At 52.1% G+C, this 57,671-nt stretch carries 42 protein-coding genes and 1 tRNA gene (2 of these 43 cut by a window edge); 26 read left to right on the top strand and 17 right to left on the bottom strand.

Going from position 1 to position 57,671, the window contains the following annotated elements; genetic code table 11:
• Positions 1–570, top strand: partial view of a GNAT family N-acetyltransferase gene (locus tag ACT2B1_RS15945; RefSeq protein WP_481668146.1) — the 3' portion only. Its footprint begins 30 nt before the window's first position; 570 of the gene's 600 nt are visible here — the last part of the coding sequence; its start codon lies beyond the left edge, outside the window; the stop codon is at positions 568–570.
• Between the two features lie 15 nt (positions 571–585).
• Here the strand turns inward: ACT2B1_RS15945 and ACT2B1_RS15940 are convergent, their stop codons facing one another.
• Positions 586–801, bottom strand: a complete 216-nt coding sequence (locus tag ACT2B1_RS15940) for a hypothetical protein (RefSeq protein ID WP_171211971.1) — start codon at positions 799–801, stop codon at positions 586–588.
• A 138-nt stretch (positions 802–939) separates the two neighbouring features.
• Here ACT2B1_RS15940 and ACT2B1_RS15935 point away from each other — a divergent pair, with 138 nt between their 5' ends.
• From ACT2B1_RS15935 to ACT2B1_RS15905, 7 genes are all read left to right on the top strand, one after another.
• The gene (locus ACT2B1_RS15935) at positions 940–1,815 is read left to right on the top strand and encodes a carbon-nitrogen hydrolase family protein (protein WP_171123569.1); all 876 of its coding nucleotides are present in this window, start codon (positions 940–942) and stop codon (positions 1,813–1,815) included.
• A gap of 90 nt (positions 1,816–1,905) precedes the next feature.
• A complete protein-coding gene (infA, locus tag ACT2B1_RS15930) occupies positions 1,906–2,124 on the top strand; it encodes a translation initiation factor IF-1 (protein WP_005978431.1) in 219 nt (72 codons plus the stop codon).
• 11 nt (positions 2,125–2,135) lie between these two features.
• Entirely contained in the window at positions 2,136–2,714 is a 579-nt protein-coding gene (locus tag ACT2B1_RS15925; RefSeq protein ID WP_481668145.1) for a Maf family protein, read from the top strand.
• Positions 2,711–3,733 carry a ribonuclease E/G gene (locus ACT2B1_RS15920; protein WP_481668144.1) on the top strand — a complete coding sequence of 341 codons (1,023 nt, stop codon included), beginning with the start codon at positions 2,711–2,713 and terminating at the stop codon, positions 3,731–3,733. The genes ACT2B1_RS15925 and ACT2B1_RS15920 overlap by 4 nt, the downstream gene beginning before the upstream one ends.
• On the top strand, positions 3,730–3,912 hold the full coding sequence (locus ACT2B1_RS15915) for a DNA gyrase inhibitor YacG (protein ID WP_171211967.1): 183 nt from the start codon (positions 3,730–3,732) through the stop codon (positions 3,910–3,912). Before ACT2B1_RS15920 ends, ACT2B1_RS15915 begins: the two co-directional genes overlap by 4 nt.
• A gap of 79 nt (positions 3,913–3,991) precedes the next feature.
• Positions 3,992–4,066: transfer RNA gene (locus ACT2B1_RS15910), tRNA-Phe, on the top strand.
• Positions 4,067–4,724: 658 nt separating this feature from the next.
• Positions 4,725–5,942 (top strand): hypothetical protein, encoded by a 1,218-nt coding sequence (locus ACT2B1_RS15905; protein WP_481668143.1) that lies wholly within the window; start codon positions 4,725–4,727, stop codon positions 5,940–5,942.
• 226 nt (positions 5,943–6,168) lie between these two features.
• Here the strand turns inward: ACT2B1_RS15905 and ACT2B1_RS15900 are convergent, their stop codons facing one another.
• The 5 genes from ACT2B1_RS15900 to ACT2B1_RS15880 form a co-directional block, all read right to left on the bottom strand.
• Positions 6,169–8,349, bottom strand: a complete 2,181-nt coding sequence (locus ACT2B1_RS15900) for a UvrD-helicase domain-containing protein (RefSeq protein WP_481668142.1) — start codon at positions 8,347–8,349, stop codon at positions 6,169–6,171.
• Positions 8,346–14,729: a DEAD/DEAH box helicase gene (locus ACT2B1_RS15895; RefSeq protein ID WP_481668141.1), complete on the bottom strand. Its 6,384-nt coding sequence runs from the start codon at positions 14,727–14,729 to the stop codon at positions 8,346–8,348. Before ACT2B1_RS15895 ends, ACT2B1_RS15900 begins: the two co-directional genes overlap by 4 nt.
• A gap of 1 nt (position 14,730) precedes the next feature.
• Positions 14,731–19,521, bottom strand: coding sequence for an Eco57I restriction-modification methylase domain-containing protein (locus ACT2B1_RS15890; protein ID WP_481668140.1), 4,791 nt, complete (start codon positions 19,519–19,521; stop codon positions 14,731–14,733).
• 4 nt (positions 19,522–19,525) lie between these two features.
• The gene (locus ACT2B1_RS15885; RefSeq protein WP_481668139.1) at positions 19,526–22,471 is read right to left on the bottom strand and encodes a helicase-related protein; all 2,946 of its coding nucleotides are present in this window, start codon (positions 22,469–22,471) and stop codon (positions 19,526–19,528) included.
• Between the two features lie 389 nt (positions 22,472–22,860).
• Entirely contained in the window at positions 22,861–23,421 is a 561-nt protein-coding gene (locus tag ACT2B1_RS15880; protein ID WP_481668138.1) for a hypothetical protein, read from the bottom strand.
• 488 nt (positions 23,422–23,909) lie between these two features.
• Between ACT2B1_RS15880 and ACT2B1_RS15875 the strand changes: the two genes are divergently transcribed.
• From ACT2B1_RS15875 to ACT2B1_RS15865, 3 genes are all read left to right on the top strand, one after another.
• Positions 23,910–26,012: an AAA family ATPase gene (locus ACT2B1_RS15875; RefSeq protein ID WP_481668137.1), complete on the top strand. Its 2,103-nt coding sequence runs from the start codon at positions 23,910–23,912 to the stop codon at positions 26,010–26,012.
• A 146-nt stretch (positions 26,013–26,158) separates the two neighbouring features.
• Positions 26,159–26,566, top strand: a complete 408-nt coding sequence (locus ACT2B1_RS15870; protein WP_481668136.1) for a hypothetical protein — start codon at positions 26,159–26,161, stop codon at positions 26,564–26,566.
• 519 nt (positions 26,567–27,085) lie between these two features.
• Positions 27,086–27,460, top strand: coding sequence for a hypothetical protein (locus ACT2B1_RS15865; RefSeq protein ID WP_481668135.1), 375 nt, complete (start codon positions 27,086–27,088; stop codon positions 27,458–27,460).
• A 669-nt stretch (positions 27,461–28,129) separates the two neighbouring features.
• On the opposite strand, the gene ACT2B1_RS15860 is transcribed toward ACT2B1_RS15865, so the two are convergent.
• On the bottom strand, positions 28,130–28,537 hold the full coding sequence (locus ACT2B1_RS15860) for a hypothetical protein (RefSeq protein WP_321251716.1): 408 nt from the start codon (positions 28,535–28,537) through the stop codon (positions 28,130–28,132).
• A gap of 50 nt (positions 28,538–28,587) precedes the next feature.
• Between ACT2B1_RS15860 and ACT2B1_RS15855 the strand changes: the two genes are divergently transcribed.
• Both ACT2B1_RS15855 and ACT2B1_RS15850 read left to right on the top strand, forming a co-directional pair.
• The gene (locus ACT2B1_RS15855) at positions 28,588–29,124 is read left to right on the top strand and encodes a hypothetical protein (protein WP_481668134.1); all 537 of its coding nucleotides are present in this window, start codon (positions 28,588–28,590) and stop codon (positions 29,122–29,124) included.
• Positions 29,125–29,794: 670 nt separating this feature from the next.
• Positions 29,795–30,043: a hypothetical protein gene (locus ACT2B1_RS15850; RefSeq protein WP_321251721.1), complete on the top strand. Its 249-nt coding sequence runs from the start codon at positions 29,795–29,797 to the stop codon at positions 30,041–30,043.
• A gap of 126 nt (positions 30,044–30,169) precedes the next feature.
• On the opposite strand, the gene ACT2B1_RS15845 is transcribed toward ACT2B1_RS15850, so the two are convergent.
• From ACT2B1_RS15845 to ACT2B1_RS15835, 3 genes are all read right to left on the bottom strand, one after another.
• Entirely contained in the window at positions 30,170–30,937 is a 768-nt protein-coding gene (locus ACT2B1_RS15845; protein WP_481668133.1) for a hypothetical protein, read from the bottom strand.
• Between the two features lie 314 nt (positions 30,938–31,251).
• Positions 31,252–31,545 carry a hypothetical protein gene (locus tag ACT2B1_RS15840; RefSeq protein ID WP_481668132.1) on the bottom strand — a complete coding sequence of 98 codons (294 nt, stop codon included), beginning with the start codon at positions 31,543–31,545 and terminating at the stop codon, positions 31,252–31,254.
• Positions 31,546–31,555: 10 nt separating this feature from the next.
• The gene (locus ACT2B1_RS15835) at positions 31,556–32,239 is read right to left on the bottom strand and encodes a nucleotide-binding protein (protein WP_481668131.1); all 684 of its coding nucleotides are present in this window, start codon (positions 32,237–32,239) and stop codon (positions 31,556–31,558) included.
• 413 nt (positions 32,240–32,652) lie between these two features.
• Between ACT2B1_RS15835 and ACT2B1_RS15830 the strand changes: the two genes are divergently transcribed.
• Positions 32,653–35,955 (top strand): hypothetical protein, encoded by a 3,303-nt coding sequence (locus ACT2B1_RS15830; protein ID WP_481668130.1) that lies wholly within the window; start codon positions 32,653–32,655, stop codon positions 35,953–35,955.
• 29 nt (positions 35,956–35,984) lie between these two features.
• Here the strand turns inward: ACT2B1_RS15830 and ACT2B1_RS15825 are convergent, their stop codons facing one another.
• Positions 35,985–36,605, bottom strand: a complete 621-nt coding sequence (locus tag ACT2B1_RS15825) for a recombinase family protein (RefSeq protein ID WP_481668129.1) — start codon at positions 36,603–36,605, stop codon at positions 35,985–35,987.
• Between the two features lie 108 nt (positions 36,606–36,713).
• Here ACT2B1_RS15825 and ACT2B1_RS15820 point away from each other — a divergent pair, with 108 nt between their 5' ends.
• The 3 genes from ACT2B1_RS15820 (at position 36,714) to ACT2B1_RS15810 (ending at position 40,497) form a co-directional block, all read left to right on the top strand.
• Positions 36,714–38,513, top strand: a complete 1,800-nt coding sequence (locus ACT2B1_RS15820) for an inositol monophosphatase family protein (protein WP_481668128.1) — start codon at positions 36,714–36,716, stop codon at positions 38,511–38,513.
• 39 nt (positions 38,514–38,552) lie between these two features.
• The gene (locus ACT2B1_RS15815; RefSeq protein ID WP_171123521.1) at positions 38,553–38,807 is read left to right on the top strand and encodes a hypothetical protein; all 255 of its coding nucleotides are present in this window, start codon (positions 38,553–38,555) and stop codon (positions 38,805–38,807) included.
• Between the two features lie 238 nt (positions 38,808–39,045).
• Positions 39,046–40,497 carry a DUF2779 domain-containing protein gene (locus ACT2B1_RS15810; RefSeq protein ID WP_481668127.1) on the top strand — a complete coding sequence of 484 codons (1,452 nt, stop codon included), beginning with the start codon at positions 39,046–39,048 and terminating at the stop codon, positions 40,495–40,497.
• Between the two features lie 3 nt (positions 40,498–40,500).
• Here the strand turns inward: ACT2B1_RS15810 and ACT2B1_RS15805 are convergent, their stop codons facing one another.
• The 5 genes from ACT2B1_RS15805 to ACT2B1_RS15785 all read right to left on the bottom strand — a co-directional run bounded on the left by ACT2B1_RS15805 (position 40,501) and on the right by ACT2B1_RS15785 (position 43,306).
• Complete coding sequence (locus ACT2B1_RS15805; protein ID WP_141138502.1) at positions 40,501–40,680, bottom strand: hypothetical protein; 180 nt, start codon at positions 40,678–40,680, stop codon at positions 40,501–40,503.
• 20 nt (positions 40,681–40,700) lie between these two features.
• Positions 40,701–41,195 (bottom strand): single-stranded DNA-binding protein, encoded by a 495-nt coding sequence (ssb, locus tag ACT2B1_RS15800; RefSeq protein ID WP_217354432.1) that lies wholly within the window; start codon positions 41,193–41,195, stop codon positions 40,701–40,703.
• 358 nt (positions 41,196–41,553) lie between these two features.
• A complete protein-coding gene (locus tag ACT2B1_RS15795) occupies positions 41,554–42,207 on the bottom strand; it encodes a hypothetical protein (RefSeq protein WP_481668126.1) in 654 nt (217 codons plus the stop codon).
• Positions 42,208–42,432, bottom strand: a complete 225-nt coding sequence (locus ACT2B1_RS15790) for a helix-turn-helix domain-containing protein (protein WP_481668125.1) — start codon at positions 42,430–42,432, stop codon at positions 42,208–42,210.
• A gap of 253 nt (positions 42,433–42,685) precedes the next feature.
• Positions 42,686–43,306: a thermonuclease family protein gene (locus tag ACT2B1_RS15785; RefSeq protein ID WP_171123516.1), complete on the bottom strand. Its 621-nt coding sequence runs from the start codon at positions 43,304–43,306 to the stop codon at positions 42,686–42,688.
• 391 nt (positions 43,307–43,697) lie between these two features.
• Between ACT2B1_RS15785 and ACT2B1_RS15780 the strand changes: the two genes are divergently transcribed.
• From ACT2B1_RS15780 to ACT2B1_RS15765, 4 genes are all read left to right on the top strand, one after another.
• Entirely contained in the window at positions 43,698–44,978 is a 1,281-nt protein-coding gene (locus ACT2B1_RS15780) for a hypothetical protein (protein WP_152457318.1), read from the top strand.
• Positions 44,978–45,757 (top strand): COG3904 family protein, encoded by a 780-nt coding sequence (locus tag ACT2B1_RS15775; RefSeq protein WP_481668124.1) that lies wholly within the window; start codon positions 44,978–44,980, stop codon positions 45,755–45,757. Before ACT2B1_RS15780 ends, ACT2B1_RS15775 begins: the two co-directional genes overlap by 1 nt.
• A 128-nt stretch (positions 45,758–45,885) precedes the next feature.
• The gene (locus tag ACT2B1_RS15770) at positions 45,886–46,176 is read left to right on the top strand and encodes a thermonuclease family protein (protein WP_254920207.1); all 291 of its coding nucleotides are present in this window, start codon (positions 45,886–45,888) and stop codon (positions 46,174–46,176) included.
• A 157-nt stretch (positions 46,177–46,333) separates the two neighbouring features.
• Complete coding sequence (locus ACT2B1_RS15765; protein ID WP_171123510.1) at positions 46,334–46,705, top strand: cupin domain-containing protein; 372 nt, start codon at positions 46,334–46,336, stop codon at positions 46,703–46,705.
• A 326-nt stretch (positions 46,706–47,031) separates the two neighbouring features.
• Here the strand turns inward: ACT2B1_RS15765 and ACT2B1_RS15760 are convergent, their stop codons facing one another.
• Positions 47,032–48,618: a tyrosine-type recombinase/integrase gene (locus ACT2B1_RS15760; protein ID WP_481668123.1), complete on the bottom strand. Its 1,587-nt coding sequence runs from the start codon at positions 48,616–48,618 to the stop codon at positions 47,032–47,034.
• Between the two features lie 510 nt (positions 48,619–49,128).
• Between ACT2B1_RS15760 and ACT2B1_RS15755 the strand changes: the two genes are divergently transcribed.
• The 5 genes in view from ACT2B1_RS15755 to ACT2B1_RS15735 are tightly spaced (at most 10 nt apart) and all read left to right on the top strand, a layout consistent with a single transcriptional unit that may run on beyond the window.
• Positions 49,129–50,469, top strand: coding sequence for a Wadjet anti-phage system protein JetA family protein (locus tag ACT2B1_RS15755; RefSeq protein WP_481668122.1), 1,341 nt, complete (start codon positions 49,129–49,131; stop codon positions 50,467–50,469).
• Positions 50,466–51,317: a DUF4194 domain-containing protein gene (locus ACT2B1_RS15750; protein ID WP_481668121.1), complete on the top strand. Its 852-nt coding sequence runs from the start codon at positions 50,466–50,468 to the stop codon at positions 51,315–51,317. The genes ACT2B1_RS15755 and ACT2B1_RS15750 overlap by 4 nt, the downstream gene beginning before the upstream one ends.
• Positions 51,310–54,912 (top strand): SbcC/MukB-like Walker B domain-containing protein, encoded by a 3,603-nt coding sequence (locus ACT2B1_RS15745; protein ID WP_481668120.1) that lies wholly within the window; start codon positions 51,310–51,312, stop codon positions 54,910–54,912. Before ACT2B1_RS15750 ends, ACT2B1_RS15745 begins: the two co-directional genes overlap by 8 nt.
• A complete protein-coding gene (locus tag ACT2B1_RS15740; protein ID WP_481668119.1) occupies positions 54,909–56,177 on the top strand; it encodes a Wadjet anti-phage system protein JetD domain-containing protein in 1,269 nt (422 codons plus the stop codon). The genes ACT2B1_RS15745 and ACT2B1_RS15740 overlap by 4 nt, the downstream gene beginning before the upstream one ends.
• 10 nt (positions 56,178–56,187) lie before the next feature.
• Positions 56,188–57,671, top strand: the 5' portion of a protein-coding gene (locus ACT2B1_RS15735) for a DUF262 domain-containing protein (protein ID WP_481668118.1). Its footprint extends 454 nt past the window's final position; the window shows 1,484 of its 1,938 coding nt (coding positions 1–1,484); the start codon lies at positions 56,188–56,190; the stop codon falls past the right edge of the window.

Here is a 57,671-nt window from a genome sequence, read left to right as displayed (position 1 = left end):
ACCGGAGCGGCGTTGGAGGCCGCTCTGGACGATGTCGCGCGCTTGCGGATCGAAGTGTTTCGGGCGTGGCCTTACCTTTATGACGGCGATCTGGATTACGAACGGAAATACCTGCAATCCTACCGTGATAGCGACAAGTCCATCGTTGTAGGTGCCTTTGATAGTAATCGGCTGATCGGCGCATCCACCGGTGCCCCTCTGACTGATCATTCCGACGATTTCGCAGCGGCTTTTGAGGGCGCAGGTCTGGACCTGTCGCAAATCTTCTACTGTGCGGAATCCGTTTTGCTGTCGGACTATCGGGGGCAGGGTGTTGGCCACAAGTTCTTCGATCTACGCGAGGCGCATGCCCGTGAACTGGGATTCAAGAAATGTGCCTTCTGCGCGGTGCAACGCCCGGTGGATCATCCGATGCGGCCCGATAATTACCGCCCGCTGGACGCGTTCTGGCGCGCGCGCGGGTATGAGCCTCTGCCCGGTGTAGTTGCGCAGTTTTCGTGGAAGGATATAAGCGAAGAGGCCGAGACAAAGAAACCGTTGCAATTCTGGATCAGGGATCTGAACGCGTAGCTTCGCTGTCAGGTATCAACGGGTCTGTCTGCGGCTGAGAAGACCATATTTCACCGCCCACCCTCGAAAAGACCGGCGTCTGGGCTTTTCCTGTTGAACTTCGGACTTAGTTTGCGCCCCGCCTTTTCGATTGAACTCGAATACGTCGATGACGCGTTCGGCGCAGCCACAGGCCTCGCCCATGCCAACTTTGGCGAAGTAGAACTTTTCGAAGCTTTCAGGGTTTTGCATGGGGGTCCTCTTGTCCCTATTGAACCAAGTCGCGGCCTTTTTGCCAATTCACTTTCCTGTCGGGTCGCGTCGGGGTGTATACAGATCGCGCGCTCCTGACTTAGTGTTGCACCAATCCAGAACCGAAGGATCCCTCAGATGAAAGTCGCAACCGCCGCCTATGACCTCGACTGGCTCGACAGTTGGGCACAGTATGAGGACAAGTTGGATCGCTGGGTCAGCGATGCGGTTAGGCAAGGGGCCGAACTGCTGGTCTTTCCCGAATACGGCGCGATGGAATTGTCGACGCTGGACGGGGCAGAGGTAGCCGGCAATTTGGAGCGGTCGATCCACGCAGTTTCCGACCGGATGGAAGACGTGCACACCCTGCATCAGCGACTGGCCCGTGAGTACAAGGTTTATATTCTGGGGGCATCGGCCCCGGTTGTGGGCGGGCCGGGGCGCCCAGTGAATCGGGCTGAGCTTTATGCGCCGGATGGCGGACAGGATCATCAGGACAAACAGATCATGACCCGGTTCGAGCGCGAGCAGTGGGACATCGCCCCCGGCGGCCCGCTAAAACTGTTCGACACTGCGCTGGGCAAGATCGGCGTGCTGATCTGTTACGACAGCGAGTTCCCTTTGCTGGGCCGCGCGCTGAGCGAGGCAGACTTGATCCTTGTACCGTCCTGCACCGAGGCATTGTCCGGCTATTGGCGCGTGCGGATTGGCGCGATGTCCAGAGCATTGGAAAATCAATGCGTTACAGTGATGGCCTCCCTGGTGCGAAGCAATGACTGGTCCGAGGCTGTGGATATGAACACCGGCACCGGCGGTATTTTCGGGCCGCCTGACAAGGGATTCCCCGCAACTGGCGTGCTGGCGGAAGGCGCGCTTAATCAGCCCGGCTGGACCTTCGCGGAAATCGACCTTGGCGCTATCGCGACGGTTCGTGCGGACGGACGCGTGCTGAACCGCAGCCATTGGGACGAGCAGACCACCCGAGTCGAATCCGTCACATTATCCCGACTTTAGCGATTCCGGCCTTGAAATAAGCCCAAAATAGGCTCATTTAGGCGCACATCCTCGTAGATTCTGCGAGTGCAACGTAAATGTGGAGACAACATGGCCAAGGAAGATACGCTCGAATTTCCCGGTGTCGTGAAGGAACTCCTGCCTAATGCGACGTTTCGGGTCGAGCTGGAAAACGGCCATGAGATCATCGCACATACGGCAGGCAAGATGCGCAAGAACCGCATCCGTGTTCTGGCCGGCGACAAGGTTCAGGTCGAGATGACCCCCTATGATCTGACCAAGGGTCGGATCAACTACCGCTTCAAGTAACGCCCAACCCAATGGCGTTTATCTTAGGATCGGGCAGCCCAAGGCGGCTGGACCTGCTGGCCCGGCTTGGCGTGCAGCCCGATGCCATTCGCGCCCCCGATATCGACGAAGCGCCCCTGAAGGGCGAATTGCCCGTCTCATATTGCAACCGCATCACGCGGGCAAAAGTGCAGGCGGTTCAGGCCGATAGCGATGATATCACCCTTTGCGCCGATACCACGGTCGCACTGGGTCGCCGGATATTGGGCAAGCCCGAGGACGCTGGGCAGGCGGCCGAGTTTCTTCACGCTTTGTCAGGCAGGCGCCATCGTGTCATCACCTCGGTCGCGGTTCGGCGTGGCGAGCGTGTGCTGCAGCGCGATGTGGTGTCTCAGGTCAAGGTCAAACGCCTTTCTGACGTTGAGATCAACGCCTATCTGGCGACTGGCGATTGGCAGGGCAAGGCAGGTGCCTACGCAATCCAAGGCCCCGCTGGCGCATTCATCCCGTGGATTTCCGGTTCCTTCACCGGTATCGTCGGCTTGCCCCTGTCTGAAACCGCTGCTCTGCTGCAAGGCATCGGATACCCGCTATATCGTGAGGCATCATGAAAGGCCGCACCATCGTACTGGACCACATCGACGACCGCGAAGCTGCGGCATTGATGGTTGACGGAAAACTTGACGATTTCCTGATTGCTGGGGATGCGCCCGCGCCCGGAACAATCTATCGCGCCCGCGCAGACCGTCCGGTCAAGGGGCAGGGTGGCATGTTCCTGACAACGCCGGATGGGCCTGCTTTTCTGCGTCAGGTCAAAGGTTTGTCGCCCGGTGCCCTGATGCTGGTTCAGGTAAGCGGCTATGCCGAGCCGGGCAAGGCGTTGCCGGTCACTGATCGGGTGCTGTTCAAAAGCCGTTATGCGATCGTGACGCCCGACGCGCCGGGTCTGAACATCTCGCGTTCCATCCGGGACGAGGATGAGCGTGACCGTCTCCTGGAAATTGCGCATGAGTGTATGGATGGCAGTTCCTACGGATTGATTCTGCGGTCGTGCTGCGCCGGGGAAGACGCGGGTGAGATCGCCGAGGACATCAACGCGATGTTGGCTCATGCGGATCAGGTTATCAATGATCCGGGGACCGAGCCTGAACTTCTGTTGGAAGGCGATGGGCCGCATGTTCTTGCATGGCGCGACTGGACTGATCCAGCCGAGGTTGTAACGCAGGCCGGTGGCTTCGATACGCACGGGGTGCTTGACGCTTTGGATGTTGCCTGCGGGGTATCTGAGCCATTGCCGGGGGGCGGTCATCTCTATATCCAGCCCACCCGCGCCTTGATCGCTGTAGATGTGAATACTGGTGCCGACACGTCGCTGGCGGCGGGAACTAAAGCCAACTTCTCTTGCGCCAAGGCGTTGGCCCGCGCATTGCGCGTGCGCGGCCTGGGCGGGCAAATCACCGTGGATCTGGCCCCTATGCCAAAGAAAGATCGCCGTGGCTTTGAATCCGCCTTGCGCGCTGCTTTGAAGGCTGACCCGATCGAGACAACAATGGCCGGCTGGACACCTCTTGGGCATTTTGAGCTACAGCGCAAACGAGCCCGATTCCCGCTTTCGGAGGTTCTGAAATGAGCTGTCCCATCTGCGGAGATGACACCGTTACGAAGTTTCGCCCCTTCTGTTCAAAACGCTGCGCCGACATCGACTTGGCCAAGTGGCTAAATGGGTCATATTCCGTTCCGTCCCAGCGCGAAGAGGATGTCGAAACGGACTTATCGCCGGAAGAAGAAGGGCCGCACCGCCCACATTGAAAAAATGTGAAAAAGGCTCTGGACACTGCCAGTGGCAAGTCATAGAACGCCTCCACCCAACGGCAGTCGCCGTTCCCGTGCCCGGGTAGCTCAGGGGTAGAGCAGTGGATTGAAAATCCTCGTGTCGGTGGTTCGATTCCGCCCCCGGGCACCATTTAAAGCATTGAAATAATTTAAGAATTTTGATTATTGCTGCTGCTTGCTTTTACCGGAATTGGTCTGCGTACCATATCTGTACCATTTGACCCCAGCTTAAGATGTTTTTCAAAAAGCTTAATCGCTTCTTCATGTGTGCAAAATGTACGTTCGTGCAATGTGAATTGCTCGTTGAAACAGGCTTATATGTAGACTGTTTAATGGCCTTCAAGCTGAACAGAAGCGCTGCTGCGAATGGGGCTGTCGCTTAGTCAGCAAAGGATAGATCACCAACATGTTGCAAAAGCGCAACGCCACTATCCTTGGTTCTCAGCATCTATTCTTGTCACTATTTTTGGCTATCCTTGGAGAAAGCGCATCTATTCTTTAATTAATAAAATCAATATGATATGTGAATTTTCAGCGTTGAAAATCTCTCGGTTTTTGGAAATCATAACGTAACTTCGAAACGTTATGGGCAGCACACCAATGGTAACTGAAAAACTACAACACTCGTATGTGAGGGTTCACATCTGGGCTCAAAGAAGCTCTCAGGCTTCAAGGTCGACCGTGCGGAAGGGCTTTGCTGGACTGGTAATCAAGTCGTTTGAGCTAAACGGGCTTTCGCAATTTAAGTCTGCTGGTTTGTCCGGACTTCAAGCTGGAGCGGTCGTTTAATGACAAACTATTTGACAGAGAGCCTTGGCTGTATCACTCGCATGTCAGAGGCAGATAGGAATGTGCTTCCTCCAAGCCATCTGCGTCACGTCCTGCGGTTTGCGAGGGATGTGACGGAGAATGCTGAATCCTACTTTTTCGAAGGTTCCGCTCTGTCCATGGCCTCAGATCTCAGGATTAAAGACCCCGAGGGCCTCCGTGGAGTACTGCTTTCGGTTTTCGACGCACCAAAGACGGTTTTTCTAGAAGCTGGCGGCCGTGAAAGGAACCTTCTACTAAATCCTCTGCGCGAACACATTCCTCAAGATGTGCTTCCCGGAGAAGCAATCGCGAACCGGGTTGGGATTCAGGTCAAGGTTCTCGCGCCCGGTCTGGCAAAGTACTCGGTATGCTGGAATTTACCGGTCTCGCATGAGGAGTCTCGGCGGGCTCGTGCATTTGCCAAGGAAACAATGGATGCCTCATACGCGGTGAGTAGAACTAAGCTGGAGGAAAGGGCATTGTTTGAGTTCTGGCGCTTGGGTCTCAATTGCTACGACGGTGTGATCGATGTCAGGAACAAACCTTCGTTCATTACGCCCGAGGAACTCTGGCAACGATACAATAGCGGTCATCAAGAACTTCGCAAAAATTTCAAGGACTTGTTTGGGCCAACAGACCGAGAGTTTCTTAGGGTTCCTCACAAAAGGAAACTAGGCTTTGCAACTTGGGTCTACAACACTGCCTTGATGGAAGAAATCTCACTTAGCGAGACAGGAAGAAGTTACCTAAACGAACTAATGAAGAGCAATCCGTTCGCAGCAGAGGAACTATACCATAACGACCCTGAGGATCTAAGTGGAGAGATTTCGAACATCGCAGCCATGTTGGCCATTTTGTTGGCCAACGATGGAGATGCCGTCGTTCGGCAAGAGAAGCCTGTCTTTGCTGGCCTTGTAAGGCAAGGAACTAGACGAAGTGCAATTTCACAAAAAGACAGGGAACCCCGGGTAGTCAATGTAGTTAAGCTAAATGTTTCTGACGAAACCGTTGAAAAGCTATACTCTGGGGAGCCGACTGAAAAAGTTTCTACTGGGCTTCGAAGGGGACCTGGCAGGCATCTTGTACGTGGTCATCTGTTCATGGCGAGAAACGGCAAAATGGTTTTTAGACGACCTCACTGGAGAGGCAAATCAGATCCCGACAAGCCTACTGTTTTCCACGTGCATAGTTCTTAGGTGGCTGCGCGTGCGGTTGGATGCTTAGTGCTAGGAGTCGCAACGCAGATCCCCCTGTTTTTTGTACGCCACTTATTGCCGCCCGATGATCTTGAAAGCGGGCGGCAAAATTGGATTTCTACATAGTCTGGTGAGGAAAGAGTTGTCCCATAAATTGCAATCGCCGATGTTCCTCAATTTCAACTAGAGTCGAATGAGTTCAACCAACAATTTGCAAGAAGCCAATCTATTCGTTATCGCCGATTACTGCCAAGTTGGTCACGTCCCCTGACCAGGAGACACGAAGTTCCTTTTTGGCTCGAGTGGCTGCCACGTGCAAAAGCGAGCGGTACTGATCAACGATGTCATTCAAGTCCGCAGCATCAACGGCAGACTCTAAAGCAACGTTCGGTGGAAAAGCAGACTCCGACATGAACGGAATTGCCACGGCAAAAAACTCCAGGCCCTTGGCGCGGTGCATTGTAGTGATTCTCACCCCGGGTTTGTCGCGGCTGTCAGCTTCTCCAGCCTTCAATTCAACTGTTTGAACATCAATCCCGTGAAGAGCATCCTCTACACGCGCAATGTCCTTTCTCCGGTTGCAAAGGATTCCAATCTCTTCAGGAGCAGTGCCAGAAGAAATCACCTTACCTACCCAATCGGCCAGACCTTTCAGTTCTTCAATTTCTGATGGATGGGACGCAAGCTCAGGGTTTGGCCCTTTCAACAGACTTACGTATCCGTTCAGTGTATCCGTTCCTTCATCTAGGTCATCGACACTGACCCCTTCCAGGATTGATACGGCCCAGGCTCGTATTTCCTGCGTTGTACGGTAATTCAGTCGCAGTCGGCGTGAGCGGCCGCGAATGTTTATACCGCAAGCAGACATGCTCGCACGACGTGCATAAATTCGTTGATGCGCATCTCCAACGATAAAGATCGTGTTTTTATCGCCGGTCGATTTTTCCGGGACAATGGCTCTAATCAGTTTGAAAGCCTGCTCACCCATGTCCTGTGCTTCATCCACAACTACGGCGACGTAAGGGAGATTTGGTGCTTCAGATAACAACAACTCGGTCGCCTCGCGGTAAGCATCATCAGGTTCGGCCAGGCCTGCGCTGACCATGCGGGCTCTGTAATCCGAGAAAACGTCCCACAAAGCGGCTCTTTTTCGTCGATCAAGCGACGTGCCGCGCCCCGCTCTTGAAATCTTCAGATAAGCCCTTTTGTCCGTCAGACCTTTTGCTTGAACAATCTGACCCCATTCAGCTTTTACAAAATCTTCGGTCAGGTTTTCTGGTAAATCATGCGCTTCAAAAACTTCCTCCCAAATTTCTTCAAGTTGATTACGCGCTTCGCCGAAATACGCAACTTGCCGGCCAAAGTCTTTTCGTCTCAGGAACTGCGACACCCAACGATCCAGATTAATAACTTCAATCCTTGCCGGCTTTGAATCTAAGTGTTCAGGGCAAAGTGTGCGCAAATTGTTTAGAATGTCCTGCACTAAGCTTGTCGTGAACGTTGTGAATAATATCTTCTCTCCTACCCGCCTGGGATCAGCCGCGATTTGATCCGCGAGATGTTTCGCACGATGCATTGCGACAACCGTTTTACCGGTGCCAGCACCTCCGCGTACCATGGCTGGGCCGTTATAATCGCGATATGCTAGCTTTCGCTGCTCGGGATGCAGAAAGACACGCCAGCCTTCCAGCCCTTCTTCGAAAACGCGCCTCAGCTCCGCTTCACTTTCAGGAATGAAAATGGTCTGCCGGCTTTCATCGGTCTCAATGAGCTTGTCAAACGAAACGTCCGCGTCATCCTGTTCAGCGTCTTCCTCACCACACTCGGCAACGCCCGTCATCGCGTAGACTTCTTCTTCGGAGTATCCTGCTGCTAATGCGTAAAGGACCTGATAGCTGAGGGGATCAAATTTGTCTTCGTCCGTCTCAAGTTCTTCCAACGAGGCAATTTGCCGAATGGCGGGTAGTTCTTCGTCCGGTATGCCCAGAGCGCGAAGTTTCTTATCCGCAAAACCATCAAACAATCCAAGTTTAGCAGCAGTGGTCTGCTTTTCCGTTTCAGCGTCAATTTCCTGAATGATACGGACACGATTGGTCCCAGGGTCAAGTTTCACCCGTCGCCCTGTCGCCCATCGGTATGCCTTGTCATGCTCGCCGACATGCACAAACATGATGTCACGGCCCAGCTCGAAAGCTATAGCCCGGTAGCCTTGATCCACGCGCAGAGACTTAATGGAACTGTCTTTTGAACCTTCGACCGTCTCAAGGTTCAACCCGTTGCTTTCGGGGGACGACATGTAACGGGTCATCATATCCATGAATCTAAGCGAAACTTTGTCTGGAAGCTTCCTGAGGCTCTTCATGCATCCGATATCGTACGAGACCCGTTTCGCAATTGGCTGATTCATTTGCTTGTCTCCTCAATTGCCTTCAGGATTTCGGCGATGGTTTCGCTTACGTGACTTTCTTCTGGAATAAAGGTCAGAAGTGTCCACCCTGTATTGTCGTGAGCTTCTTCAGACACGCAAAAGTTATACTTGGACCAGCCGAACTCCGTTGCACCGACGACCCGGCCGGACACCATGAGATCGTCGCCGATCCTATCCGGCCCTGGTACACCGGCCGCGATAAGCGCATCTATCAAAGGGTGGAACACTTCATCGCAAAGAGATCGTGTTTCTAGCCAAGCGGTATCTTCTTTTTCATTTGCGGCACTGGATGAACTGGTTTCCGGTGGTAGCAGTGTATCCAACTCGTTTACCTGCACATGGAAGCCGGGCAGGGATTGAAGCAGGTTCACAGCACGCCATAGCCCGCGCCAAATATCTTCAAGAACCGGTTTGGTTGTTGTTACATCTGACACTTCTGGAAGAGTGGCGTGGAGAACAATGCGCACGTCACGATTGCTTTCTGCCCACTGAATAGGGCTCACTTGGTCACAAGCGACAAATACGTCGAGTGGCTTTTGACCAAAATGGGCTGCGCGCCACGCCTCTTTCAAGAACTCCAAGTTCTCACTCCGTAGGTCGCCAACACTTGGAAGATCTTCAAACGCGCGGTTTTCTGCCTGTATAAATGTGCGAGACAGCACCGACCAAGCTCGCTCAAGGTCAGTATCCACGCCATCCAAAACGCGAATCAGCGCGTTCAGATTTGGAAGTGACTGCAAGCGCTTTATCGGCTCGGATAAATCAGCAAAATGTTCATTTGCCAGAACTCTTCCAAGTGTTCCGCGCTGCTTGGACGTGTACGCCGCTTCCGAAAAGGGGTTTCGAGGCAAATCGGCGGTCTCATCAAGGTCATTCCAGCTGAGTGTCCAAACGCGCACCTTTCCGGATCGGATCATTTCGATACGGTCCAGCAGGTCCTTGTCGATGGTGTTGGCGTGGTAATCGTACCCATCCATTTCCACGACAACCGGCAATTGGTCGGCGGCGTTGACTGGCGAAACCAGGAAATCCACTCGTTTTTTGGGTAATCCATTGAAACGGGTATCGATTTGAACCTGTGGTTCTATCGTCCAGAGTTTTGGGGTGTCTGCGCTCCCTGCACGCAGGACATATCCGCGCCGCCCGCCTGATAATACCTGGGGTTTCAGCGCGTCCTCACCATAAGTTTTGGATAGGGCTCCAAGAAATCTGGCTTCCAATTTGCTTTCAACCAATGCACCAAGAATAGATGCATCAATGTTACTCGAGGTCTGGGTCAAGCTGTCCCATTTCCCGAGTGTGCTTTCCATTAAAGCGCGTGCACGATCCCGGCTTGGCTCTCCGGGGCCAAATTGCGACCTGTAGGGTTTTACGCATCGATAACATCCGTCTCGAGGCGGGTCGGCCGTGTTGCACCTACATTGGGAGAGTGCCGCAATCGCCTTAGAGACAATCGACTTCATTGTATCTGGATGTTCGCCTACTTGGCGCAGGTAACCGGATCCGCCGGGCACCGAGTCGTACAGGTAGAGGCTTCGAACCGAAACATGATCATTGAGCCTGGCTTCGTAGATCGTGGAGCGAATATGATCAACCTTGCCCGCAAAATGACGTTGCATGCCAAGATTTATCGCTGCAACAAAGCTTTTCAGATCATTGTCGTCAGCATCTCCCACCACTGGGATAATAACACGCATCGCCTCAGTTTCGAATTCCCGCATCAGGAAGACTTCCGTTTCCCAATGATCGCGGGTGATTTTGTCTCGCAAGGTTTTACAGCTTGGCGGGTGAACGCCAACATCATCTTCATTGCGCAGAGGCTTTTGCACAGTGCCGCAGTGTTTGCAGATCCTGAAAGGATGAGACGCGCGTTTGGCGCCCGCGATGATCGGACCCACTGGAGCCGATGACTTTGCGCCATAGTTGAAATCGCGGAAGGTGCAATCTGGAATGAATTCAAATCCGAATGGAGCGGAAGAATCCTGATCCGTAAACCAGGAGGACAAAACGTCAGATTCTGCATGAAAAGGTTTCAATTCTCTATCAAATTGACGCTGGTCTCGCTGGTCCAAATCACGAATAGCAGCCTTTTCCTCGCTACTGGCAGAAATAACGGATTTCAGTTTGACCACTTCATGTTCGGATCCGCTGTCGATCCACATGTTGTCCCCGCATTTTGGACAATTACTCGTCGCGTCCCCCTCGTGCCGTGGGGCAATATGAGAGCAGGACTGGCAAAACGTCCACGACGAAAGATCCTCCTTGCCAATTTCAAGTCGCTCCACCTGAACCTGTCGGCCATTTGCAAAAAAGTACTGGCCTGGCGCGAGCTCGGATAACGCGGAGCTGGCAGGTCTCGAATACTCGATTTGTAGCGGCTCCTCCGGTTCACCCTTTGCATTGTCGCGACGGAATAGAATCGACGTCAGTTTTACTCCCTCTTCGGGAAAGGCATAGTTTGGCAGAACGCCTTTATCTGTGAGGTATTTAATTACCGAAACATCATCGATACCCTTGCGGATCATGCTGTTGATTTCTTTTCGGTTGCGCTCGATGTCGCCCCTGCGTTTGTCGTATTCCTCTTCGGTAAACTCAGCCTGGCGCTGGCGTAGACGTTGCAGCTCTTTCGTTGCTTCTTCTCGCTTGTCCACCAGGCGTGCTCTGTCATTTTCTGCTTCATCAAAGACGGCTGTGATGCGCCAAGGGAGCGAGTGGTGGTCAGATTGGGTTAAGTAGTCTCGAATCCGTGCGGTCAAATCGGATCGCGCATTTATGGCCTCCGGAAGACCTTCCAAAAACTGGTCAGCGAGCATAGCACCATTGGATTTGACCATATCGAGCCATTCCCTTGGGAAACCTGTCGAAGCAACGTCATTCCTCCGTTTCAGGACATCTCTGACCTTTCCGTAATCGCTACTTTCGGAAGTGGTGATGACGAAAGCATCAAGGGTGAACGCTGTTACCTGGCGTAGTAACACTTCTTCTGCTGAGAGGAACACACCCGGAGGGTTGACCTGACCCGCCAGCATCGGCGTTGGATCTTCCCAGAACTGAATATCGTGTGGCCTGGCATTGGCCAGAACCAGATTCAGAGCATTGCCGTCCCGACGTCCGCTTCGTCCGATTCTTTGAACATAGTTCGCCTCTTCAGGTGGAACCGAGCTCAAAAGCAATGTCGACAGATCGCCAATGTCGATACCCATTTCCAGTGTTGGCGTTGCGCTGATCAGGTTCGGCGCCCATCGGGTTTCCTCGGTTATGAAACCTGTTTCGATATGGTTTCTTTGATCCGCATCGAGGATGCCGGTGTGCTCCCGGGCGACAACTCTATGATTCCGATTTGAGGACAATAACCTGCGCATCGCAGGGCGAACTGGGAGTCGTGCATCCTGTAGATGTCCCTGGCATCCGATTTTTGTACAGCACGAACCGACGGCAATGTCTTCGTTTACCGCTAGTGTTACCTCTCGCCGCCCACAAACATCGCAGGTCAAACCATGCGTGTCCAAGGAGACTACAACTTTTCTTGGCTCAAGCAGCCAAACGTGCCGGTGCCCATCTGGGCCATCAACGCGCTTGACGAGACTGTCGGCCTGCAACCTGTTGAGCGCCAGTTTGAAAACCGTGTCTGGATCAGTTCCAATTCTAAGGTCTGCATCTGCAAAGCTTCTGAAAACCCAATCACGATACCAGTTTGCGATATGTTTACGCGTCAATTTTTCAACACCGGTCAGAGCATTGCTCAGCGTAATCGGGATGGGGCCTAGTCTTCTGGGTGTATCTGGAATGGGTAAAGTGCCGCTTTGTCCAAGTCCCAGTTGACGACCCGCTGCAAACCAATTCATTCCATACGATCCAGTCGATGCCCGGGCCGCAAGCTCGACATATGGGTGGGCGACGGAACCTTGGCGCCTCATACGTTGCATGAATCCAAGTAAAAACTGGGCTACTCGGTCATTGTCGAGCTCAGGCGCACCAGCAAACTCATTCCTGAGTTGTCGCGACAAACGCTCTGCGCTGTCGCGAACCGCTTCACCTGACACATCAGCGGCAGCAATCCCATTGATCTCCAGCGTATGATTGAAATGCGCGCGAAAGCTGAGATCAATGAAATATTCCCACCCCAGGCGCATACAAATGTGGTCTATAAAAACCGGGTCACTGATAGAAATATCGTGTTGAATCAAATCCGCATAACGAGACCGCCACGCCTGTTCCTTCGGAATGAACATCGCGGTGAAACTGTCCGCGCCCAGGGTTGCAAGCCAGTCTTTTGGAACGTCCTGAAACACCTCCTCAAGATTGAGTTTGCCGGCATCAGTCTTTTGCAAAACCTGATAGAGCGACTTCTGATATACCGAGAGTGTGTTGCGGGTCTCAGCAACGGCAGCGCGATGCGCGGCGTCTTGAACAGAGTCCGAAAACATCAGGAACCTGGGTTTTGCGCTCGGACTTTCCTCATTCTGCTCGGACGAGTACATGGTACTTGTAATGCCCGGTGTCAGGCGGGCTGCACGCATTCCAAACAACAAAACGCCTTGAGCTTGCCCACACGACGGGCATGTCGCATCCAACTTTCCATTGCTATCTGTGGGATCGTACATCCAGACAGGCGATGCTGGCCCGACGTCGAGTTCGTCATGGTTCGAAGGACTGAATTCTAAGCTTTCCGAATCCAACAGGCCTTGGACGATACGCCCGCCACCAGCGGTCGCGCTCACCTTGCGGTCTATATTGTCGTGGTAAAATAGTCGAAGTTTGCCGCCGTTGTTATGGGAAAAGAACTCTTCGTAGAGTTGGTCGAGTGGTGCCCAGCAAGATACCGAACTGACATTCTGGCGTCCCAGATGCGCTGTTGCCCCGCATCGATTGCAATTAACCAAGGGCAAAGTTTTCCTGAGCGCTGAAGTATCCAGATCCATACCATGCAGCAGGTTGATATGAGATTTCTGCAAACCTGCCTCAAGCCTTGGAAGGTTTGACACCATCCGTGCCATTTCGCGTATCCAGAGCTGAAGCCTGACATTGAATAGCGGGCGATTTCCTGCTGATCGGGCCCATGCGACCAGTGCGACAGTCAGCTCCGCTAGGGCTTGATGGTCTTCTGGCCTCCACTTGCGGATTGCCTTCACCAGGGACAGGCCAGCGGCGACGTCCTCGAGCGAAGCAGGCCCACTATGTTCTGCGATAGTTTTCAGCGTTCTCTGAACCAGTTGCTGCTCCATTAACAGGCGCCCGAGAAGCAACCGCCAATCAAAAGAGGTGGGATCACCTGCATGCAGCGCTTCAAGATCTGGATCGGTCGTTTTCGGAAACAGGCATCTTGCAAGATGCTTGGCTGCTTCCGCCTGGTTCATGCCTTCTGCCGCACTGAGAGCTGCGCGTATGTCGTTCGGAGACGGACGGTCGGAATATTCTGGATCGTCGAAGACTTCTGCCGCGGTTTTGCGGGTTTCGGTGATGACGGCCTGATCATCGAACTCTTCGCCAAAAATCGTCCTGGCGTAGCCGCGCAAATCGGCTTTTGCGTCTTCGCCGGAACCGAGTGTTGCAGAAGACCCAACACAGACCAGATGCTGCTCCGGCGTGTTCAGACGATATTTCAGACGTCGGATCAAAAGTGCCAGATCCGCGCCTTGAGCACCGTCGAAGGTGTGTATCTCATCTACGACCAGAAACTTAAGTGTCTCAGGGTTATTTTCGCCCCAGAGGCTTTTGTCCCGTCCACGCAACAACAAATAGTCGAGCATTTTGTAGTTTGTGAGCAGAATATCGGGTGGGTTTTGACGCATGGTTTCGCGATGTGTGATCACGCTTTCTGGCGTCACCTCCATCGTAGCGTTCTTGGGTTCTGCGTCAGCGTATATCCCCGCTCGAACGCCCTCTAATCCCGGTAAGTCGTTGATCGCCGACGCGATTCGCCGCGCCTGGTCGCTCGCCAAGGCATTCATTGGGTAGATCAGGATCGCCTTGATCCCAGGTTCGTCCTTGTTCTGCCGGCAATGCTCCAAAATCGGCCAGAGGTAGCTTTCTGTCTTGCCAGATCCTGTGCCCGTTGCCACGAGGGTCGAGCGCATCTTGTCACCGCTCAGCCGTGCAAAGGCGTCCATCTGGTGCTGATAGGGCGGGAACCTCAGGGGTACTTCTGGAAAGGGCTGATCCCATGACCCATCCGCGGCCCCGTCGATTTGCCGAAAAGGCATGTCGACCGAAATCCACGGGCCCTTGATAAAATTGCCGGGCGTCTCAAGAAACCGCTTCACAATCCCCTCAAACGACTTGCTTGAGGTGTTGAGCGTAGAATGCACCAGCTCGCGCAGGCTTTGTTGCACATGGCGGTTGAGTAGGATCGGGTTCATGTCAGCTGCCCCCTTCCGCCTTCAGCGCCTCGAAATGAGCCCAAGCACGTTTATAGTCTTCGATCCGGTCGCATTGGGTGAAAGGGCCAACGAAGTGGTGGGTAACTTCGCGAGGACCGCCGGGCATCATGTCGTCGATGGTTGTGCAGGTAAGTTCCGAGGGATTGTCTGCCAAGATCTTCTCCCACTCGGAGCGACCGGGGCTCTTTCCGCGGTCATCGAGCCAGCCGACGCCAGGCAGTCCTACCGAACTACTCCAAACAATCTGACCGTTCAGATCATACCAAGTGCCAGCTTCATTTTGACGGAGAATTGGGTAGTATGTTTTGAAGATTTCAATTAGCTGGTCGCGAGACATGCCTAGCTTCATTGCAATCAATACATCGAGTTCAACTAGTGCGAGTCTCCTCGCATAATCAGCAGTCAAGCGCTTAGAGTTGGACCATGATGCCGAAAGATCAACTTCTGGCAACGTTGAATGTGCCTGCGACCAGCCAGACCACTCAAGCTTCGTCGCAACGCTATTCCAAAGGGGAGCGAATTCCGCCAAGTGACAAAACAATAAGAGCGCCCTTGCAATAGCATTGCAATCAGGTTGCTGAATGGGAAGAGATTCTAGGACGCTGATATCTAAATGTCCTGGGGCCGCTGATCTCAAAAAAAAGTCGAACGGTAGAGATAAAAGCTGGGATGCAACAGACAACGTCTGACATTGGTCCCCCGCAGAAATTACTCGCACTGTGTGAAGATGGGGAAGACCCGACGGCACCATGCCCACCAAAAGGCTTCTCTCTCCATTTACGTCGATAAAGTCTCTAGCTGCAATTGAATACAGAGCGCCTCCCTTTTCAATTAGATCTTCCGCATTTTGTTCCGCGGCGAGTATTGAATTATGCTGAATCAGTTCATAGCCAAATCGCACGGATCTCATGCTGTCCACTGATTTTAGATCCAGAGGCTTGTAATCTCTGTGTGAGCGCAATTGCCTTCCCGGGCATTGCGAAAAGGCTGACCCAACCTTTACCATAGGCGCAGTCAAAACGCCTGAGCCAATGTTGTCGGTAAACGTTTCCTTTTTGGAGATTTTACCCTCCTTTATAGCATCTGTTTCGACAATGGGCCGTTCTAAGATATATTCTGGGACATAACTTGATGCCCTCATTTTTTCCAATGAAGACAAAAGGCTACTGATCTTCGTTGAGTATATTTGTGGCAACTTACAGGAGACGGTAGTTGTATCTTCAAATGATGAATCTGCTAACTTTCTCAAGAATGTTTTGTCCAAAAAAATTACTCGGTTTAAATGACCTCTTACAATCCATTTGCCGTGATCATCTTTCATTGGCGGGATTGGCCCTAAACCATCATGCGAAAAAGATTCTTCTACTTGTGAAGCATGCAAAAGCCCGCTCATATGAATGAAGCTGATATCTTTTTGTGGCGGACCATACACGTTCAGCGAAAACTCTTTCCGGTTCCCCACATCCGCAAAGTTCTTACTTCTTAGCTCGTTTCGGAAAGCAAAGTGTCGACGAATTCTGGTATACCAATTAGCCCTAAACTCATGATTTTTGGGGTCGGTTAGATGGCGATCCTGATGCACCAATGCGGCTACACCTGAGACAGCGGCCACACGCCACGCGATCTCCAAGAAGCAAGCGTACAAATTATTTGCGCCAGTACCAAGATATGGAAACATAAGATGGGAAGAAGTAAATGAAAGGCGCCCATTTTCAGAGGTATATGAATTGCAAAAAGTCTTCAGTTTTAGTGGGGTATCTAGCATTTCAGGAAGTGCGGCGCGGACGTCTTTGGCCTTAACTCCTTTAGCGCCTACGGCAGGGTCAAAATCGGAAACAACTAGCGCTTCGTCAAAGGCCGGTTTTGCCCAAGGCGGGTTCCCGACTATCAAATCAAATCCACCGCGAGCGCGCATAACGTCAGCAAAGATCAGATCAAAATGCACAAAGCGTTCCCTCTCAGCCACCTGGGTCGCAACACCTAACCAGTCGAATGTTTCAATCAGCGCCTCAACATTGGTTTCGCGGAACAACAAGTCTTGGGTTTTGTGCGGCGCCTTAAACAAATCACACGCAGGTGCATCGGGTTCAAGCTGGTCGAAGAAATCCAGTTCCGGATTCGAGAACTCTGACATACTTGGTGCCTCAAGGGATCCGTCAGCAGAAAACCCGCCTTCAAGGATCATTGCCATGCCGCTCAGAAACTCGAGCCGGGATGGCAGTTTGTCCGCCTGATCCAACGGCCATAGCCACAGGGCGCACCATGCGTCCATTGCTGTCTTGAGCCGCTTGTAAGGCAGAGTGTTGGTGGCGTGATCGTCGCCGACCAAATGCGCGGTCAGTTTTGCTTTGGCATGGAAATCCATCCGCTTGTTTCCAGCCATTTCATGATCGGGCCAGATGGTAATTTCGTCGTTGGAGGAAATTCGGGTCTTCTCCAGGTCATCGGCGACTTGTTCGAACAATGCTTCAGCAACTTTGCTGAGTTTCTGGACCAATTGGATTTCGTGCTTTTCAAGTTTTTTGAAGAACCCTCCTTGGCGCCAATCTTTGATCCGCTTTTGCCCATCTTCGGCAAAAGGTTTGATGGTCTTGTCGCCATCAAATTTGGCCATATCCTTGGCCGGCAGTAGCCACTGCCAGATCTGGCCTTCTGGCAACTTGTTGCGCCAGCCGATCTCCTGTGGCTTGGCATTTAGCCATAGATCTGCGGCGCTAGATGCTGTCGTGAGCTTTGGACTATAAGATGCTCTTCGCGCTCCCAGCAACGAGTTCCCGGCATGCAACTGGTCTCCAAACCACGGCGAAAACGCGCTGTTGTGCAGACCGTTGAGCCAGAGCGAGATCGCGCCAAGTTCAACCGCAATAGGGTTCAAGTCGACGCCAAAGCAATTTCGGTCGGCGATGAAACTGCGGACCTTTTGCTTTTCGACGACGATTTGGTCTTGCGGAATGGTCTTGCCCAACTCCTGTTGTTTGCGGTCTAGATAGAGGTCCGCCAGCTGGTTTGTGGTCTCGACTAGGAAGGCCGCCGATCCCATCGCGGGCTCGAGGATCTTGAGCTCAAGCAGTTCATCTGCGGTGAGGTCTTTGCAGCGCTCCATTAGAGCGTGTTTGACCAGCAATCGGGCCAGCGGTTCAGGAGTGTAGTAGGACGCTGACTTTTCTCGATCCCGACCCGCAAGGCGATAGATGAATGTCCCCTTCGGATAGATGAGTGCTTCGCTGCCTTTGAACACCACTTCTTCAGAGGTGAACTCACCGTTCAGAAGACGACGGCGCTCCACAAACCAACTGGGTGCAAGCGGATCGACATAATCTACGCGGCTTACTGGATCGTCTGGATCGTCTGGATCGGCATCAGACTTTTTGCCTTTGCTGGGAAGCAATTCAATCAGATCATTTTTGGCGACAACCCCAGTGAATGAAATCAGGGTTTCATAGACAGCGCCCAACTGTCCGATGCCGAGCTTGGCGTAGGAAATGCGCCCCGTGCTTTTATTGGTTGATCGCAGTGACAGACGCCGAATGACCTTCTGAATCGCCTCATTGCGCAGATTGAGGCTGTTCAGAAGCGGAGTGCTCTGTGGATCAAGCAAAGACACCTTTACAGCCGGCAGCCGGAGCCCCGTCCCCTTGTCAGCGTCTTCCAAATCAAGGCCCGTGTAGAGTAAGTCTAATGTCGTTTGCAGGCTCTCCCAGAGGAACGTCCCGGTTCGATCCGCGGTGGTTCTAAGCGGAACGGACTCCAGATCGCGCAGGCCTTCCAGAGAGTATCCAGAGTTGTAAATCGGGTTTTTCAAATCAAGCAGGCTGAGCCGCGGATTGGCTTCGGCATAGAACATGAACAGCAAGCGGTACATGTATCGCAAACATTCACGAGACAGGTCTGGACCTTCGATCCAGACACCGCGTTTGGACTTGATGGGATAATTCGACGGAAACTTGCCTTCGGTGACTTCGAGAACTTCTTGCCCCAGCAGCTCAATAGCATCTCGCACTGTTTTCTTGAGCGATGATGTCACCGAATTGGCGTTTCGCTGAGCTTCTTCTTCGAGTCTGTCGGAAATCGGCACGCCTTGCTCAGGCACCCGAGCCTCTCTTGCAATCAGGCAAGCCGTCAAAACCAGCGTGTCACGTTCGGATCGCGCAAATATCTCCTGCAAATTGAAGCGAAGTACTGACCGCGCGGGCCATTTGCGTTTATCGACAAGGACAAGTTGGGAAAGACCAACAATCAGTACGTTTCTAGGTCCATCCGGCAATTCAAACACGCCTTTGGCCAGAAACTCGCCGATTGTCTGGTCCAATAGAGCCGCGTCCCGGTCCTCTTCTGCAAACTGATCTTTGGAAAACTTCGCATCCAATGGGTCAGACGATTCGTCTTCGTTACTTGGAACCGGTGCTTCGATTATCCAAAGCGCATCTTTTCCATCTGCATTTGAGACTCTGCCGAGAAGCGGTATTAGTGTTTGGCCATCCAAACCCGCGGGCGCAACTTCCCGTTTCCACTCATAGCCGAGCGCTTCCAAAACCTTGAAGCGAGCCTCCTGAGTGAGCCCAAACCTTTTCGACGCTTCATTTGAAGCACGAATTTGTCGGTAAGCACCCAACGTTGTGCCGGTAACACCCTGCAAACGTTCAACGGGGTGCTTTTTTTTATCCAACTCAGACCAACGGGCAGTGATATCGGCCAACTCTTCTTTCAGAACGTCTGACAGGGTTCCGGACGGAAAAAACTCTGCTTCGTTTTCAATTCCAATGAGTTCCATAAGCTTACCCTACGAACACTGCTTTGAGGTCAACATGCGGATTGGGGTCATCAATAACCTTGCGCGTTCTTTCGAACCACTCGATCCAGTCCTCAAAAAGGCGATCTATTCTCTTCTCTTTATTCTGCCGCAGGGTCTGTGCGCGCTTTTGTTTCGTAGTTAACGCGCCTTCATTGAACGTGATTTCCCCTAAATCAAAACCCAACTGGGCTTTGTGGCGTTTTTCCAAGTCTGACAAGCGTGCCAAAACAGAATTCATTTCTACTTCAATCTCTTGTGCCTTTTGGTTTCGAAGTTGACGTAGATGAGTTTGGAAGCAATCAACAGCCGAGCGCAGTGCGTTTTGGGCGTCCTCTTGGCCCGAAATTGGCTGACTTGGCGTGTTCCCCTTAAGTTGGGTGCGGCTGAGAAATTCCGCTATCTCTTCAATCCATAACTCGCCATCCGCGCTCCGAACAACAACGGCCCACCGGTCGACGACAGGCGCGCCCAGCGAATTGGGTACGGCTCCGTGCATGACGAAAGCTATTTCACCATCAGCAAGTCGGCCCTTTAGCGAGGCAATCGGCGCCGAGTGTTGAGGAAAGAACGTATTTGAGCGGTCGGCAAACCATTCCAGAATTGGGTGGCCGTCCCAAAGATACTGGACGTCTGGCCAGGACCGCTCTCTCATTTTAGCTTCATCAATGGCCCTAGTAATTGTATCCGCCTGATCTGTCAGTTCGACCTTGCCAGAGCGGTCCACTGCCTCTTCCGGCATATATCGCCCATCAACCGCCCCAGCACTTGCATAGCCGAAGCCGTCACGCGCTTTCATATCCTGTGGTATCTGGAACTTTATTATGCGTTGAGCCTCAGAGATGCTTGGAGGTGTGTCAAAAACCTGCTCTTCAGGTCGACCGAGCCGTTCCAACATGCTGCCCGTATAAGAGAAGGTGTCTTCAAACAATCTCGGAGGCTTCGCCTCTGTAGTTGAGGCGGCACTCGTTTGTTCTTCCACGTTGTCGGCATAGTCCCCAAAGATCGCGTCAAATGCGTCATCAAGAGCCTTTGCTTGCGAAGCACGCTCATCCATATCTCGAGCAAAGGCGTCTTCGCCGACCCCTGACGCGACAGCCTCTGCGACGATAACCTCCTCACCTTCGGCATCCCCTTGGCCAAGGAAAACAGCAGGGTCACCTACACCCTCCTGGGCTTTCTCATCTCTTTCAACGAGCTTGTCCAAAACCCACATCTGGCGAACTTTTGGGTGGCTGCTTTCGCCGACAAAATATGTGATCTGCGGTGCACGGTCTTGCCCGTAACGGTCGATCCGACCGTTGCGTTGCTGAAACCGCAGTAGAGACCAAGGCAGATCAAAATGGATAAGCCGGTGACATTGGAAGTGGAGGTTAAGGCCTTCGGAGGCCATATCGGATGCAATCAAAACCCGGATAGATGAGTTTTCTTGCCCAAAATCCTCAATGACCTTCTGGGTTTTGATGTCGGCTTCAACGCTACCGCCGTCAATTCGAGCAATCTGATCTTCTTTGAGCCCTAGATCCTCTGGCATCCGTTCGGCAAGCCAGGACACAGTGGCGATGCGCTCTGAGAAAACAACAAGGCGGTCGCGCTTCTTGCTTCCAGTCCATTTTGCCGCCTTCAAAGCGTCCAGCAAATCCTGATACTTGCTGAATTCGCCGATACCAATTTTCTCAACCTGATCGGCAAGCGCTTGCAGGCGTTCTTGATCCTCTTCGGTGCCGCGAGACGTTCCTTTCTCGATACCCCGAATGCGATTGTTCAGTGTCTCCAGACAGGCGGCAGGGCTAGAAAAAATGGCCTTAGCCAAGGTTGTTCGAAAGAGATCAATTGCGCGACCGCGTTTGTTTTCTTCGTCAAGATCCAGATGAAGATCTGCAATCGATTGATATGCAGCCTCTTCTTCAGGGCTGAGAGGGAAATCTCTTCTGATCAGTTTTCTCTGCGGGACGATTTCTCCCAGATCTTCTATGACCTCGGGTGATGATCGAAAGCGCCTGACGACCAAATCTTCGATGTCTTCGCGCTTGAGCTTAGTAGGATCGGGCACGCGAGTTGGATCAAGCATTTCGATCAAGCTTGCAAAGCTTTCGTGTGATCCATCATGCGGTGTTGCTGTTAGCAGGAGCAGTGAGTCTGTTCGTCGCGAAAGCAGTTTCGCAAGCTCAGCCCGTTGAGAGTTGGTGCCAGCTGTGTTTTTGCGGCGGGCCGCATTATGGGCTTCGTCGATAATAATCAGGTCCCAATAGGATGCATCGATTGCGGCCCGGATTTGCGCATCTCGCTTCAAAGTATCGATGGATACAATAGAGCGATCAAATTGATCGAAAACGTTGTAATGCGCCGGTATTTTGTTCCGCATTCGGCGAATTGCTGCGCTATCCAACCTTGAAAGCGGGATGGAAAATCGTGTCCAGAATTCCTTCTGAAACTGCGTTAGCATCGCGCGTGTAGTTACAACAAGAATCCTGTTGGCCCGCCCTCGGAGTGCTAGCTCCGAGGTGATAAGTCCAGCTTCAAGTGTTTTCCCAAGGCCAACATCGTCAGCAATAAGCAACCGGACGCGGTCCTGAGAAAGAGCCCTTTCAACAGGTAAATGCTGGAAGCTGAGGTCATCGATGGCGGCTTGTCCAAAGGTCAAAGGTTGCCTTGCCGTTGTTGCGGTTTGTCTAAAGGCCGCTTCGAGGAAGAGTTTTGTGTCCATGAGCCCCGGTGAGCTATCATGTTCGAGCCTGACCTCGGCCGGATCTAGAACTTGAGATCCTGTTTCAACCCGCCAGATAAAGCGAGCTTCTTTGTCCCTGACAAGTCCGGACAACCCACGACAGTGGACTTCGCTATCGCCGCCTTTCAGTTGCGTAAGACCCAATACTTTCCAGATGGCTGAGCGTACTTTGACGACCGAACCGGGTTGTGGGATGGGGTTCATTTGGGGCTCCGAAAATAGTCTTGCTTTTTGGCTTGGCTTAAACGTTCACCAGCGAGCTTCGGTGTGTTTGGTGCGTTGAGTTGGGCGTAGCGGCTTACTCTGTGACAATCGACATGGTTCCAGGCTGTACGTGCGGCGCAAGTCTACCCTGCAAAAATCTAAGGAGTCTTCTTCGGAACACTTGTTGGAGTCCTCCAGGTATCTTCAGTTTCGCCAAGCAATCCTAGCGGTAGTTAAGTGGCGGCATTGTTGCGTTAAAGTAGTTTGATCGACTATGATCAACCCGTTCGTAGATGATCATGCAAAGCCAGCGTTCATGTATGCATAAAGTCCGCTCACGGATAATCTTTTGCTGACATAGTTTTGTGATTTCATGCCAATAGCAGTGCTCATTTTGAGGTCTCTATCGTGATTTTTACGGCCGCCGGCTCGACACCGAGATCAACTGCAATGCGTTCGCGATGCAGTTCGATGATCTCGCCAAATGTCAGTTCGCCTGTGCCTGATGTTGGAGCCTGTCTCACTTGCATGCGCGCTGCGGAAGCATCGTCACGCCGCCTTATTGCCTGCGCGTCTTTGAACGAGACCTCTTGTACTTTTTGCCAATCACCAATCTCGAGCTGATCAAGTACTCCATCGGTGTCCGTATAATTGACAGGGTTTCTATAGCCGGGCCACTTCAGTCCCGCACTTGTCATTGCGTACTGATCAAACTGAATAAGCCAACGCCCGTCCTCATCCTTCAAGACATCTTTTATCGTCGCTACCATGAACGATTCACCGTGATGCTCTGGATCCCCGGGTCGCCTCTTGTCGAAGGCGTTGTGAGTAAGGACAACATGCGTCGCGCCCCGCGCCTTTACAGGGTCCACTTTCCACCACCCAGTCCCGCCCAAGTCAGCGACGTCTTCCGGCTTCTTACTTGTAAAAATGACCATGGTCGTAGGCATAGGAGTTCAACCTTCCAATCTCAAGGTGATATTACCTAAGGAAAATTTGGGCGCAACAAATTATATAGTTTTTATATAAAAAGTATATTTTGAATAGAAGTTTTGACTGTGCATGGCCTCGGCGATGCACGCCAAAAAGCTTGAGCCACATCGCCTCTGTCAACGGTCAGCGACAAACTCGGCTGAAAACGTTTATCCCAGATTAACCTTGTTCTGGCACCATGTCCGGATATCTAAACAATGAGACAAAATTATGGAAAAAATCCGTAAGCTCGAGCTCTGAAGAAGGTAGTCAATCGGGTCTTGTGCTCGTTGCCAAGCGGCGCTAAGTTGCTGATCTAAAATTGGAAATATCGATGACTTTTGTTGTGAAACAACCTGAACTGTTCAGTCGCCCCAGCGTGCGGCTGATATCGCTTGGATAGTCCCTGGTCGTAGTTCGACCGTTCCAAGCTGCTTCAGATTGAATCCGACAAAAGGGGTGCTCGATGCCACGAGGATCTAAGACTTCTTCCAGTTTTTTCAAACAATTCAACACCTGGTTCGATGCTGCGCTGCATGAACTTTGCTCTACCGGTTTTCAAGAAAATACTTGGGGAGCAGGTGAAGGAAAAGCGGGCAAGGCGACGAAGTGGTTCGCTTGCTCATCAAAACTCGATATCCACTCTGCGGCAGCTTTGATCCGGCTGTTTGCAAGCTTCCCCAAGAACCAAAAGACCGTCATTGAAAGCTTGTATGCTCCCTATGGTTTCACCGTCGTTGAAACCGGTGATCCAGCATGGATCGAGCCTGTCGAGGACGCCTTCGAACGCGGCCTCATGCCGGCCGCAAAGAACTCTCAGAAGCACCTTCCAAAGATCAGCCTTATTACTCGGAATTCCAAGACCTATTCATCGCGTCGGGCTAAAGGGAAAGATGAGTTTGAGAAAAACTTGTCTGATCGCATGGCGGAGCCACGGCCGTTCTTGTGCATTGTCGAGTGTTTGGAGGAAATTCCTGAAACAATCCGACAGGCGGCAACACAAGTTGTGCGGCTAGCGGAAATCTCTCCGCAAATCGTTCTAAAACTTCATAAGGTACTGCACCGTCCATGTTGCAACCCGGACATGCAACCGATCCTTGACCAACTGCCTCAAGCACAGGAGTTGCAGTGTTTGACGCTGGAACAGCTGACCACCGCAGTGCGACAGACGAACACCAAGAAGATGGTGGAAGCGCTTGTTCGATTTGCCGATGACAACTCGGTTGCGGCCGATAAGTCAGCGCTTGACGCAGTAAAGGGCTTGGGTTCGACCAAAGCGGTTCTGAAGCAACTGTCTGTCGACATTAAAACATGGAGAGGCGGTCAATTGGATTGGTCGGAAATTCCCAGGGGTGTTCTCATGTTTGGCGCCCCGGGCACAGGTAAGACTTTTGCCGCTTCGAAGCTTGCCAGTCAGATCGGTGCGCATTTCATTGCGACGAGCTACGCCGACTGGCAGCAACATGGCCACCTGGGCGATTTTCTGGCGGCAATGAACAAGTCCTTCGATGAAGCGTGCAGAAGGTCGCCAACGGTACTGTTCATCGATGAAATCGATTCTTTTGAGGATCGTGCAACCGCAAGCGGTGAGAATGCAAACTATACCAGATCGGCGCTTAATGCCCTGCTTGAAGCAATGGATAAAGCCAATCAACGTCAAGGTGTCTTGGTTGTTGGGGCGTGTAACCATCCAGAAAAACTGGATGCAGCGTTGGTGCGCTCGGGGCGTTTTGATCTGAAAATTGAAATGTCACTGCCCGGCAAAGACGCACTTGCCGACATTCTTTTAGATCATTGCGGCGATGAAATTACGCTGCGCAGGATTAAGGACGTGGCTGCACATCTTATTGGCTGCACAGGCGCGGATGCGGCGGCGATTGTGAGACAAGCCCGCAGTTTGGCGAGATACAAAGGAGCCACGTTAGAAGATGCTCATCTGTGGGCTGCCGCGGAGAAGATTGTACCTGAGAGTTCGCAATCGGATTTGCTGCGGGCAGCCTACCACGAAGCGGGTCACATTATTGTAGGGAGCATTCTTGGGCTCGGCTTGCCTGATCGTGCCGAGATCCGATCTAGAGGTGGGATTGTCTCCTTTGAGAACAAAAGCCCATTTCCTTTGCTCGCTGAGCTTGAAGCGAAGCTGGCAATGCTTCTTGCAGGCCGCGAAGCGGAAATGGCTTTTCTTGGATCGGTTTCTACTGGCTCTGGCGGCAGTGCGGAAAGTGACCTTGCGCAAGCGACGATTCTTGCGACGCGCCTGGAAGAGATGTTTGGACTTGGCGCAAATCCTTTGCTGTGGCGGCCAGTCGAAGTGACGAACCTTAGTGACATCCTTCAGGATGAACAAGTTCGGCATAACGTATTGCAACGTTTGGAAACGGCGAGTTCTCGGGCGAAAGACGTCATCGAAAAAAACCGAGCGGTCATCGAAAGTTTGAGCGCTCTTCTGGTTGAGAAACGCGAGATCTACAAAGCAGAGATCGAAGAGGTATTGGACAAACATGAATGTTCGAAGCCTTACAAGGGGCGCCATGGTGTCTTGAGCAGCCCCGCGCACGAGTATAAATAGCCGCCGTATAAAGCGTTCGGCGGATCGATGAGGATAGACTTTGATATGTTTGACGCATCGCGACCAAATCTTGATCTAGTGCCGATGCGACTGTCGCTGCGCGAGGATAGGCGCGCCTGCAACGTTACTCCGAGTCAAGAAGATTGATGACAAAAAGTATCTCATCCGCTGATCGTCTTATTGATGTACCCGACGCTGAATGGGCGACTGTTATGTGGGAAGCCTCTTGCCCCTATAATTTTGAAACCTTTCAGCTAACCGGCGAGCTGCGTATCGCTGATCTGCTGCGCCTTGGGAAAGCCGCCCTGAGGGAAGGGGCTGCGAAATCCGCCGGCCTTTTTGAGGGGCCTTTTGGTGAGCCTCAGTTCGATTGGACACTGGAGCAGGACCAGGATGGGAAGTGGTATGTTTGGGCCGACTTGCCAGGTGGCATTGGTGGTCCCTGGTGGTCCGAAGATGTGACGTATCGCGGGGAGCATTTGGCAGCTGCAAAAGATGAAGATGGCGAATTCAGCGTTATTGAAACGTCCCTGTCACCTATCAAGATATCTTGAGCAAAGCCGCTTCTAATAGAGAACCAAGAGTGCCTATGGAAAAAGCTCGTAGCCCGCAAACAATCACCTCCCTGGATCCCAACTTATTGGTTTCGGAGTCGGGAGGGTTTGTTTCGCACATATTGCCTTTCAATTCACCTTTGTGTGATTAATCTTTATTTGAAGATTGGGAGTGGACGCTCCTTAATCAGGTTCTCAGTGGAGATCGCTTGGAAGAGCTAGAGGCAGGTGCGGAGCCTCGATCACACGAATTGAATCTGCTGATAAAGCGCCGTGTTGAAAGTGCACTCGACAATCCAGACGATGACATTACACCGGGACTTTGGTTTGCCTTCCCAAAGCAGAGCCAACGTGTCGCTGTTGTTGTTTGTTGGGGAAGCGGGTGGGACACGCGTCGCGAGTTATACGGTTGTTTTTCAACGAAAGAAGCGGCTTTGGAGGCAATTTCTCTTAGATTTGCGTTTCCCCGAGATTTTGACTTAGACACTTGGGCAAACACACACCAGGCTTGAGAGAATAATGGTTCGAATTTTAGACCAAAAGCTTACTTCAAAACCGCACGGAGAAATCAAGAATCTTCTCCAGACGGTAAACTCAGACGGATCCTGGACGGCCTCTCGGCGCGAAGCGCTGGAGAGCATTCGTGAATTGGTCCAGCAGCACAAGGGTTTGATTTTTACAAGTGACTTCCGAACATACAGCCTTCAAACGAAAGGCGCATGGGCAATATTTAGGGTTCCCGGTAAACAGCAAGGCAAGCTCAAGTCACTGCGGGGCGAAAACGTTCTGATCATTTGTTTAGATTATGCGGACAAGTGGCCAGGGTATTCTGGACGCAAATTCGCGGCGTTAAAACTGGATGATCAAGGACGTTTGGTAGCACCTGAAGACTAAGAAAGGTCTCAGTTCTTGTGCCACGATCTGTGCGATGCTGATGCAATGAAGCTGTAGGTCGGAGATCGAAACGTCGCTCAGCCTTACCTGTGCTCAGAACACAACTATAGTGATCAGGCTTCGGGCGAGCCTGGGACAAAGCAATTCTGTATGCGGAGAGATCGAGGTCAGGACGCTCCTTCTGTAGAACTTCGAAAACCTGTTTCGTGAAACGCCCTGGCACAATAGGGTGACCGAGCATTAGTTCTGACATTCGGGACAACTTCTCGTCTCGGATTCGTGTGAAGGAACTGTTGAGTACTCTCAAACTGAGGGGATCTGTCTCCGGTATCGCAAGATGCCAGTGAACATTTGTGCACTCCGTGGAAGCACGCGGTTTCATATGCCTGATCAGGCAAAGGCGTCTTACGCTGGAATTGGGTACTCGATACTCTTGGCAATATGCTTTGATCACTTGCGCGAGCTGAGTGTGATCTAAACGGACCTGGGGTGCCAGAACCACATGCCGTACGGAGAAAGCTTTTCCCGAGAGCTTCGAAATCTCACCCATGATTTGGATGTCGTCAGGATGACCGCAGAGCCAATCAACCCGCTCGTTTTCGCCCTTGGCGGCAAGGTATTTGGCAATCTTGTTGGTATGACCGGTAGGGACGCGAGATGTTTTGATGATCACGTTTTGCCTCCTGTCACATGGATTTGGATGCCATGCAGGGAAGCAGATATTTTAGCCAGAGCGGCAGCAATGGCGGGGCTTTCAGAAGGATCGTGAGGAGTGCGCGTTAGGGTATGCGTGAGGTATCGAAATTCTCTGCGCATGTCCTGCAAAAGATCAAGAAAACAGATGGCGCGTTTTAGATCTTGCGAGATCGTTTTTTGAGTGCAACGCCGAGATGGTGGCCGCGTTTCCACTTCGTTTGAGAACCCGAGTGAACGTGCAAGCAGGACGCGAGCTTGGGAAGTAGGCGAGATACCATTTTCCTTTGCCCGTTCATCCAGCAGGCTTTTCAAATCCGAATTCAACCTAACTCCAATGAGTTCAGTTTGTCGGGTCTTTGAACTCCGGGCAGCTTTTCTCATCGCTTTAACTCCATTTGGCTAGCGGCACAACTTGGGTGTTGGACGTTCGCTTGGCCAAAAGTTTGGTAACGACCTTGCAAGAAACAACTTATCACCAACCGCGGGACGGGCCGTTGTTGCTTGCGTCCGCACATGCATTTGCCATCGAGCAAATGAGGTTACGCAATATGACAAAGACAGGATCTGCAAAGCTGTACCCAAATGGGATCCCCAATCACAATGAATGCTCTGCTTGGGTTGGCGTGCTGGATATTTGCGGCAAAAGATATCTTGTAACAGCGTTTGTTGAGATTTTTTCTCCATCCGACGCAGCACTTTTTTTAGAGATTCATGAAAGGCGCTCTGGTGTTCGAACCAGCCAAAAAGCAAAGCTTGAGGTCTTTCACAAAAGAACCGAGGAGAGCGAGCCACACCTTTTTGGAGTGGCAATAATCCACCAGAAACGTTTTGCGGTCGGATGTTGGATGTGCCGCGATACGAACGGGAAAAGGTACTTTCTTTTGACTTTTTCTATGATCGAGGAGCAGAAGCAGGTGCAGCCTGTCATTCGACGCCGACCGCGTATCAAGCCCGTTAGGCTGAAATAGTACGGTGTCGAAGGAGAGGCTGCACCTGCATGGCTATATCAAAGTGCGTACAGGTCATTTGGGGGTCCTTATGCATGTGGCAGGATGTGAAGCAGTTCGCCGAAAACAAGCAGAACATGAATGATCACTGCTGCGACGTGAAGTTGATGGTAGGCGGTTCGAATATACTCAAGCATGAGCATCTCCATTTGATTGTTTTCACGCAGTTCTTTTGACATGTCTAAAACTACATGTCAACGAAAAACCACCATAACATATTGTAAATATTACATTTTTTTAAGATGCATGCTTGAGGCCAGATATGAATTTGGAAGGCAAAAAGATAGAAAAGTGAAAAAGATAGAAATGAGAAACTGTAGAAAAGAGAAAATATAGAAAAGATAACCGGTGTTCGTCGATGAGCTCCGTTCAGAGCAGGTAACTAAACCCGCCAATTTAGAAACTTGGGAAGAACCGTTGAAGACTCGCTTGGGCTACCCCCGGTTTACCCCCTTTTTTCCTTGGTACAGAAAAAGGGGGGGTAACCCCTTGGACTAGCCGACTTTCCATCTCGTCGAGCAACTTGTCAGTAAATCTGATCGAAGATGGGCAAAAGCATGAATATTTGGATTAAGATTAGGAGCTAGGGGCCTGGACGATCCCTAAGGCGTTTGGAAGAAGGACGGCGTGCATGTTGAATGACAATATTCTTGTTTTCAAAAACGATTTGGAGCGGTGGGCTGCACTTTGCGCAATGGACGGCATCCGCTACGTTGGAAAGCCGGTCGATCCTGAGGCTGCTGAACAGCTCTTGGACGGGGTGTGGGAGTTCGTAACCGAAACTTGCGATGAAGCGGGGTTTGAGCATCCGGATCGAGACAAGGCCATTGGAATCCTTAGAGACCTAGTCATTGAATTCTCAGAAGAATTTGATGAATGACTCCTCAGGCGACCTATCAGCTTACTGTGTGGAACAAACAATAAAGAGAAAAGTTCGCAGTTTGCGAAAGGTAGTTGCCTCGTAGACGCGAAACTTGGAACAGCTGAGATTACTTCGTTCCCGCCTTTACATGCTGCGTCCTAAAGCGCGGCGCTCAAATGCAACAGGGTCGAAGCCGGCATGTTCAAACTTTTCTTTTGTAACCCAGGAAATCATGCTGTGGGCATGCACGTATGTTAAACCTCTGTCACGCCAATGTGCGCGACGAGCCGTCCAAAGTGGATACAAACCAAGCCTGACCTGCTGAATACAAAAGACTAGTTGGTCTTTCGTGAAGTCTTCTTCACGGAACGGGATAGGTCCTTCTTTTCTCGCTTTTCTAAACGCGACAGACCAAGCTTCGTGGTTCGCGCGCATTGCATTTAGCATCCGCTGTTGTTCTTCAGTGAGCCTTTGCGCAGCATCACGCTCCGCCTTTTCTTTGGCTTCTTTTTCCATTCTTAATGCTCTGAGGCGCAACGTGTTTTGCTCACGAGCTCTGCGGTCTCGAAGCAAAGCGTCTTTTACTTCTTTTTTGGAGAGCTTCTTTGACTTCCTTTTGGTCGCTGTTTGAACCGTGGTCGGGGCGTTTCCTGCTTCTGTATTAGATAGAGGAACTGCAACGGTGGGCTTTTCAACTAGCGTCAGTGCTCCCGCAGTAAATTTCTTATATCGCTTACATGCATCGAGCGCGTTTCGGGCATGTCTTTGGATCACGCTAGACTGGCTATTTTTGAGCCTTTGCTCCCAGTAGGTGATCGTCCCTTCAACGCTTAGGTATGCCTTTGGGTTCTCGAGACACTCCGGAGCAATTTTTGTCCCGCTTGGGTAGATGTGAAGGGGTTTTTTTGCCAATATGCTGCCCGCCTTTCGATGTCATCGAAAGCATGAAAAAGCTTCATTTCGCTTCGCGCAAGATCAATTTGTCAATTACGCAACGTCGCCCAAGTCCGTTAGCAAAACGATTGCTTCGGTATGATTTTTGACCGGCAAATAGTTAGTCTTCGAATTACAGAAACTGAAAGGGTTTTGTCCTGAGAGTGATCGTCTCTTTGGGTTAAGGGTTGCCTTACCAATCTCTTTTTTCAAAAGAAAACAACGCACGGGTAAGGCAGGATAGTCGTACCAATTAAAGGTATCTCCGGGGCAAAGCACACCGGAGATTGGATTTAGAGCTTGAAGTCCTTGCCATTGGTTTTGAGGAAAGAAATTAGCGACAGCTCGAGAGCTCGAACGACTGTTAGCTCTTTAAACTCACGGAGTTCGTCCCATGCAGCGTATAGCTCCGGGTTTACATCTGAAGTAAAGGTTTTTGTCCGAAGTGCTGCTCTTCGTCGGCTTGGGCTCATCTGGGCCAATTTCAACTGTGACGGCGATACTGGTGCCTTGCGCTCGAAACTCATGTCGTCTGGTGTGTGTTCCTGAATGCTGCCAATATTCGGTACTTTAGTGTGCGTGCTCATCCGGCTCTCCTTATACATGTTCGTAGCCAGGTGTTGTGGCGCGCAGTAGAACCTCGCGAGCCAGTGCCCTCGCATTTTCGCAAGCTGATTTTGGTGAAGATCCTTGGAACGAACGAGGTAGATCGACGTAGTCTCCACCCAGACTCATCATCGCTTGAAACATGGGTCGAGCCGCCAATTGCGTTTTGAAAATTGGCGCACCGGCTTCTTCGAGAATGGCTTTAATAGCGCCTGTGATCCGGAACTCTACTGCCCCGGGTTCAGTCTGGTTGAGCAGTACACCAGCCGGAATTTTCCGACCCAGAACCTGGCTTTTTTGACCTACTTGCTTGAGAACCTGTACGGCTCCTAGCGCATCCATCCTGCTTGCCCGGCATGGTACAACCACAAAGTCAGAAACCAAGACTGCGTCAATCAGGCTGGCATCATTTGAACCTTCGACATCCACCAGTACAAAATCCGCCTCTACTGCGGACTTGAAGACGGCATCCGTAAGGTTCTCTGGGTCAACTGGGCGCACATCGATATTGCGGTTCAGCGGTTTCAGGTTCGCCCAACTGGAAATCCAACGTTTTGGATCAGTGTCCAGAATGATTGAGGACAGGTCTAGCCTTGAGAGTTCTTGGGAAATCAACGCACATGTGGTTGATTTTCCACATCCGCCTTTTGCAGAAAGAAACGAAATAACAGGCACTTAAAAACTCCTTTTTCTAGCCTGGTTCCATATTGGCAGATCGACCTTTCGGAAAATTTAAGGATGCTTTGGAAAACCAAGTAGTGGGATGCCAAGCTTCAGAAAGGATTTGTTTGCCTTGGATTTGAAAAGACGGACATAGCAAGACTTGGCTCGGCAAAGCTTACCATTCCAATCCTACCCTTGGGCTAGCTTGGGTGATGCGTGAGGTTAACAAAACCTGAACGCCCGCCTCGAAACCGGACCTACGAAACCACCGCTAAATCCAACATTGAGACACTGCATCCGTCAGCAATTTCGCTGGCCAATGGAAGAGAGCCACAAAGGTTGGGTCCGAGCAGTGCGACTGACTTTTTGAAAGTCCTTTTGCGGAAACTTAACGCGCCTGGCCAAGTGCTTCAGGAGAAAGAAATATGGCAATTGATGCCAAGCGGACAACGAAGGCCGCCGCCAAAACTAATGTATTCAAAGTAACTGTCCTAGAGGCCAGCACCAATAAACCTCAAACGAAGGTGTTTCATCCAGGCGGGGTGGAGCGCAGCAGTCGAGCAAAACACTTCAAACCTCATGAAGCCGAAATCTCAGGGTTTGATGGTCTGGCAGCTTTGCTCACAGAGCTGGCTCACGAGCCGTCCAAAGTGGTCGTGATGGGCTCAGTCACCAAGGCATGCCGCAATCAACAGAAAATACGGAGATTGGCCAATCCACGTGACGGGGTGCCTGCGACGCTGGAAGACAGAGGCTCCTACCTTTTACATTTCGATGTGGATGATCTCGTACGTCCCGGCCATTTGGGATGGGAAGATCCGGCGACCTTAGCGCGATGGGCCTGGAGCGAACTCTGTCGCAAGATGCCTGTGCTGCAAGGTGTATCCGTGGTTTGGCAAGCGTCTTCCAGCGCGGCAATCCCCGGAAAAGACGACTTCGCCAAGTTTCACTTTTGGTGCCTGGCAAACCGTCCTCTGTTTGCCCACGAGCGTCTATTTTTGTTCGAACATGTTGGAAGCGACAAGTCTCTCGCGGGCATTGCTCAACCCAATTATACGGCCTTCCCGATCTTTCAGGGCGTATCTGATCCACTCGCAGGACGCCCCAGATCAGGAGTGTTTAGAGGGTACAAAGGTTCCGTTGATGCCTCGCTCATTGCTTTCCCAATCGAAGCCAAGAAAAGGCATGCCAATCCAAGGCAGTCCAATAGAAGAAACGACAAGGGTTCTCTTCCAAAGCCTTTAGAAGGATGCACGTCTACATCCAGTTTTGGGCGACAGCAGTTGTCCAAGGCCTGCGAACGAATCGTGCTGAAGGGGGCATCCAATCCTCGGATCTTCGACGAAGTTCAACTCGTTGGCGGCTACGTAGCAGGTGGACACATTTCCTTCGACGAAGCTCGAGTAAGCCTTGTCGAAGCTGCGCGATCTGTTGGATACAAACGTGCGGACGAAGTAGTTGAGAACGGTCTCGAAACTGGCCTGGAGCGACCGCTCAGCCAAAGCGACATTAAAGTCGCGACAGTACCTTTCTATCCAGCTCCGACCCTCCATCGTGAAGAGGCCATCGCAAAGCATGCCCAGGTTTTGGAAGACTGGGGAAGACAAGCCTTGGCTTACCATGCCAAATCTTGGCAATTCACAGATGGCCCTCGACCTGTAACAGCGCCGCGTGTTCTTCTGTCCGGGGCGCAAGGCGTTGGGAAGACAGCGTTCCTCGTTGGCAGAGAGGGAGCGCCGGGCTTTCTTCACAAAACACATGGCCTGGTTTCACTGATGCTCTTGCCGGATCATGCAAAAGTTCAAGAAGCGCTCGACGACTATATCGTCAATGCGCCGGCTGGTGCTCCCCTCGCGATAGGCCTACGTGGGCGGGGTCAGCCCGACCCAATGGAAAATGGAGTAAAAATGTGCCGGGTGTTTGAGACAGCCCAGCACGTGTCGGCTCGAGGTTGGTCGGTTCGTTCATCGCTATGCAAACGATGTCCACATCAAGACACTTGCGGGTATCTTCGCCAAGAGGCCGAGATCAAACGGGCTTTGAGGAACAAGACTGGTCTAATCGTTTTTGCGCCGCACGAACTTGGCTACTTGCCGCTGCCGGGTGAAGCGAAACCTGACCTTGTCCTCTTTGATGAACGTCCGAGAGATTTCGCCGTTGAATGTGTAGATGTCACATTGGAAGAACTCGGTGACTTCATTCTTCCTGAGGCCCGGTCATTTTCGGAGGAACACGGCGCTACGAAAGGAGTTGCTCCCGTTGTCGATGAGCATCCCGTTACCCGTGTTCAACGAGCCCTTTTAAGTTCGCTTGGGCAGTCTTGCAGTGTGTCTCTGAATGCACTCAGAGCCTCTGGCATAACGTCCATACTCCTCGAACAAGCTATCGCGGCACTCGAAGCCTTTAACTCGAAATCGGTGTCAGTGATTCTTCGAAAGGCTCTGGGCTATGGCACTCAAACATGGAACACGCGGGACATTGCGCGCTTGCGCAATAGGCTGCAAAGACTGCCCACCGAAGAAGCTCAGTCGCTTCAGTTTTTGCTCGAGTGCCTTCGCTCCGAAATCGATAATGGTCTTGAAGAAGCCGTGGGCGTTTTCAAACAAGGCCCTGATTGGCGCGACCCAAAACGCGAGCCGAGTTTGACAGCTGTTAGGGTCAAGTCGCTTAAGCATGGAAACGACGTCCCCTTTCTGTATCTTGATGGAACGGCAGATCAAGATTTGTCTCGTGTAGCTTTTGGGTCGGATCTTGAATGCCATCACCATCCGGTGGAGCGAAACGCCAAAATTACTCAGGTAGTAGGATGCAATTTTTCTAAGCGTCGACTGTGTCAGGAAAGCCAAGCTCGTCAAGGATTAAGCACAAAGATCCTAGAAGAAAACCAAAGACTCAAAGCCTGGGTTGAACAAGTCATTGCGCGCCAGCCTAACGCCGCGGTGTTTGCAAACAAAAGTGTTCTCCAGTCACTCGACTTTATCAACACCGAACGAGCAGGGCACTTTGGTGCTCTAAGGGGGCAGAACAGATGGGAGGGTTGCCCTTCAGCACTTGTAATTGGCCGTGAGCAACCGGCTTGTCAGGACATAGAGCGCATCGCGCGAGCCTATGCTGCCGCTACAGGTGATGCCTTCCAAAGTGGGGAGTACACTAAAGTATCTAGAGGTATCCGGCTGAAAGGAGGGGTTTCGCCCTTAGAGGTCGTTGCACATCCCGATGCTTGGGGGGATAGGATTCTCAGGCAAATCCGGGAAATGGAGATATTACAGGCGATGGATCGCATCCGGTTGATCCACAATGAATGTCCCAAAAACGTGTATCTGCTTTCACCCGTGGTTGTGGATGCCACTGTTGACCGCATTGAACAATGGCGGAGTTTCAAAAAGGGCGGCACACGGATCCAACGTGCCGTTCAATCCCATGATGTGATATTTCTTTCACCGACTGACTGTGCCAGGTTCATGCCGGATATCTGGGCTTCCAAACAGCTCGCTGCGCAAGACCTCCCCACCGCGAAAGAAATGTCAAAAGACCCATATAGATTTATCTATGGTGGGGGCTTTGACGGTAAGTGCGCGATCCAAGTCACGTTTCGATTAAAAAACAATGCTGGGCGTACATCGCGGGAAAAGTCAGCCCTGATTTTCGGCGACGACAGAAGGGCACGAACAAAATTGGAAGCGGTCACAGGACCCCTGGCATCATTTCAAAAGCTTAGTGGCGCTTAACTCCGACTCAGGGAAGAACGGGAGCAACCTCATTTGTGCTTTTTCATGAAGGCTCTGAGATTGCTCTCTCGCCATGGTTTCCCTGTTGGTGAGGGAGTTTTTTCCATGTTCAATTGTTCGGCTATTGCGTTCACGCTCAGACCGGTTTCCTGAAGCTCTAAACTTCGACGCAATGCAAACGCTTCTCGTTCGTGCTTGGAGTTCATCCAGTCCGAGTGCCGCTTGCGCCAATCGCCAAAATGCTGGCCGGGGTCGAAAGTCCATTCAGCGGACAGCAGCGGATCAGGCGGGATGCGAATAAATGGCATGTCAGCGTTTTCAAACCATTCGTCCATATACCCATTCCGACGCCAGTTCTGCACAACTGAAAAATCGACGACTAGAATGGTTGCACTACTGGTTCGACACATGCGCTCAATGAAGTCCAGAGCTGATTGGATGTGTACGCTGCCCCTGTCAGGTTCGATTTCGAGAAAAATCTCTTCATGTATGAGATTGTAGTCATGGTCTTTCGCGTATCGTCTGATCAGTTCCATCTGATAGCGAATAGTTTTGCTGACAGTGGCCGCAGCTTCCAAATCTTTCGGTAGTTCTACAAAATGCGCCCAAGTAACAGGTAGTGTCCAATAGAAACCTACAGCGTTTTCCACGCGTTACACTCGCTTAGTTCGAATTCCGCAAAATCCCGAGGGATCCAAATTCAGGTCTGACGGTTGGTTAAGTTGGCGTCAATCGAAAGAATCCACGGAGAACCTTCAATGATCAATAAGACCAAAAACCCGATTTCTAAAAAACTGCCAGCAATCATCCAATTGGTAAAAACGGCCGGTGCAATGATCCGAGCCGAGTTTCATCGACCAGAGGGGCCGCGCGGAACCCTTCACAAGGCCATCGTCGACACCGAAGTAGAAGCCTTTTTGAAAACAAATCTGATGCGCCTTCAGCCAGCAAGCTGGCTTGGAGAAGAGACTGAAAGCTCGTTGATCGACGGGTCTCTGACATGGGTGATTGATCCTCATGACGGGACGGCGGACTTTATGAAGGGCTTGCGCGGGTCCGCTGTGTCCGTGGCGCTGCTTGAAAACAATACGCCCATACTGGGCGTGGTGTATGCACCCACAGCTCCGGACGATGCGGGCGATCTGATCACGTGGGCAAAAGGAGGCAACCTGAAACGCAATGGAAAGGTTATCAATCCGACCGGTTCCCAAGATAAGCCAATTGTTGGACTAAATGCAGACGCAGCAGATTTTGCCCTGGCCAACCACGTTAGCCTCAAAGGGCTCCGTGTGCGCACACTGCCTAGCCCCGCCTACAGATTGGCGCTCGCCGCTGTAGGGGAGCTCGACGCTGCCATGAGTTTGGTAGGTGGGTTGTCTTCTTGGGATATTGCTGGTGGACACGCCCTGATAATTGGTGCTGGCAAGGTCATCGCACAGAGGAACGGAAGTCCTATCGACTACAGTCAAACCTCCTTCGATGGTGTTGTCGCAGGCGCGGAAGCTTTGGTACGCGGATTGTCCGGTGCCCAAATGACCGCGCACCCGAAATCCGCCCGCTGCCCTGCCGTTCCCTGCAAACGCACAAATCTGCCCGTTAGCCTCTCGCGTGCACATGGTGTCTTGTTGGGACAATTGGCAGGCGATGCGTTGGGGTCATTCGTGGAATTTCAGGAGGCAGAAACGATTGCCCGCAGGCATCCGGGTGGTGTCGACAGTCTTCAGGATGGCGGCACTTGGAGCCTGATTGCTGGCCAACCCACAGATGACAGTGAAATGGCTTTGGCACTGGCCCGGAGCCTGTGCGCAATGGATCGTTTCGACAGAGATCACGTGGCGAATGCTTATGTCGAATGGCGGACGTCCCGACCCTTCGACATTGGAATGACAACCAGCAGTGCAATATCTGCGCTGGCACAAGGTGACCCCGTCGCCTCAGATAGCCAAGCAAACGGGGCATTGATGCGTGTGAGCCCTATAGGGGTCTTTGCAAGCGGAACGCCTGCGCTGGCCGCAGAGATCGCACGCCAAGACGCTTCTCTCACCCATCCGAATGAGGTGACCGTTGCTGCCAATGCTGCCTTTGCTGCGGCGGTATCTACGGGTGTGGCTGGAGGGAGCAAGGAAGACATGTGGTCGTCCGCTTATGCCAATGCGGGTCAGGATGAAGGCGCGGCTATTGTACGCGGCCGGCTTCTGGCAGCACGAACGAAACGTCCCACCGAGTTCCAGCATCAAATGGGTTGGGTACTCACGGCGTTTCAGAACGCATTCTATTGCTTGATGGCCGAGCAATCGCTTCGGGATGCGGTGGTTGGAACTGTCGCTTGTGGCGGAGACACCGATACAAATGCTGCAATTTGCGGTGCTCTTGTCGGAGCGTTGCAGGGACGCGATGCCGTACCGTTGCAATGGCGAAATGCCGTTTTGACCTGTCGACCAGTTATAGCGGATGACATCCATCACCCACGAGCCAAAACCTATTGGCCGGACGATGCACTAGACCTTGCTGAGGCGCTGTTAGTTGCAGGCGCGGCGGCCAACCAAGATGCAATTTGATTGCAAATCGAAATTGAGCAAAAGTTGGAGGATTGATCGATGAACGACTTCAAAAACTTGAACAAGCAGCGCCAGACTCTGCTGAAAATCAAAATTGATGGATATATCGAAGCGGCCATTTTGGCCGCAAAAACAAATAACATTGGTTTGAGCGAAGCAGTGTTTCTCACCACACAGGGTTTGATCAGGGAGATGGCGGCGCAGTCTATTGAGAAAGACAAGGCGCGCCTCCTAATGGATGCTGCATTTAAGAGTGCCTTTCCCGAACACCACGCGCGCGTCGCAACCCACTGACGGCTTTTTGCAGTCTAAAGAAATCACTGTTTTCCGCTGTAATGCGTAGCCGTCTCGAAAGTTAGGAGGAACTTCGGTCGGTCGTTGGTGTGATTGAGTGCTACTTCCTTCAGGAACGAACGTGGTCGCGGTATCGCTCCGAAAAGCCAGGCGTAGACAAATGAGGGTTATGGTGTTCGTTTACCTGTAGGGCCCACTCTGGAATGCAAATAATACGATGCTATCCAAATCAGATTACATGATGTTTCTCAGGCACCCCGCCTGGCTATGGATCAAAAAACACGCCAGGCATCTGTTGCCGCCAATTGACCCCTCATTGCAAGCACGCTTTGACGAGGGGCACGCGTTTGAGCCTTATGCAGAGGAGCTATTTGGTGATCTCGTTCGCCTCGGTTTTTCAGATTTTTCAGAATACCAGGCTCTGCCCGCGCGTACTCTGGATGCTTGGAGAGATGGTGCGAACGCCGTGGCGCAGGGACGCTTTGAAGATGGAACCATAACTTGCATCTCCGACATCGTGAGCCGCAGTGACGATGGGTACGTTCTGACAGAGATCAAGAGCGGGACTTCTGCAAAGCCCGAACATGCGTTTGATCTCGCATTCCAGCGTGTGGTGCTTGAGGCGGCCGGGTTCCCCATTGCGCGCTGCGAAGTGGCACATGTGAACCGTGATTACGTCAGAAACGGCGAAATCAATCCGCAAGAGCTTGTTGGCATCACTGACATCACGGATGCTGTGACTGAGCAGCTCGAAAAAACACGCACGCGTATCGATCAGGCATTGAGCGTCGTTGCCAGCGGTACGATGCCTGATCCGTCCCCCGAACGTGCGCGCCTTAAATCCTATAGTGAATGGCTGGAGATCCGCGAGAAGCTAGACCCTCCAATCGCGCCGGACAGCATCCACCGCCTTCCGTTCATGAACGCGGAAAAAGCCTCCGAACTCATCGCAGACGGGATCACAAAGATTGACGAGATCAGTGATCCATCTGTGTTGGGCAAGTCGACGCAACGCTACTTGAGAGCAGTGGCGAACGGTGCACGCACTATCGATCATCAGGAGTTAAGCAGGTTTCTGAGCGAGATTGTCTATCCGGTTCACTATTTTGACTACGAGACTTCTCAGAGTTTGCTGCCACCCTGGGACGGAACGCGTCCCTATCAGCAAGTGGCTTTCCAGTATTCCTTGCATATCCAGCATGAGCCTGGCGGAGAAATCGAGCACAGGGAATATCTCCACCGCGCCTCCAGTAATCCGATGCCAGCCTTGCTTAAAAGACTTCGTGAGGACATGGGTGACGTTGGCTCCGTTGTGGTTTGGTATGCGCCGTTCGAAAAATCGCGCAATACGGAAATGGCGGAAACTTATCCAGAGCACGCTGAGTTTCTGGAAGGCCTAAATGCTCGTGTTGTAGATTTGATGAAGCCGTTTGCGGATGAAGTGATCAACGATCCCGCGCTCAAGGGAAGCGCCTCTATCAAGGCCGTTCTGCCTGCGTTTTTGCCAGAACTTTCATACGATGATCTGGATATCAAAGAGGGGGCAAGCGCGTCTCGTCTTTGGAAGGGAGTGACACTGACCCAACCGGACGATCCAGCGCGCGAGAAGGTCTATTCTGATCTTGTGGCCTATTGCACGCGCGACACCTGGGCAATGGTCGCAATTCATCGGGAATTGCTGGCGATGTGAGGTTTAGTGACAATCGTTTATTTCCTCTCTGTAAGATGGTACGCATCCTCCACCAAGCGGCCAAACTCTCCATTTTCTCAATGCTTTGGCGCAGTCCGCTTCTCCGTCTGGTAGTTTTTTCACCTCATGGCTTGCTTCGTATTCTGCAATAGCCTGTTTTTCCGTTTGGGTCAGTTTAGCCATTGTTCTCCACCTGTTAGAACTTAGAAAGGGATGTCGTCATCCAGGTTACGCATTGGTGAGTCAGCGGGCTTAGGCCAGCCGCTCACTAGGTCCGATTGATGAATACCTCCGCTCAGCACTTTCATCTCGCCTCGAAATTTTCGGAGAACTATCTCGACGGTGTGCACGGTCTGACCTTCAAGATTTTCCCAGGTACGCGTCTCAATCGCTCCCTCGACATACACTTTCGTACCTTTGGTTAGCCGCCGTTTGGCTAGGTCCACCAGGTATTCGTCTCGTAGAACGATTTGATGCCACTGCGTCAGCTCTCGCCACGTGTTGGTTTTCTTGTCTTTCCAGCTTGAATTCGTGGCGAGCGAAAACCGACAAATGGATTCGCCATTTTCGAAGATCTTGACCTCAGGCTTTGCACCCAGATTTCCGATAAGAATTGCTTTGTTACTTGATGACATTTTTTCCTCCCGGAACATACCTGTCTCCTGACCACGCAGAGCGCCGCCCTTGAAGTATTTCATTGAATTCGTTGTAGGTTTTGGGCTTAGCGCAAGTTTCGCTTGCGCTTGGCCACCCTGCTACGACGCTTGTGCGCGCGCAGCGTGCGCTCAGAACAATGGTAGCAAGTGACTACGTCCCCGGATGGTGACACGATCACTCGCAGCTTGCATGCTTCATCAAGGACAGCTTGGTCTGCCATTTCCGCAACCAATTCTCTCGCCACTTTTCTGCTCAGCCTGTAGCTATAACAGCCGTCACGTGTGTCAGATTCGTCCCCGAAGTTGAGCAGCAACAAAAGCGCTTTGCTTGTTATACAGCGTTGAGCAGCACGTTGTTTTGCGTGTTTTGTGAGGGCAATTGGATTTGAGCGTGAGTGGTTCATCCTTCATCCCCTTCCTCAAACAGCAAATTCTCGAATGTTGCCGCTGCTTTTGGGTCCCTGTCTTTAAAACGCTCAATGAATTTCTTCATGTCGGCCTTGGGCGGCAAGTTGTCCTTCAGCCACTTTAACCTTTCATCGGTGCGGTTCTCGTTCCACAAATCTTTGTGCATCAAATCGAGCCTAATCTTACCGTCTGCTATTGCAGTCGCGAGCTCTTTGTCTCCGCTGGTCAATTCAAGGAGAGCGGTTTCGTCGACAACAAAGTCTTTGCTTCCAGGACATTCACCCAGAGGAGTAACCCGAGTTCTAGACGAACCACCTGCCAAATAGTCAATGCAATTCGCGAACGGGTTACCAACTCCAATGCAGTCTAAGTAGTCGCCGGTTTCACTGTCCGTTCCAAATATCAGTCCGCTTTCTGCAAACGCCAGTTCAACCGCGACATGTTGTACAGAACTTGGATCAATCGGGTAGCGTTGGCTCACCTTCTCGAGTTCGCTGGCCTCTTGCCTTGCAAGCGTGTCAGAAAACTTTGCGATTGCCGCGAACATTATGGGTGCCAACTCGATTACTTCCGTCTGGCTTACGCCGTAACGGTTCTTCAATATTTGATAAGCATTGTGGGAAGCCACAGACAGCCTGGCGCTCACTTAAATCTTACCAGCACTTTGCTCTTCCAGCCGAGGGTCGAGTTTTTCGGGTTCGATATTTAGTTTGGACGCAATTGTCCTGATGTCTTCCTCTCCAGGTTGGTTCTGCCCAGACAACCACCTCCTGACAGTTCGGATATTTTTCCCAGTCCAGTCTTCAATTAGAGACTGCGTGAGTTTTCTGCTCTTTAGTGTTTCTTTCAGCAGCTTGTGATCGAGTGCCATACATTGTCCTTTACTTACCTATTGGACATATATTGAAGGGCATATCTTGGTGTATCAAGATGGCACTATTTTGCCCTATTTTGTCGTCTAAGCTATGCCATTTGCATTAATTCGGGAAAAATAGGACGCAGAATAGGGCAAATTTAGATCGCGCGATGCTGCCAGCTTTGTTAAGCAGAGAACCAATGAAAAGCTTGCATCCGGTGATTCTGTGCCGTGACCGCTGTGCGTTAAGGTTTGCTGGCAGATAGTTTCAATCGTTCATCTTCCGAGCCATTTGCTTTGCTTCATATTGCTTCCACAGACCCATGTGTCCATTTTGCCGTGCATTTGCCAGCCACAGCTTCTTTCGGGCATCAGGCATTTCCATTGATCGATACTTTCCGCCTGAGAATTTTGGCCAATCTATCGCTAGGCCGAGTTTGACCATTTCTGCGGATAGATCACGGCCATCCTCGAGGTAGCACTTTGCAACAGTCCGTCCGTGGGTATCTTGCTCGGTCACTTCCGCCCTAATTTTTTGACCCTTGCAGAGCGAAACGAGCGCCCATTTTGCCTTCTTGCCATAGGGGTGGTTCATCTCGGGAGCATCGACACCAAACAGACGGACCTGTGTTTTCTTAATGACCAATGTATCGCCATCTACAACGTACGCTGAACCCGCCAGTATCGTGACGTCGGGTTTCGGTAGCGTATGGTCTGGATCAAAACTCTGTGGCGGCGTTGTGCGCTGCCGTTGGTTCGTGGTCAATCTAGGTTTCTCATTCACACCTGACTGACTCGACGAAGTAGTTGTATCGCCTGGCCTGTTACTGCGAATTGCCAAATACACTGCAACAGCCAAAACCAAACCCAAAACTATCAAGATTTCCATGAGCTAGGTCTCCAAGAGTTAGGTCAATCAAATTTTTGCTCTGGATCAGGATCGAACCAAGCACACGTTCGGGTTGATACGCTAGGGACACATCATATTCACGCAGGGAGATGTGACGGATTTACCCCGCTGAGCGAATTCACGCGTGTGACAACGAGGCATATGATCCATGCTCATTGCCACTCCCAGAATGGCTATCGGAATTTCAATTGGTTGATGTTTTTCTCGTCTTCTAGAGCTGGCGGCGCAGTTTGGCAGAAAATCGCAGAAGAGTGGCAGCTTCGCAAAAGCAATCAATTCGTATCGTCCAGATGTGCAACCCAGGGTGAAAAGTCTTAATAAATGATTAAGTGACGAACTATCGCGTGATGAGTGTGGAGCCTGTTGTAGTATGACGGAGAACAAGGATCGCTTGACGGCTGAGGAAGCTAAGGGACTTAGGACCGCAAAAGAACTAGAAGGTCATCTTGCGTGGTTGGACACGTTTACCCCCGCAGCCTTGGGTGTCCTAGCCATCGCATCTGGTATCTACACCTATCTCGGCGTGTCCTCATTGCTCGAAGACAACGGTGCGGTTTCTTTCTTCGCAGCCGTTGCGTACTCAATCGCTGTCTCTGTGGGCATCTTCGTGTTTTGGAGCTACATGCTCCGTCTGCTGCCTTCAATGCGTACGGCTAGTGGCTTCATTGGTTTGACGATCTCCACGATTGTTGGCTCTGTCGCAATTATCGCCATGTCTAGCTGGCTGAACGCAGCCGCACTCGCAGGCTCGGCGGCAGTCGAACAACACTTGGAGAATACTGTTCGTGACTACCAAGCTGCTCTCGAGCAAGCCCACGACATAGCCCTCAGCGGTCAAGCGTTGGGTCGCGAAGTGGAACGCGCCCGCCAGAGTTTTGAAGAACTGGCGGAACTCGAGCAGTCCGGAGACCTCTCAGGCACCGCCGGTCGGGGTGCCGTGTTTCGTGTTCTGACACAAAAAGCTGAGGAGTTGCGGAACCTTGAAGAGCAGATCGCGGCGCAGCAAGAACCTATCGAGGAAGCCTTCCAACAAGGCAACGAAATCCTCGCAAAGATGCGCGAGCTTACTGTAGCCCCCGGTCCAGTGGATCGCCGTTCGGTTCAGTTTTCCGAGGAAAGCGTGAAGCTGGCGGGTGTTATCTCGCGCCTCAACCAGTACAGCGTAGCACCACTTGTTGCTCGTGCTGCTGAGGACCTGCCATCCTCGGTCGTACTTCCAGAGCTTGATGGGCGCAGTTCCGACGTGCGAGACGCGCAATCGTCCACAATCAACTCCGTTTTGAATGCGCTGGACCAGCGCAGCAAGACACTCAAGAACGCCGCTGACGAGGTATTGGACATGGAGCCGCCCATCGAGACGGCATATAACCCGATTTCCAGCGCCGATGCAGTAATCAAGTACGCGCACAACTTCGTACCTTCTTGGGCTGGAGCTATAGCCATCGACTTGTTGCCCGCCGTGTTGGTGTTTGTGCTGGCTATCACTCAAGCCGCAATCCGCAGTGGTAAGGACGGCATGAGCATTGAGGATACTCTGACGCTTTCTGACCTTAGAGCGGCAATGAACGCCATGAAGGACGTAGAGGCGACTATGGGCGTGGCAGACGCAGCTATCCTCAACCGCGCCACTCCACAAAAAGATGAAACGTGATGAGCCTGTTAAGTCGTCTCGATCCTCGTTCAGGGCTGCGCTACGTTCTCATCCTACAGCTTGCTATTGCAGGCGTTCTGATAGCGTCGGACGTTCTTGGTGTAATACCAAGCCCGTTCAAGAAGCGTGTTCAACTCCCGACTGGTCCGATAACCCCCGGCGATCAACGTCGAGAGTATCGCACTGACCGCAGTGATCCATCGCTTGTGCCTCAAGACGGGCCACTAGACGTCCCCGTACCTGAAGCATTTCCAAGCCGATTGGACTTCACGGTTCAGGAAGTCGAAGGACTGGGGAGGGTACTTCTACTCAGCGGTCAGATAGAGGTGGATAACTCGTCTCGCTTCGCTTCGTACTTGTCGGACATGCAGGAGAAGCCTGACCTGGTAGCTCTTCACAGCCCGGGAGGAGTGGTTTCAGAGGCATTGTCCATCGGTAAGAAAGTTAGAGAGGCTGAGCTGGCTTCTGCCGTTCTCGCTGGCGCGATGTGCGTGTCCTCATGCCCTTACATCCTAGCAGGCGGAGAAGATCGCATTGTCTCGCTGCGCGGCCTTGTGGGTATGCACCAACACTACTACGAGCAGCCCCGCCTGATTCCAGTCGTTTTCGCCGTCGAGGGTATCCAAAAAGGGCAAGGAGAAACTATGCAGCATCTCATCGACATGGGTGTGGAACCGGCGCTCATGTTGTATTCGCTGAATACTCCTCCGGAGGAGATCTATGCGCTTGTCGAGGATGAACTCGTAGATACCCGCATAGCAACCCAAATAATCGATTAACACCAGACACCGAGGACTTTGCCTTGTTCAAGAAGCTAACCATTGCCGCGGCGCTGTTCGCTACGACTGCCACTGCGGGTGGTCTCCAAGTACGTGACGCAGACACAATTGTTGTCGATGGCACTCCCGTGCGCTTGAACGGCGTGGATGCGCCCGAACTTGGCACTCGTTCTGGTCAAGACGCAAAACGCTGGATGGTAAATTTCCTTCGAGGCAAGGACGTAGAGTGCAAACTAAATGGTGAGCGCACGCATGATCGCTGGGTCGGTGTTTGTTTTGCGGACGGGGAAGACATTGGGGCGGCCGTGATAGCGGCTGGGCATGCTCTGGATTGCGCGAGGTACTCGAATGGGCGCTACAGGCAATTGGAGACCTCGGCGGCGAGGTCGCGTCTAAAGCGGGCCGGTTATTGCCGGTAATGTGCAAGCGCGCCGTGGGGAGCGCTCATTTGGCCGAAGCACGTAACGCCACTGTCACAGACAAACAAGACCATTGTTAACCGACAACGAAGTGCGCGACCTAGTGCAACTTACATTGGATATCCGGAGCAGGACATGAGGACGATTGGGTTTAGAGATGTTTGAATACAAGCCCGGGGATGATGTGGGGCACCTAGATGACTGGCCCTTCGATAACCCTCTTAGTGACTATCAAATCAAGGAAGGCCACCCACGTGCTTCAGGTCGTGTGGATGCTGGAGGTCCTGGACATGCGACCCGTGCCGGTATTTGGCGATGCACAAAGGGTTCTTTTGAGTGCACGGAACAGGGGGATGAATTGATGACTATCTTATCCGGGAGCTGTCGTTTGATTGATATGCAGAGCGGTCAGGTCAGTGTGCTTGAACCGGGAGACAGTCTTTTCGTTCGGGATGGAAGCCGTGTTACCTGGCACATTATCGAGGATGTGACAAAGGTATTCTTCGGACATAAAACGGATGGGTATTGAGGCGCACATCGAATGTGATCGAGTTTCGCCAGCAGACCAATGATTACCCCAATTTTGGCGTTTTCCCTTTTTGCTGGCGGCGCTTCTCACGTTGAAATTTGCAGAAAGCAACGGATCTCTAGGACCAACTCAAACAAAAAGCCTTCAAACGGGCCTTTGTGAAACGCGCCGTTATGCATCTCGACTGACCTGGTCAGGTTTGGTCTTCAATCAAGGCTCCTCTCGCGATGGCCAAAGGGAGTTACACTTGGTTCTTAAACTGGATCTGGGCGACACGTTGCAACCCATACGACAGCACTGAAAGAGTTTCTTAGGTCAAGTGGTCTCTATTTTCGGGATTTCTGCATCTTCTTTAGAGACGTCCCTTTCCATGGAATTTGCTTCTGCTCCTCGTAGGTTTGCAAGACGGCATTGACCCAGAGTTCCATCGAGTCTTTCTTCAGTTCCATGTAAGCTGAATGCGCACCATATGACTTCTCGGTTACATTTGCCGGGCTTTGCCTCATTCGATCAAAAACACGCTGGTCGTTTTGGCTGAAAGCGAGGATCGCGGGATCTTTGATGGAATGTGTCAGAACTGCTGAGGCGCCACCGGGATATCCTGCGTCGCTGAGAAAGTCCGAAAGGGTTCGCCTGATATCATGTGGCGACCACCAGTCGATCCCTTCTTCCGTCAGCAAATCCGGCCAGGGCTCCCTTTTCGCGCTCACCCGTCTATCGGTCTCGGGCTTGTTTCGGTCTCTGCCGGCCAGGCGGGACAGGATTTGATACGCCCCTGACCCAGTGACGTTTTTGGTCAGGTCTTGCGCGGAAGGCAGAAACACTGCGGAGCCATCGTAATGTTTGGACATCCTCAAGAACCTGTTCAGGTGGTCAAGGGCTTGTTTCGGTACAGGCAGGATGACGCGTTGCTTTCCTTTAACCCTTTCCACGTCCCAGGACGCCAGTTGCCATTTCTCCGGCGCAAAGGTGTCCGTCAGGAGGTCGCTTTTCAGCGGCGAGAACGCCGCTCCGGTTCTTTGACAGGTCAGGACGGCCCACCACAAGGCGGCAAGTGTCCAAGGGTGTACCCCATTTTTCCTACATTGGCGTTTGGGCAATGGATGGTTCAGAAACTGCTCGGCGATCCATAGGGTTCTCACCGCTTTGTCCAGCGCCGGCATCCGAGTTTTGGGTTTCACAATCACTGGCGATGACAAGTTGGGCCACCAACGGTTTACTTCTCCAAGACAGCTTGCGCCGTTGTGCTCCCTGGCACACCAAGTGAGAGCTTCTCTTGTATAAGTCACGACTTTAAGCGAGGTGGAAACACCGTGAGCTCTTCGGGTGTCATCCCTGACTTTCTCAAGATCGCCCTGGGTGAGGCGGGTGACTTCCTGGTCCAAGATGTTTCCCCAGGTGGGGCGTGACATCATGGATCTGATATCTTTGACGGTTGAGGACTTGATCTGTTTTTTGCCATTTAGAGATTGCTTGTCTTCCAGAGTTGCTTCAAAGCACTGCCGCAAGGTCCATCCTGATGGAATTTCCACCAGTTTTACCACCGCTGCCTCGTGATCGTGCCCTTGATCTCGATGTGTCATGTACTCATCAAATTTGTCTGGCTGAGACATGAGTACAGACCTCACGTTGGCCGCTCTCTCCCGGGCGGCTTTCACGCTTGTGATCGGCCGTTCTGTGGGGCGCGGGTAAAGTTGCCCGATGGTTTTGGTGCTTTGCTTGTATTTTGTAAGCCAGACGGCGCGATGGCCTCGCACGCGCAACAACAAGCCCAGCTTACCGTAGTCTTTGAATGTGTATGTGCCGTTATATCCGGCTTCAGCCATCTTCTCGGCTCTATTTACAATGCGTCTGTCAATTTCGCACGCTTCTGTCGGCATGATTTGTCCTTCAAATAATGATGTGAAGGGCATTTCATGCTCCAGGGCCTATGTCGTTAAAGACTGGTTAACAGCTGTCGATTTCTGGCATGAAGGCACGACCGGCCAAGCTGCTTGTAACCAATCACTCAGCTTTAAGGTTGTTTACATAACACCCGTTCTCTGACGTTCTGGATTTGTTATGGAATAGAATTTCTAGCAGAGGTTGATATCTAGGCTCGCTTTGATACCTCTGACGGCGGGTATTTTTCAACTGGCAGGTCATTTCGGAACAAGTTGCTGACATCACATGGTCGACATCACCCTGAATTCTGATTTTACGGCGCCAATGCGAATTCGTTCCCAATTTGTTCTAATTGTCAAGGTTTAGGTTCAAGTTCAGCCGGTGGGGTGTGACAGTTTTTGACACCCTGAAATGTCAAATAAGTCGAGCGCTTGGCAACAGGCAACGTCACTTCGATTCGATGAGGCCAATTGATGGTTAATTCAATATTCGGTTCCTTGGAGCCAAGCCAGTTCAGGCTCTTCAGTACCGAGAACGCGATGTTTTATGCCGACCTGCTCGAACATCTGGCGACCGAGGTATTTCGCTATGCGGCGGAAACTATGCGGAAGAAGCAGGTTCAACGCGCAATCGAAGACTTCATCCTGGCTCGGGAATGGCAAGCCAGCCTGACTGGAGAAGAAGGTCTCCGTGACGGCCCTGTGCACTACGCGGTCTATAGCCATCTAGTGAAATCCAAATGGCTGGAAGAAAGCAGAGACGGTCTGAGAACCGTTGTCGATCTCAACAGTGAAGCGCGACTGCTGCTCCAAGCGTTGCTGGACATCAAATCCGGAAAGGTGCGCTCCTTTGGTGGGGAAGTGCTTCAAGTGAAAACCCTGGTCGACGCCGTGCGTCGCGACCCTGAAAGCGCATCAGAAAATCTGACTTGGGCCGGGGCCCATGCAGAACGTTTTATGACAAACCTGCGGGCCATCGTGGGTGCTTTACGCAAAGTCGAGCAAAGCATGAAAGGGCAATCCAGTGTGGCCGGCATGATGGACACATTTTTCCACAATTACATCACCGACAATTATATCGCCGACTACAGAAAGCTGCGCGGTGAAAACAGCCCCTACCAATTCCGCCACGATCTCGTCGAGGATGTACGCGCCATGATGGAGGATGCCGTTCTAGTCAATGTGCTGGCCACAGCTTTTGTCCGTGAAGGCCGGGCCCCTTCTCTGGAAGAGGCTGAGCACAACATCATCAGCTCACTCAGCACGATTTCAGATGTCTTCAGCAGTATCGACAGCCACATCGATATGATCGAGGCGACAAACTCGCGGATCGAGCGGCGCGTGCTTAACATCAACCGCTTCCTGAGCCGCATGGGAGATGACCAAACCGGCCAGTATATTGATGCTGCCAAACGCCTGGGGCGATCCAAACTCGCCAGCGATAGTAAATTTCCAGTCAAATACGACGTTTTGGATGTCCATGCACATTTTGATCGCGGCTCCCTCCACAAATCGCGGCCGCCGCGCAAGGTGCCGCCACCCGTTGTCGCCAGAAAGCGCCTTAAAGACCCCGCACTGGTAGCCTATGAGGCAGCCAAACGACATTACATTGATCGCATACGGGTCAATCCCGAGCGCGTTCGAAGCTTTTTGGATACCAAAATGGGTCAGAAGATCTCCATCAGGGCTTCCGACATCGAAATCGTTTCGCTGGATGAGTTCTTCATTTTCGAGCGCTTGATGATCATCAAGACGATCTTCCCTGATGACCTGAATGATGTGGAAATAACGAGGCTTCCGACGTCTCTTGAGAACGAATGGATCAGCTGTTCCGACTTCGAAATAAAAAAACGCGCCGAAACACTGGAGATTTCAAAATGATGATGTTGGACGACTTCGAGCGCGCCTTGGATCGCGAAATCAAATATCGCCAGAACGAAGGCGACGGTGTCTCACGAGATGATGACGACATGATTGTTGATCAGTTCCAGAAAGCTGCCCGTCAACTCATCGAAAAGCAGGTCCTGCACGCTGACGACCGCATGAAAAGTGTCTACCGGCTCATCTGCCGGCATGAGCCCTATTTCGACCGGCTGATGCACGGTTTGGGTTATGTTCTGCTGATCGATTCAATCTACGAATACATCATCGTGATGCCCGGCAATATAGATGGCGCCACGCGCCGCGGGAAACTAAAAAAGGATGAGAGCCTTCTTCTTTTGACCCTGCGCATCATGTGGGAGGAAAGCTCACGAGATGGCGAAATGGACGACCTAGGTCGTATTTTGATCGATACAGACGCCCTTCTTGATCGTCTGACCGCCCTTGGGGGTGGCGATACACCGAGCAAAAGCCGTTTGAAAGAGATGCTGGATCTCTGGCGGGCTAAAGGGTTTGTCCGAGTTGGCGAGGAAGATCGCGAAGAAGAGATTATTCCCGTCACGATCATGCCGGCAATCAAGCACCTGGTGACACCAGATCTCGTGAAGGAGATCGAAGCTTTCTTGGATGCCGAAGATCCAGAGAGCGACGTGTTCGCCAATATCGAGAATAACCGTGTTGAAGCTGAAGAGGCTGCCCGACAGCAAGCTCTGGATGCCTCAAGAAAAGAAGACGCTGAAGAAACCAATTTCTTTGACAGTCTGCATGCTGACGTGACTGAAAAAGAAGACCTCAAAGACCCCGTGACGAGCAACTCCAAGGTTGCCGAGGAGCTGCCCGATGTTTGAACTGAAACGCATCAGTGCAATGAACTGGAACCTCCTGGAGCTGGAGGATATCGAAATTGATGGGATCACTGCCATCATCGGGATGATGGGATCCGGAAAATCGACGCTTCTGGACGCCATTCAAACCGTCAAAACGGGCAACCAGGTTTCAAAGTTGAGTCTGAACCGTGCCGCAAGTTCGATCAAATCTACCCGGTCAGTAAAAGAATATTGCCTTGGAGTGACGGAAGACACCATCCGCCTCGGCCTGACGCGGGACGCGTGTCACAGCATACTGGTCCTTAGCTACCGGGACGACACCCTAAATGCCGAATGCGCCGTTGGTCTCACGATCTATGCCGACAAGGATGAGCCCCGGGAACACACGACCTGCCGTTTCATCGCGGAAGGCACTATGTTCTCTTTTGAGGAATTCGCAGATCGGGAGCCTGACGGAACCCTGGTCGTCGGCAGCCCGGAAATCATTTTGGAACGCGTACGGGAGAAATCTGGCCGCGGATATTCGGTTCACAACAACTCCGCCCGCGGGTTTATCGAAAACTACCTCAGAGCGATGCGCCCGAAAGGGGCGACGCCGAACGCAGATGACTACATCCGCCGCTTTCGTAATGCCATCGCCTTCCAGGAAATCAAGGACCCGACCGAGTTCGTTCGAACCTTCGTGCTGGATGAAGATCCCATCCAGACCGACCGACTGCGTGCCAATCTTCAAACTTGGGATGAAATCTCTGCGTCCATTGAAACACTGAAAAAGAAGATCGGAGAGGCGCGCTCCCTTCGTGCAGCCTATGCCAGCCACGCCGAATGGCTTTTTACGGCTCAGGAAAACGCCTTCCAGACCGCCTGGTCTAAGGCTCAGATCGCTGCCATCCACAGCGCAGAAGCCAGTGACAAAACTCGCCAAGCTGAGGTTGATTTGGCGGAATTGACCCAGGAGCGGACCCGGGTAGATCAGCAGATCGAACGTGAAGAACGCCTGCGAGAGACCAAGAAAGAACAGCAGATGGCTTCCGGCTATTCTCAGTCGCAAGCCCTCATGCAGGAGAAGATTGGCAGCCAGGAGCTGGTTATCAAAACCTCTGCCGGCAAGCTCAACGACATTCTTAAACTGGGATCCTCTCTGCGCCATACGGATGACCTGAAACGCTTCCTTCCGATATCGACGGGCAACATGAAGATTGCCGCTGAACGCCTGGAGGAGATCCGCCGGGAATTTACCGGTAGCGGAAAATTCCCTGAAGATACTGCCGAAATTTCACGGTTGATTGCGACCGTCAAAGATACTGAAGGCGTCGTTGTCTCGCTGAACACGCAGTATGAAGACATGGTCTATCAGCAGCGGCAGGCTGAGGAGAAGCGGACAGAAAAGCTTCGCCAGCTTCGGTCTCGCGAACGGGGTGGCAAAGGCCTGGACGGACAGGTGCAGGACTTCATCGAATACCTGGTGAGTGAAGGTATTGTCGCCGAGGCCCTGCCGATGATGGTTGATGTCGTCCCCGGCATGGAAGATTGGGTTCGTGCTCTCGAGACCCGCCTGGGCGCCTTTAAGGAGGCGATCTATGTCGATCCGAAAAATTTTGATGAAGCCTACAGAGTGCTTCGAGACCGAAAGCAGGCAACAGGTCAGGGCTATGAGCGCGAGCATCGCAACTGGAAAGTGCGACTGATCAACACGCAAAAACTCGCTCGTGGAAAGGGTCTGCGTAATGCAGCACCAAATGCCATCGTGTCGGTCCTGGAGACAGACAACGATCTGATCAGAAAGTTCCTGGACTCACAGTTCGGCGGCACGGTCATGGTCGACACCCTTGACGAGCTGAAGCAGCACTCTGACGCAATCATGAAAGATGGCTCACAAAGCCAGGGGTTCTCCGTTCGTGTGAACCGGATGGGATCTCCTATTCTCGGACGGGTCGCTCAGGAGAGCCTTGTCCACGAGCTTCAGACCCAAGTTCAGGATTTCACATCAGAGATTGATCGCCGTAAAGCCGACATGAAGAGACTTCAGAACGGCGTGGCACTCTTTCAGGCTGTTGGGCAACTCGATACCCAGGAAGCCAGCGCACGTGTGGCTGAAATCGAAGAAGGTCTGAATACCCTCAAAGACCTCGAGCGTCGGCGGGATGAAGAAGTGTCTGATGACGTCCGTGAGCTGATCGCAGATATCAAGGCACATGGCGAGAACATCAACAAGCTGAAGGTCTATCGGGAGGGAGAGCTGGAAGATCGCAAGAACAAGCTGATCAGACAGCAAACCAAAGCCAGTGAGAAGGCAAGAGAAGAGGACGACACGCGCGCTCGCCATCAGGCGGAATGCGATGAAATTGCCGAGATCGACAAGGGCTCAGAGAATACGCGGTGGAGACATGCCCTTTACCACATGGATCACCATGCGAAGGGCCGCTCAATTTCTTCGTTGAAGGCGCGACTCGACAGGATCTCGGAACAAGACGAAGCTTGGCATATCGACAATGTAGAAAGGCTTCGCAAGGAGAAGCGTGAGGAGCTTGATGCCAACAGTGAAGCCGCTGGGCGCCGGGCTCGCCGGATGCGGGGCATTGCCTCCTACCTGGCGGATTTTGATGAAGATATCGAGCTCGCCAAGAAATCAGAACCAGACATTCTGAACTGGTTGGTGACCCATGTTCTCTACATGGAGGACAACGAGCTTTTGAAATATCAGAAGCAGATCAGCGAATTCCGGGAGGTGACCCGCCTTGAGGTGCGTGAGGTCTTCATGACCAAGCTCAATGATAACCTCAAAGGCGCACTCTCAGAGATGCGCAAACTTAACAAGCGGATCCGGCGCCACAAGTTTGAAGGTATGACCTATGTCTTCGACTGGAAGATCGACCCCACCATGAAACCTCTCTACCAGATGGCCCAACGCGTCTCGGAAGAGGCTGACAAAGCGGAAACCCTACTGATGGAAGGCGGAGACGAAATCCTGAACCAGGCCGTCGACATTATTCGGGAGATTTTCAAATCCGAAGAAGGTGCCGCCAAGTTCGAGGACTATCGCCAGTATTTCGAGTTCGAACTCGTCATGACCCGGGATGAGGTCACTGACGTTGATATCGACAACCAGGGTGTGGATGGCCTGAAAACAGACATTGCCGTGACCGGAAATCTGACAGACCGGATCGGCAAGGGTTCAGGCGGACAGAAGCAGACCCCCTACTACGTGGCTATCGCCGCCTCCATGGCCGCAGCCTACTACCCAAATGCGCGTCCGGGCGAGAGCATGGGGATGGGTCTCGTATGCTTCGACGAGGCATTCAATAAACTTGATATCCGCAGCACACAGGAACTTATTCGCCTCTATCGTGACCTAAATCTGCAAATCCTGATTGCAGCACCCGAAGAAAAGCGGACCAGCTTCATGGAAGTGGCCGACACCATCGTCACCATTTCCAAGGCCCCGGGCGTTCCGGAACTCTTCATTGACGTGGAGAAGATTGGAAACCGGGCCAAGAAGGAACTTCGACAAGCCAATCCCGAGCATCTTGGGATCGATGGTTTCCGCCAGCAGGTGCAGTCCGGACATATCGGTCGCCTTCCCACTCTCAACGCGGCGACAGAGGCAGCTGAATGAGCGCCAGGAAGCGACACCGGGTTGCAGGGGAACTGTTTGCCAAACTGCTCGACCGTCATGAGGCGGCTGAGCGGGATGGCCGACTAGGTCCCAAGATCGGAGAGTTTGTTTTCCAGGCCTTCCGGGACCCCGACAAGCAGAGACAGTTTCAAGAGGCTATCCAGCATGCTCAGCGTATAGGGGCTGTCCATGTCGAGATGGACAAGGGTGACCTATCGCACCTGATGAAGCGCGTCGTATTGGCTGACGCGGATGTTCTTTACAATATGACAGGCCGGACACCTAAAGCAGGCAAGCTGGCAGGTGCCAGGAGCACTCTGGAGAGATTTCTGAAAACATTGCCCGAAAAACACCGAGGAAATGCGTCAGAGGCCATGGAGCGACTATTGGAGCAATGGGAATTGAACAAGCGCCCTCACCGTATGAGTGAAGATGACCTTCAGCCCGTGAAAGAATACCTCAAGGCCTACGGGGCGGCGCTCTCGAAAGATGTGACCGACGGTCGAGACTTACGAACGTATTCCCGAGTGGAATGCGGAGACTCGAAACTGATTGAGCGCCATTTGACGAGAATCCTTGCAGAGCTCCGCGCAATCGATCTCTACGGCGTTGATGTCAAAGACGAAATGATCCACTCAGATCTGGGTTTAGAAAAGTTCGCACACCTCGTTCAGTTTACTGCGGATATTCCCTTTGCGCAGTCGCACTTCGACAGAAAGCTGCATTTGGGCATTCACCCTTCAATGATCGACACGCTTGAGGTCAGCCCACTACGCGCGCTCGTGACCATTGAAAACTACGCAAGCTTCAATCGTTATGTCGCAGAAGCCCTCACCCCTAATACAGCAGTACTCTATACGGGCGGCTGGCCGGGATTCGGAGAGAAGCAGCTGATCGCGAAGCTTTCAGAACATGTCACCCAAGGCGTGTTTCATTGGGGGGATATCGACATGGCTGGCGCTGCAATTGCAGATGCTGTTGCATGCTGTTCAAAAGCTCCTGTTTCTCTGCATCAAATGTCACCTGATCTGGCGCGCAAACATGGAAAACCCCGCTCCGCCAAGGCAATCTCAGTTTCCGAGAACTCCCCGGCGCGGGAGCTGATCGCGTGGCTTGCTAGCGAGGATGCCTTCACCTTGGAACAAGAAGAGCTGGATCCAGTGCCGGTTTGCCACATAGCGACGGTTTCAATTCCTTCAATGGAAGTCAACGAACCCAATATAGGTTTTAGTAAGGCGAGTAGCCTTGGTGTGAACGAGAGGTAGTGGGCCAGCAATGGATGCACGCGAATTTAAAGTGACAGATGTGTTGAGCCGAAATGAACGGTTTGTTGTTCCGCTCTATCAAAGGCAATATCAATGGCACGACCATAAGAACTACGATGGTAGAACCAGCGCATTTTGGTTGGACGTAGTGGCCAAGGCCACTGAGGTCTTGGAGGGACATGCGAGGTTTGACCATTACATGGGCGCGTTGCTGTTGGCACCTGACGCCACGGCAAGATCTTTTGGAGCCACGCCGACCGTGCAGGTTGTGGACGGTCAACAACGTTTGACCACCTTTCTGATTTTGCTCTCTGCAATGCGCGAGGTCGCTCGCAATAAAGGATATGTCGCGCTCATCGATCAAATTGAAGAGTACCTTTTCAATCAGACCGGTAGAGCGGATACGGATCCCCTTGCGCGTTTCAAGCTGACACCAACTCCAGTAGATCGTTTGGTCTTTTTGGACATTCTAGAAATGCCCTACCAGGATGTGAGAAACGAACATCACGGGTACTACTGGCGAGGAAGCGTGCCACAAAATACTCCCGTCCGCGCACTTCGGGCTTATGAGTATTTTATCGCGCAAATTGAAGAGTTCGCCGCGAGCGGAGCGGGAGATGATTTCGAAGTAGACATAGATGAAGAGAACGAGAGTGAAGCTGCCTTTGAAGGCGACGAAGCGGGTCCAGAGGAAGAAAAAGAAGAACTCGATGCGCTCCTGGAGGCGCTCGTGTTCCACCTCAAGCTCATTGTGATCACGCTGGGTCCAGAGGACGATGCACAAGTAATCTTCGAAACCTTGAACTCTAAAGGTCAGCCACTCCTGGCCATGGACCTAGTTAGGAACAACATTTTTCACCGGGCTGAGGCTCAAAACCGTGGCAAAGATAATGCCCGCGAACTTGCCGAAGCGTTATATAATCAGGTTTGGAGGCCATTTGACGATGGATGGTGGCGAGAGAACGCTCCAAATGCGCGCCCGGCTCGCCCACGCATTGACCACTTCCTCGCAGGGGTTCTGACAGCTGAGACCGGAAACAGGATAACTGTCCGTGAGCTTTACGCCGAGTACAGAGCCTGGGCCGCGCCCAATAGACGACCCCGGTATGAGAGAGTTGAAGAAGAACTGGCCGTCCTACAGAAGCACGTACCAACCTATGAAACTTTGGAAGATCGGTGTGAAGGAGCTGAAGACGTTGCATGGCTCGGCGAGCGGCTACGTCTTTGGCAAAACACGACAGCATACCCAATCGCGTTTCAGATCGCCGCTTCTGATCTAGATTCAGACGAACGTTGGCAGGTTGCAAAATGGTTGGACAGTTTTTTGGTTCGTCGGATCCTATGCGACTTGACGGCCAAGAACCTCAATCAGCTGTTCGCAAGGTTAGCTGACGCGTTCCATCGGGAAGGAGTCTCAGTCGAGGTCATGCGAGAATTTTTTGCAGGGATGACCATGGATACAACGAGGTTCCCAGGTGACGCGGAACTAGTAAG

The organism is Ruegeria sp. S263, from assembly GCF_056780525.1.
The sequence above is the reverse complement of the archived record's forward strand: the minus strand, read 5'-3'. Positions and strand labels throughout refer to the sequence as shown.

Coding starts and splice junctions, on each gene's coding strand:
- ACT2B1_RS15840 (WP_481668132.1), bottom strand. CDS start 31,545: ATGAGCACGCACACTAAAGTACCGAATATTGGCAGCATTCAGGAACAC.
- ACT2B1_RS15895 (WP_481668141.1), bottom strand. CDS start 14,729: ATGAACCCGATCCTACTCAACCGCCATGTGCAACAAAGCCTGCGCGAG.
- ACT2B1_RS15765 (WP_171123510.1), top strand. CDS start 46,334: ATGTTTGAATACAAGCCCGGGGATGATGTGGGGCACCTAGATGACTGG.
- ACT2B1_RS15915 (WP_171211967.1), top strand. CDS start 3,730: ATGAGCTGTCCCATCTGCGGAGATGACACCGTTACGAAGTTTCGCCCC.
- ACT2B1_RS15865 (WP_481668135.1), top strand. CDS start 27,086: ATGGTTCGAATTTTAGACCAAAAGCTTACTTCAAAACCGCACGGAGAA.
- ACT2B1_RS15940 (WP_171211971.1), bottom strand. CDS start 801: ATGCAAAACCCTGAAAGCTTCGAAAAGTTCTACTTCGCCAAAGTTGGC.
- ACT2B1_RS15775 (WP_481668124.1), top strand. CDS start 44,978: ATGAGCCTGTTAAGTCGTCTCGATCCTCGTTCAGGGCTGCGCTACGTT.
- ACT2B1_RS15935 (WP_171123569.1), top strand. CDS start 940: ATGAAAGTCGCAACCGCCGCCTATGACCTCGACTGGCTCGACAGTTGG.
- ACT2B1_RS15820 (WP_481668128.1), top strand. CDS start 36,714: ATGATCAATAAGACCAAAAACCCGATTTCTAAAAAACTGCCAGCAATC.
- ACT2B1_RS15805 (WP_141138502.1), bottom strand. CDS start 40,680: ATGGCTAAACTGACCCAAACGGAAAAACAGGCTATTGCAGAATACGAA.
- ACT2B1_RS15750 (WP_481668121.1), top strand. CDS start 50,466: ATGATGATGTTGGACGACTTCGAGCGCGCCTTGGATCGCGAAATCAAA.
- ACT2B1_RS15830 (WP_481668130.1), top strand. CDS start 32,653: ATGGCAATTGATGCCAAGCGGACAACGAAGGCCGCCGCCAAAACTAAT.
- ACT2B1_RS15760 (WP_481668123.1), bottom strand. CDS start 48,618: ATGCCCTTCACATCATTATTTGAAGGACAAATCATGCCGACAGAAGCG.
- ACT2B1_RS15885 (WP_481668139.1), bottom strand. CDS start 22,471: ATGAACCCCATCCCACAACCCGGTTCGGTCGTCAAAGTACGCTCAGCC.
- ACT2B1_RS15925 (WP_481668145.1), top strand. CDS start 2,136: ATGGCGTTTATCTTAGGATCGGGCAGCCCAAGGCGGCTGGACCTGCTG.
- ACT2B1_RS15860 (WP_321251716.1), bottom strand. CDS start 28,537: ATGAGAAAAGCTGCCCGGAGTTCAAAGACCCGACAAACTGAACTCATT.
- ACT2B1_RS15875 (WP_481668137.1), top strand. CDS start 23,910: ATGCCACGAGGATCTAAGACTTCTTCCAGTTTTTTCAAACAATTCAAC.
- ACT2B1_RS15920 (WP_481668144.1), top strand. CDS start 2,711: ATGAAAGGCCGCACCATCGTACTGGACCACATCGACGACCGCGAAGCT.
- ACT2B1_RS15905 (WP_481668143.1), top strand. CDS start 4,725: ATGACAAACTATTTGACAGAGAGCCTTGGCTGTATCACTCGCATGTCA.
- ACT2B1_RS15745 (WP_481668120.1), top strand. CDS start 51,310: ATGTTTGAACTGAAACGCATCAGTGCAATGAACTGGAACCTCCTGGAG.
- ACT2B1_RS15815 (WP_171123521.1), top strand. CDS start 38,553: ATGAACGACTTCAAAAACTTGAACAAGCAGCGCCAGACTCTGCTGAAA.
- ssb (WP_217354432.1), bottom strand. CDS start 41,195: ATGAAATACTTCAAGGGCGGCGCTCTGCGTGGTCAGGAGACAGGTATG.
- ACT2B1_RS15890 (WP_481668140.1), bottom strand. CDS start 19,521: ATGGAACTCATTGGAATTGAAAACGAAGCAGAGTTTTTTCCGTCCGGA.
- ACT2B1_RS15900 (WP_481668142.1), bottom strand. CDS start 8,349: ATGAATCAGCCAATTGCGAAACGGGTCTCGTACGATATCGGATGCATG.
- ACT2B1_RS15870 (WP_481668136.1), top strand. CDS start 26,159: ATGACAAAAAGTATCTCATCCGCTGATCGTCTTATTGATGTACCCGAC.
- ACT2B1_RS15740 (WP_481668119.1), top strand. CDS start 54,909: ATGAGCGCCAGGAAGCGACACCGGGTTGCAGGGGAACTGTTTGCCAAA.
- infA (WP_005978431.1), top strand. CDS start 1,906: ATGGCCAAGGAAGATACGCTCGAATTTCCCGGTGTCGTGAAGGAACTC.
- ACT2B1_RS15790 (WP_481668125.1), bottom strand. CDS start 42,432: ATGGCACTCGATCACAAGCTGCTGAAAGAAACACTAAAGAGCAGAAAA.
- ACT2B1_RS15785 (WP_171123516.1), bottom strand. CDS start 43,306: ATGGAAATCTTGATAGTTTTGGGTTTGGTTTTGGCTGTTGCAGTGTAT.
- ACT2B1_RS15880 (WP_481668138.1), bottom strand. CDS start 23,421: ATGCCTACGACCATGGTCATTTTTACAAGTAAGAAGCCGGAAGACGTC.
- ACT2B1_RS15850 (WP_321251721.1), top strand. CDS start 29,795: ATGTTGAATGACAATATTCTTGTTTTCAAAAACGATTTGGAGCGGTGG.
- ACT2B1_RS15780 (WP_152457318.1), top strand. CDS start 43,698: ATGACGGAGAACAAGGATCGCTTGACGGCTGAGGAAGCTAAGGGACTT.
- ACT2B1_RS15755 (WP_481668122.1), top strand. CDS start 49,129: ATGTTTTATGCCGACCTGCTCGAACATCTGGCGACCGAGGTATTTCGC.
- ACT2B1_RS15810 (WP_481668127.1), top strand. CDS start 39,046: ATGATGTTTCTCAGGCACCCCGCCTGGCTATGGATCAAAAAACACGCC.